Raw genomic sequence first — 55314 nt, 5'->3', positions numbered from 1 at the left:
GTATATAAATATATCAACATGTCAATAATTATGTTGATATATTTATTAAAAAAAAATAATAAGAATTATATTTCGAAAGTTATAAACAACAGTAAAGTCAAGTAAAATCATTTAAGTAGCGTATAATAATAAAAAAAGATAAACAAGTTATACACAATTTTATCCACAGTTGTGGATAAAATTTAATATTAATAAGTTATTCACAATATATTACTTATGATAACACAAGTAAACACTTATATTCAATAAGTTATCCACAAAAAAATATATATAAATATAATTATCAACAATATATTACCAACTTGACAGGTAATTAGTATCTATATATAATAGTAAAGTAAAATTTAAAATCACAAAGTATAGTTTTTGCTATAAATAATAATTTTAAGGGGGTGCATGTATAATGTTCATGACTTATCAACCTAAAAAGAGACAAAGAAAAAAGGAACATGGCTTCAGAAAAAGAATGAGCACTCAATCAGGAAGAAACATTCTTAAGAGCAGAAGACAAAAAGGAAGAAAAAAATTAACAGCTTAAGGGCCGCACTAAGTGGCCTTTTTTCTGCAAATGCAGGAAAAAAGGAGTTTAGAAATCTATGATTTATAGATTAAAGAAAAATTTTGAATTTACAACTGTATATAGACGAGGAAAGTCATCTGCTAATGATATTCTAGTTATGTACATATTAAAAAATAAAAAAAATAAAGACGAAAATTTAAATTTTTATAATAAATTAGGTGTTTCTGTAAGCAAAAAAGTAGGAAATAGCGTTGTTAGAAGCAGATGCAAAAGATTAATAAGTGAAAGCTTTAGATTAAATTATGATAATATGGTAAAAGGATATGATTTTGTTTTTATAGCAAGAAATCCAATTAAAAGTAAAAACTACTTTGAAGTAGAAAGAGCAATGAATAATTTAATAAAAAAGGCAGGCTTATATAATAATGAAGAAACTTCTAATAAATCTAATTAATTTTTATAGAAAATACATTTCACCAAGAAGACCTTCATGCTGTAGATTTATACCAACTTGTTCACAATATGCTTTAGATGCGATTAATAAATATGGAGTGTTTAAGGGTAGTATGATGGCAATCTACAGGATATTAAGATGTAATCCTTTTTGCAAGGGTGGTTATGATCCAGTAAAGTAATGTATAGGAGGTAAAACATTAATGTTTCAATCGATAGTTGACTTTATGCGAAACATATTTGATTCCCTACATAATTTAATAGTTAATATAGGGGTATCTGATACTGGAGTATCTTATGTTTTGGCAATATTTTTATTTACATTAATTATAAGAATATTAATATTACCATTTAACATTAAAGCTGCAAAATCAACACGAGGAATGCAGAAGATTCAACCGGAATTAAAGAAAATTCAAGAAAAGTACAAAAATGAACCAGAAAAGTTAAATGCAGAAACAATGAAACTATATAAGGATAATAATGTTAATATAGCAGGAGGATGTATTCCTTCAATATTGCCATTACCTATATTAATGGCTCTTTATTGGGTATTTATGGGGATACATGGGGTGAGTGGAGCTTCATTCTTATGGATTAAAGATTTATTTTCACCAGATCCATATTACATATTAGCAATAATTGCTGCATTATCAACTTACGTACCATCATATTTAATGACTAAAGCTGCACCAAGTCAACCTAATGGAATGAATATGGGAACTATGAATATAGCGATGGCAGGAATGATGGGAGTTATGTCATTAAGATTTAGTGCAATATTAGTTTTATATTGGATTATTGGAAACATAATTCAAACTATACAAACTTATTTCTTAAATTATAGACCTGCAATTCAAGAAATTAAAGAAAAAGAAAATAAAGCAGATTCAGAAAAGTTTGTTATAACAACCAATGAATCTAAAAATTCAGCTAATAAAAAGAAGAAAAAGAAAAAATAATTTAAATTTGCTTTGATATTAGAGGTGGTGAATTAACAGATGAAATCAATAGAAGTAGAAGGAAAAACTGTTGAAGAAGCCTTAAGTAATGCTTTAACCCAGTTAGGTTTAGAAAGAAGCATGGTAAATGTTGAAGTTTTAGATCATGGTTCAAAGGGATTATTTAAAGTTATAGGAGTTAAGCCAGCTAAAATAAGAGTTTCTAAGAAATATGATTATATTGAAGAGGCTAGAAGATTTATAGCAAATATACTTAGTTGCATGGAAATAGATGCTGATATAGATATCACTGAAGAAGATGATATTGTTGAAATAAATTTATCAGGAAAAAAGATGGGGCTAATTATTGGCTACAGAGGAGAAACTCTAGATTCCATACAATATTTAGTTTCATTAATAGTTAATAAGGTACACGAACTTCCTCATAAAAAAGTTATATTAGATACTGAAAATTATAGAAGCAAAAGAGAGGAAACTCTTAAGAGTGTTGCTATAAAAACAGCTAACAAGGTTAGGAAAACTGGAAAAGTGTTTAAGTTGGAACCAATGAATCCTTATGAGAGAAGGATTATTCATTCTTCACTTCAGGGAAATGCTTTTATTAATACATATAGTGAAGGCGAAGAACCTTTTAGAAGAGTGGTTGTTGAATTAAAGAAAGATTTGTAGAAGAAAGCCTTAATGGCTTTCTTTTTAAGTTTAAAGATAAAAGTTTGTACTTTTTATGAAAATTTAAATAAAGATAACTTTGACTAATTAAATTTTCTTATGTAAAATTGATATTAGTTTAAATTGGATATACTAATAATAGGAATGCTTCTTTGTAGAGGAGGATAATTAATGAAGGAATTTGATACGATTTGTGCAATAGCGACACCAATTGGAGAAGGTGGTGTTGCTATTGTTAGAATTTCAGGAGAAAAAGCTTTAGATATTGCTGCTAAGATATTTTTAGCTAAGAATAAACAAGATATTAAGCAAATGCAAACATATACTATGAGATACGGAAACGTTATAGATTTAGATAATAATGAAATAGTTGATGATGTTATTTTAAGTTATATGAAGGGACCGCATAGTTACACTGGAGAGAATGTAGTAGAAGTTAACTGTCATGGTGGAGTTGTGGCAACTAATAGAGTTTTAAATCAAATAGTTAAAGCTGGAGCAAGACTTGCAGAACCAGGTGAATTTACAAAACGAGCCTTTTTAAATGGAAGAATAGATTTAAGTCAAGCAGAAGCTATAATGGATATAATTAAAGCAAAAACAGATTTGTCGATGAAATCTGCTATGATGCAAAGTAACGGATCACTTTCTAAGGAGATAGCTGAACTTAGAAAATATTTATTAAACGTATTAGCTTTAATTGAATATGCTGTAGATTTTACTGAAGATGATGAAGATGTTGTTGATGATAATTTAATAATTCAAATTAAAGATGGAATTAATAAGACTCTTTTACGAGTGAAAAATTTATTGAAGAATGCAGATGAAGGAAAGATTATAAGAGATGGACTTAATGTAGTTATTGTTGGTAAACCTAATGTTGGTAAGTCTTCACTTCTGAATGCATTACTAAAGGAAAAAAGAGCAATTGTAACAGATATTGCAGGTACAACTAGAGATGTAATAGAAGAATATATAAATTTAGATGGTATTCCTATTCGAATAACTGATACTGCGGGTATAAGAGATACAGAAGATGCAGTAGAAAAAATAGGAGTTCAGAAATCAAAGGAAAAGATTGAAGAAGCAGATTTGATAATATTGATGCTTGATACATCTAGGGAGATTGATAACGAAGATAAGGCAATAACAGATTTTATAAAGAATAAGAAGTATATAACATTATTAAATAAAGTAGATTTAAATGGAAAGTTACCTGAAGATTTAGCTGAAAGTTTAGATAATAAAATTGAAATATCAGCTAAAACTGGATTTGGACTTGATACATTAAAAGAAGAAATTAAGAAATTGTTCTTTGATGGAAAAATAGATTCAGAAAGCTTGATTATTTCTAATACACGACACAAGCAAGCATTGTACAGAGCTTTAGAAAATTGTGATATAGCTCTGGATAGAGTTAATGCAAATGAATATCTTGATTTAATATCAATTCATATAACAACAGCAATGAAAGCATTAGGTGAAATAACAGGTGATGAATTGGAAGAAGATCTATTAAATAAAATATTTAGTGAATTTTGCGTAGGAAAGTAGGTAATGGAAATGGCTATAAATTACGAAGCTGGGGAATTTGATGTTATTGTAGTTGGGGCAGGGCATGCAGGATGTGAAGCAGCTCTAGCTTCAGCTAGATTAGGTCTTAATACTTTAGTTTGCACTATTAATTTGGATTCAATAGCTTTAATGCCTTGTAATCCTAATATAGGAGGTACTGCAAAGGGTCATTTAGTTAGAGAAATTGATGCGCTGGGTGGAGAAATGGGAGTTAATATTGACCATACATTCATACAGTCGAGAATGCTTAATACTTCAAAGGGACCTGCTGTTCATTCATTAAGGGCACAAGCAGATAAAAAGGATTATCAATTTAGAATGAAAAGAGTCTTAGAAGAGCAGGAAAATCTTAAAATAAGACAAATTGAAGTTACCGAGTTAAAAGTTGAAGATGGAAAGATAACTGGCGTAGTTACTAAAAACGGCGCTATTTTTAAATGTAAGGCGGTAGTGCTTGCAACAGGTACATATTTAAAGGGAAAAATAATTATTGGAGAAGTATCATATAGTGGAGGCCCTAATGGATTATTTCCAGCCAATGATTTATCACAATCATTATTAGAACTAGGAATTGCATTAAGAAGATTTAAAACTGGTACACCAGCTAGAATAAATAGAAAATCTGTAGATTTTTCAAAAATGATAGAACAAAATGGAGATGATAAAATAGTTCCATTTTCGTTTATGAGTGGTGATTTGCAAAAAGAACAGGTACCATGCTATTTAACTTATACTAATGAAACTACTCATAATATAATTAGAGAGAATATAAATAGATCACCAATTTATAATGGAAGTATAAAAGGTGTAGGCCCTAGATATTGTCCATCTATAGAAGATAAGGTTATGAGATTTCCAGATAAAACTCAACATCAAATATTTATTGAACCAGAAGGAACAGACACTTTAGAAATGTATATAGGAGGTTTTTCTTCATCATTACCTGAAGAGGTTCAAGTTAAAATGCTTAAAACTTTACCTGGACTAGAAAATGTTGAAATGATGAGAACTGCTTATGCTATAGAATATGATTCAATAGATCCAACTCAATTAAAGCCTACATTAGAATTTAAAACAGTTGAAGGATTATATGGTGCAGGGCAGCTTAATGGAAGTTCGGGATATGAAGAAGCAGGAGCACAAGGATTAGTTGCAGGTATAAATGCTGCACTGAAAATTAAGAATGAAGAACCTTTAGTATTAACTCGTTCGGACGCTTATATAGGAGTTCTTATTGATGATTTAGTTACTAAAGGAACTAATGAACCATATAGAATGATGACATCGAGAGCAGAATATAGATTATTATTAAGGCAAGATAATGCTGATTTCAGATTAACTGGAATAGGCCATAGAGTTGGATTAGTAACAGAAGAAAGATATAATAAGTTTCTGACAAGAAAGAAAAATGTTGAAGACGAATTGAACAGAGTAAAAAATTTAAAGGTTACAAATAAAAAAGAAGTAAATGAATTTTTGGTTTCATTAAATTCAACTGAGTTAAGAAAGCCTATTACTTTTTATGAATTAATGCAAAGACCAGAATTAGATTACTTTGAATTGGAAGAATTAGATCCTGAAAGACCAGATTTACCATATGATGTTGGAGAACAAATTAATATTCATGCAAAGTATGAAGGATATATTCAAAGTCAACTTGAGCAAGTTGCTCAATTTAAGAAATTTGAAAAGAAGATATTACCTAAAGATATTAATTATAGTGAAGTAAGTGGATTAAGAACAGAAGCTGAACAAAAGTTAAATAATATAAGGCCAATTAGTATAGGGCAAGCATCACGTATTTCTGGAGTATCACCAGCAGATATATCAGTGTTACTTATTTACCTTGAACATCATTATAATAAGCAATCTTAATTGCCAGGGAGGAATTTATGGAATTTTATGATTTGATGCATAAATGTGCAGAAGATGTCGGTTTAGAGTTATCGAAAGATCAATATGAGAAATTTATAAAATATATGAGACTTCTTCAGGAATGGAATGAAAAAATTAATTTAACAGCTATAGTAGAAGATGAAGAAGTTATAAAAAAACATTTTATGGATTGTATAAAAGCTTTTAAAAGAGATGAATTTAAAAAGGCTAAAACATTGATAGATGTTGGAACTGGAGCTGGATTTCCAGGATTGCCAATTGCAATTATGAGAAAAGATTTAAATATAACATTATTAGATTCTTTAAATAAAAGAGTTAATTTTTTAAATACTGTTATTAGTGAATTAGAATTAACTAATGTAAATACAATTCACTCCAGAGCGGAAGATGGAGCAAGAGATGCAAAATTAAGAGAAAAATTTGATATAGCAACATCTAGAGCTGTTGCTAATATGAGCGTATTATCTGAATTTTGTCTTCCATATGTGAAAGTTGGAGGTAATTTTATTGCATTAAAAGGACCTTCAGTTGAGCAGGAAATTAATGATAGTAAGAATGCAATTAAGATTCTTGGTGGGGAATTAGTAGATATATGCGAAGTTACTATTGAGGATACTGAATTAAAGCATAATTTAGTTGTTGTAAAAAAGGTGAAAGAATGTGCTAAGACTTATCCAAGAAAAGCGGGATCTATAACTAAAAAGCCACTTAAATAATATAGTATTAAATTTTAATTGAATACTTAAAATAGAAGAAAATAAGAATAATTTAAATACAGGGTAACTATGTTACACTAATTTTAATAAAGGGATGGGTTGGAAAACATGAATAATGAAATAGTAAAGATTAGCGTAGATAAAGTTGTTCCCAATATTTATCAACCACGAAAATGCTTCAATGAAGATTCAATTGATGAATTATCAAAATCAATTAGACAATATGGAATAATTCAACCACTTACAGTAAGAAAAATGGGAGAAGTTTTTGAATTAGTAGCAGGAGAAAGAAGACTTAGAGCAGCTAAATTAGCTGATTTAGAAACAGTTCCTTGCAATGTAATTGATATAACGGATTCTGAATCAGCTGAAATAGCTTTATTAGAGAACTTGCAGAGAGAAGATTTAAACTACATTGAAGAGGCAGAAGCATATTATAATTTAATTAATGAACATAACTTTACACAAGATGAATTAGCAAAAAGGATGGGGAAGAAGCAATCTACTATTGCTAATAAATTAAGGCTGTTAAAACTTAGTTCTAAAGTTAGAGAAATATGTTTACAAAATAAATTAACTGAAAGACATTCTAGAGCATTACTTACTATTCCTAATGAAGAACTGCAATTAAAAGTCGTTCAGAAAGTAATAAAAGATGGGTTAAATGTAAAGAAGACAGAAGAACTTATTAATAAGGAATTACTTAAATTAGCAGGAAAACAATTGAAAGATAAAAGAAAAAGAAATATAAAAAGTGCGTTACCTGCAAAATTATATGTAAATACAATTAAACAAGTTTTACAAAAGTTTGATATACCAGCGGAATACGGATATAAAGATGAAGAAGATTTCATAGAAGTAACAGTAAAAATCCCTAAAGTAAAAAAATAAAAATTTAATATTATTTTGAATGAGGGCAAAATATTAATGCTCTCATTTTTTTACAATCATTTTGATACATATTTGAATACTATTTGTGTTTTTTACAACATAATTCTTTTATTATCGAATAAAAATATATATAATATTAATATGGGAAAGGGGGGACGCTCTTTTAGGGCTTATATATGAAAACAATTTGTATTTTTAATCAAAAAGGTGGAGTAGGAAAAACGACTACTAACATAAACTTATGTGCATATCTTGCGATGGAAGGTTATAAGGTTTTAACTATAGATATAGATCCTCAAGGTAATACAACAAGTGGACTAGGGTTAGATAAAAATAACTTAGATTGCTCTATTTATGATGTACTAGTTTCTGATAATACAATGAAAGAATCAATAGTTGGAAGTGATTTGGTTCAGAATCTATTTATATCACCATCTACTATGGAACTTGCAGGTGCAGAAGTAGAATTAATAAATAGAGATGACAAACAGAATATTATGAAGAATAAATTGAAGGAAGTTGAGGATGAATATGACTATGTATTTATAGATTGTCCACCATCTTTAGGTGTATTAACAATAAACGCATTGACTTGTGCAGATTCTGTTTTAATTCCAATTCAATGTGAATTTTATGCATTAGAGGGTGTAAGTCAGTTAATGAGTACTATACAGTTAGTAAAAAAGTCTCTTAATAAGAAATTGGAGATTGAAGGTGTAGTAATGACTATGTTTGATTATAGAACTAATCTTAGCAATGAAGTTTTAAAAGAAGTTCAAAAATTCTTTAAAGATAAAGTATATAAATCAACCATATCAAGAAACATAAGACTAGCAGAAGCACCAAGTTTTGGACTACCAATTATGTTATATGATGAAAAGTGTAAAGGGGCAGAAGCCTACGTTAAATTAACAAAAGAATTTTTAAAAAGGCAGTAGGTGAATGAAATGGGAAAAAAATTTGCTTTAGGAAAAGGATTAAGTGCGCTTATACCAGATGATACGCAAGAAAATATTGAGGGAAACAACAAAATGTTAATTCCAATAAACAAAATTAAAGGAGATAAAGATCAACCAAGAAAAACATTTGATTCTGAAAAGATAGCAGAGTTAACGGAATCAATAAAAGCTCATGGTATAATTCAACCTTTAATTTTAAGGAAAGAAACAGATGAACAATATATTATAGTAGCAGGTGAAAGAAGATGGAGAGCTGCTAAATTGGCTGGAGTGAAGGATGTACCTGCCATTGTTATGGAATTAAGCGGAAGAGATATTTTAGAAATTTCTCTAATTGAAAATATTCAAAGACAAGATTTAAATCCAATTGAAGAAGCTTTGGCTTATAAAAATTTAATCAATGATTTTAAAATAACTCAAGAAGAACTGAGTAAGAGAATTGGAAAATCAAGAGTTGCAATTGCTAATACAATGAGATTAATTAATTTAGATAAGAGAGTTCAACAATACATAATTGAAGGTATTATTACAGAAGGTCATGGAAGAGCTCTGCTAGCTATAAGTGATGAACAAATTCAATATGAATTGGCACAACAAATAATAGATGAAAAGTTATCAGTTCGAGATCTGGAAAGATTAATAAAAAGGATTAAGGATAAAGAGAATAATATATCTCCTGAAGAAGATAAGAATGATGAATTAAATCCATATTATAAAGATATAAAAAATCAATTACAAAACTATTTTGGTACAAAAGTAAATATATCAAATAAAAAAAATAGAGGAAAAATAGAAATAGAATATTATTCTGAAGATGATTTACAAAGAATACTAGATATTATTAATATGTAATGTTTCACGTGAAACAATTATGAAAGGAATGACAATAAATTGGAAGCATTAATTAGTTCAGTTAATGAATTTATACCATATATAATGATAGGGATGGCAGTAATAATTATATTATTATTTATTATGATAATAGTTTTATTTAAGGCTGTAGGAAGAGTTGAAAGTAGATATAGAAAGTTAATGAAAGGCACTAATAATAAGAATCTGGAAGAAATGCTATTAGAACGATTGGATAGTATCGAAGATGCGAAGGAAATATCTAAAAAAGTATTGAGTGAATGCGAAAAACTAGAAATTAAAATGAAGGAATGTATTCAAAAAGTAGCTATTATGAGATATAAGGCATTTGAAAATGTTGGTAGTGACTTGAGTTTCTCTATTGCAATGCTAGATGATAATAATGATGGAGTAATATTAACTGGTATTTATGGAAGACAAGAAAGTACTACTTACGCAAAGCCAATTGATAAGGGAATATCGAGATATGATTTATCAGAAGAAGAACTATATGTTTTAAATGAAGCATCAAATAAAAATAGTAATGTAGAAAAGTAAGTACTTAATGTACTTACTTTTCTATTTTTTTATTTAATGTTATTAAAAACAGGAGCTTTTTAATAGCTTATTTACAAAGAAATGTTTCACGTGAAACATTTTTAACCTAATTGAGATTAATATAAATTTATAAGAGTAAGTTTGCGTTTATTAAAGAAACTAAATTATATCATTAACATTGGAATTATTTCTTTTTATAGATTTTAAAGTAAAGTGATATATCCCCCTAGAAATTGTATCAGCAAGACTCATTACAGTATATAATCTAGTATTTTGCAAAACTAAAAATTCAAAGTTACCAGAAATATTAACAATACCAGTTATGCTCATTTCTCCAACAGGAGGAAGAGATTTATTGAGTGCTAATCCAGGTAAAAGAGGCTTCTTTTGTATAAATATTTTACCTATATTATTTAAACAGCCCAAGCAAGAGTCAATAGCAACTATATATGGATCATTGAAGTTAAATTTAATTTTTTCTAATATTGTAATTATGTTTTTGGCATGAATGGGATTTTCCAAAGTACCATAAATATGGATTTTATCCTTTGATATAAATTTTAGTTTATGTCCAACTAAGGGTCCCAAAGAATCACCAGTAGAACGGTCACTACCAATGCAAATAAAAATGATAGGTCTATTATTATCAAGAACAGGTTGTAATTCAGTTAATAGGTAATCTTTAATCTTAACATAGGCAAAAGGGGAAAAAGCATCTATAGAAAAATTTTCATTCATAAAAAAACCTCCTTATATTAGATTTATTTCCAATAAGGGAGGTTTTATTCATAATATATAATTATTGATATATTATACAAGTTATATAATGTAACATATAAATTAAAGTTTATATTCTATCGAGGAAATTTAAGAAGTTACATAAATGTATAATTACAGTTTGTAATTTGTTACTTATATTAAAAATCTTGATTATTACAAATTTTATTTAAAACCATAAGTGCATAGTCAATCTCTTGCTTAGTTGTAAAATAACTAATACTCAATCTTACGGTGCCATTAGGATAAGTACCTATAGACTTATGAGCTAATGGCGCACAATGTAGCCCACAACGGGTTTTTATACCGTGACATTCTAAACTATATCCAACCTCGGAAGCATCTAATGAATTTATATTTATAGATATACAGGTAGTTATATTTTTACCAGATAAATCTCCATAAACAGTCAATCCTTTTATATTTAATAATCCATTTAAAAAATAATTTATTAAATCGTGGTTATGTTGATATATTGAATTTAAACCAATAGAATTTATGTATTTAATACCTTCGGATAAACCAATTATACCAGGAAGATTATGAGTTCCGCATTCGAATTTATCAGGTAAAAAATCAGGCTGATTTAATGAGTAAGACATACTTCCTGTACCACCTTGAAATATACTACAACAAGAGTTATTTAATTCATCATCTAATATAAAGCCGCCGATACCTTGAGGTCCTAATAAACTTTTATGTCCGGTAAATGCAATAGCATTAGCTCCAATGCTTTTCATATTAATATCTAATACGCCTGCACCTTGAGAGGAATCTATAATAAAAAATATATTATTTTCTCTACATATTTTTCCTATAGATAATATATCTTGGATTGAGCCAGTAACATTAGAGGCTTGAGTTATAATAACTAATTTTGTTTTTTGATTAATTTTATTTTTTAAATCATCTATATTGATAAATCCGGATGAATCTGCTTGCACAATATCTAAATCGATATTTAATAAATTTTTGCATGAAAAAAGTGGTCTTATCACAGAATTATGTTCCATTGAAGAAGTTATAACATGATCTCCGTTTTTTAATAGTCCTTTAATCAACATATTTAAAGAAGTAGTTACGTTATTAGTGAATATTACGTTACTTGGAGAATCAAAACCAAAAAAATCACAGACAGTTTCTCTTGCTTCATATAGATACCTGTTGCTTTTGAGAGAATTACTATAATTTCCACGTCCGGCATTTCCACCTACATTAATCATATAATTATACATACCATCTATAACTTGTTTAGGTTTAGGAAAAGTTGTTGATGAATTATCTAAATAAACTTCCATGTACTCACCTCTAAAAAATAAATTTATAAATTCCAGCAATAATAAATATAGCACCTAAAATAGTAAGAAAATAATTTAACAAATTTGAAGTTTTATCTGCATAATTTGATTTTACTTTTTTAAATCCTTTACTTACTAATATATTGAGAAGACAAAACCAAGTTATACTTCCAACTATCATTGAAGAAATTGCAAAAATAAAAAATAATCGGCCATGAACTCTCCAAACACTTAGAACAGTTCCACTTAATGCAATCCACATTGATGGAGTTGTTGGATTGAGAAAAGTTATCAAAAATCCAGCTAGAAATCCATTTGAATTAGTTGAATAGTTAAGTTTTTTGGAATTAGAATCATGTGTTTTTGATTTAAGCGATATTCGGTTAAATAGAATTAAAATAATTCCTGATATAATCCAAAAGATACTTTGGAAATGGTGATGATTACTTAGTAGTGTAAATAAGCCTAAATTTATAATTATTATGTATACAATATCAGCAGATACAGCACCTACAGATACCTTAAATCCCTCCTTAAATCCTTTAGATATAGAACGACTTACAGATTCAATACCAGAAGGTCCAATTGGAATTGAGGCTACAAAGCCAGTAAAAAAACCTACTAATATAGCCTTAAATATATTGTATATTGAAAACATGATATTCTCCTTTTAATTGCATTTGTATATAATTATAAAATAAAAGAAAAGTTTTTTCATTAAATTTGCAAAGTTTTTAGACTTTATATATATTATACCTTTATAAAGTAAAAAAAATATATATAATATAAATTATAATACAAAAGGTGGTGTGAATATGACATATTATATAATAGTATTTAAAAATACATATGATGCAATGTCAGCAGAAAAAAAATTAAATGAACTTAAGTATAATTTTAAAATAATGCCTACGCCTACATCAATTACAATGAGTTGTGGTATATGTGTGAGAATTGATTCAGAAGATGAAATTAAATCAATATTAAATCAAGAAATATTAGAGTATAAAAATATATATTTAAGAGAAAACGGTGAATATATTTTAATTAACGAATAGAGGTGAGGATGTTTAGGTGTTTCATGGAGTTTTACAAGGAATATTAGAAAAAAGTGAGTTCTTACAAACGGTATTAGGCGAAGGACAAGTAAAATTCGTGGAAAATTGCATAGAAAAAACTCTAAGTATTATATTTGTTTTTATATTAATGTATTTTTCTATAAAGATGGGAGAATCTTTAATTAAAAGGTTTGTACAAAAACAAGTAGAAAGCAATGCAACGCTTTCACTAGATACTCAAAGAGCAAAAACACTAGGAGAAGTACTGAAGAGTGTTTTAAAATATTCAGTATATGTTATGGGAATAACAATTATATTATCAATTTTATTTGGTCAAATATCCTTTACTTTTGCAAGCATAGGTGGAGTTGCAGTTGGTCTTGGAGCACAAAGCCTTATAAAGGATTTAATTAATGGATTTTTTATTTTATTTGAAAATCAATTTGGAGTTGGAGATCATGTAACTATAGGTAACTTTAATGGAATTGTTAAGAGTATAGGCATTAGAACAACAGTAATTATAGATTTTAATGGAGATATACATTCAATTCCAAATGGTTCTATAATAGGAGTAACTAATCATTCAAGAAATGATATTAGATTTATAGTGGATGTAAATATTGCTTATGAAGAAGATATAGAAAAAGTAATTAATGTTATTAAGAACACTTGTGATGAGTTTAAGGCTAAAAACTCAGAGTATATAAATGAAACTATAGAAGTAAAAGGAATAATAGCACTTGGAGTTTCAAATGTTACAATAAGAATGGCTGGTAAAGCAAAGCCACTTAGTCAATGGAAAATGGAAAATGATCTTAGAAAAGCAGTAAAATTAGCATTAGATAAGAATAAAATACAAATGACTTGTCAAAACTCACAATTAGTTAATGAAAATTTAGAGAAAGGTGATAAATAGTGATAGAAAATTTTAATCTTGGAGACATAGTACAAATGAAAAAACAGCATCCTTGTGGATCAAGTGAATTTGAAATAATAAGGGTAGGCGCAGATATAAAAATAAAATGTACTGGCTGTGGAAGAATCGTGATGATTCCTAGAAGTAAGTTTCAAAAAGAAGCAAAAAAAATAATAGTTCCTGTAGAAGAAAGTTAATTAAAATACTTGAAGTTTCTTTATTTAGGTGATATAATCATAAATTGTAATCCCTGCTGTGCAAAGCACAGCCGTTAGTCCGAGGGGAGGAGGTGAAATTAATGAAAAAGTACGAAACTATATTTATATTAAACCCATCATTCGATGAAGAAACTGTTAAAGCAAACATCGAAAAGTTTAAGGGTGTTATAGAAAATGGTGGAGGAACAGTAGAAAATGTTGATTTCTGGGGTAAGAGAAAACTTGCTTATGAAATTGCAAAAGTTAGTGAAGGTTACTATACTTTAGTTAACTTTACAGCTGGCCCTGAATTACCAAGAGAGTTAGATAGAATATTCAGAATCACTGATGGTGTTATCAGACATATCATTGTTAACGAACAAGCGTAAGGTGGTGTTGTAAAATGAATAAAGTAGTTCTAATTGGAAGATTAACCAAAGATCCAGAACTAAGATTTACTCCAGGAAGTGGAGCAGCAGTAACAACCTTAACATTAGCAGTTGATAAATATAACACTAAGACTGGTCAAAGAGAAGCGGATTTTGTACCTGTAGTTGTATGGGGCAAACAAGCTGAAAGTACTGCTAATTACATGAGTAAAGGTAGCCAAATGGCTATTAGTGGTAGAATTCAAACCAGGAATTATGAAGCAAAAGATGGTACTAGAAGATATGTTACTGAAGTAGTTGCTACAGAAGTACAATTCTTAAGTAAAGGAAATGCTTCAGGTAATGCTGGGTCAAGTTTTGGCAACAGCAATGAATATTCAGCACCAGCCAATGATGTATTTGGTGGTGGAAACTTTGAGGAAGATATAACTCCAGTAGATGATGGAGATATGCCTTTCTAATAATTTAGGTAAGGAGGGAAAATGATGAGCAGAGAAGAAAACAACAACAGAAGACCAGGCGGTAGAATGAGAAGATCTAGAAAAAAAGTTTGTGCTTTTTGTGTAGATAAAGCTGAATTCATCGACTACAAAGACATAAATAAGCTTAGAAAATATGTTACAGAAAGAGGAAAGATACTTCCAAGAAGAATTTCTGGAACTTGTGCTAAGCATCAAAGAGAATTAACTTCTGCTATTAAGAGAGCAAGAAATATAGCATTATTACCTTTCACAACTGAGTAAAAGAAATAATGTTTAACTCCTGAGAAATCAGGGGTTTTTTTTTATAAAAATTAATTTGTAAAAAAATAGAAAATAATTATAAATTCTTGCAATACGTATAAAAAAAATTTAAAATAAGAATACAAGGGTTAAAGTTGAATGAGAGGTGGTATTGCTATGAAAAAGGATAATTTTAATATAATGACCAATATTAAAATTATAGAAGACTTGAAAGCACAACTTCTTTGTATAATAGGAGAGTTTTTTAGGCTTTTAACAAAAGGAAATAATGTAGCACGAGACGCCATATTAGATTGTATTTCAGGTGCTATAATCATATTATATGTTTTAGGTGAAAAGTTAGGATATGAGTTTAGTGATATTGACCATGTAGCAAAATCAAAATTAGATTTAGGAATAAGAGCTGAAGATTGTGTTGAAAAGGAAGGAAGAAGCTTAAGTAAGCTAAAGCGTTACATTGATACAAGAAGAGATTAGATGTATACCTTAGGAGGCTTTTTATGAATGAGATTACTGCGATTAAACGTTTGCTTAAGCCTGGATTATTAATTATAACTTCAATAATATTATTTTTATTTAATTATAAATGGATAAGTATATTTATTCTTATAGTTTATTTTTTAGTAGATAATTTTTATCAGTTAATATCATATTTAAAAAAGCAAAATGAGGACAAAGAATTTATAAAAGCTATTAACAATGGAATTTCAGATAATTTATTGCGGTTTGTATATCCATTAGCTTTAATAAATGAAAATGGAGATTTAGTATGGTATAATAAGTTATTTAATTCTTTAAAGTCTGAGCAAGAAATTTCAGAAACAAATATTTTAAACATTGCTAAAGGATTAAATTTAGAAAATGTTTTAAAATATGAAGATAAACTACATCAAAGACTAAACATTAATAGTAGATTATATGATGTTTACGCTACACCAATTGAAAAGACAGATAAAGGTTCCACATATTTATTATCTTTTAATGATATAACAAAGTTTGTAGATTATGAAACAACTCAAGAAGGTATCATGCTAATGGAGGTAGACAACTTCACTGAAGCTTTGGATAAAACTGATGAAAATAACAGACCTCTTTTAGTTGCTGAAATCGAAAGGACAATAAATTCGTATGCTAATAATTTAAAAGCAATGATTAAAAAATATGATACCAATAAATATGTATTATCTGTTCAAAATAAATATATAGATGATCAGATAAAGCAAAAATTCAATATAATAGAAGATATATCTAAGATTAATAAAGGAAATGCATTAGAAGTCACATTAAGCATAGGAGTAGGAATAGGTGGAATGTCACCACTTGATAACTATAATAATGCCAATATAGCAAAGGAATTAGCATTAGGTAGAGGTGGAGATCAAGTTGCTGTAAAGCATAATAATGATATAAAGTTTTTTGGTGGAAATACAAAAGAAATAGAAAAAAGAACTAAAGTAAAGGCTAGAGTTATTGCTAGGGCTTTAGCGGAACTAATTTATGAAAGTAGTAATGTATATATTATAGGTCATAAGAATCCGGATATGGATTGTTTTGGGTCGGCAGTAGGATTAGCGAGTGCTGTTAAACAGTTGGGAAGCAAATGTAATATAGTATTAAACAAAGATATAAATGCAATTGATTATTATTTTAACAAATTGAGTAAAGAACCTAAATATGATGGATTATTTATATCAACTGAAGATGCAAAGAATGCTATTGATGATCAAACATTAATTATTATAGTAGATGTTCATAATAAAAGTTATATTGAAGATCTTTCTTTAGTGGAAAAGGCAAAAAGAAAAGTCATAATAGATCATCATAGAAGAAGTCCAGATATGATAGAAAATGATATGTTAAATTACATAGAAGTATATGCTTCTTCAACATCCGAAATGGTAACTGAAATTATTCAATATATGGTTGAAAAACCTAACTTAACAAGAACAGAGGCTGAAGGATTACTGGCAGGCATATTTATGGATACTAAAGGTTTTTCCTTCAAAACTGGAGTTAGAACATTTGAAGCAGCATCATTTTTAAAATCTTTAGGAGCCGATACAATTGAGATTAAAAAGATGTTTACTGATGATTTAGATGATTACTTACTTATTGCTGAAACAATAAAGTCTTCAGAAGTAAATGATAATATAGCTATTGCAATAACACCTAAAAACGTAGATACTGTAATTATAGCAAAAGCTGCAGATGAGTTACTAAATATTTCGGGAATATCTGTGAGCTTTGTATTAGGTGAAGTAAATAATGATATATACATTAGTGGAAGATCTATTGGAGATATAAACATTCAAATTGTGCTAGAAGCATTAGGTGGTGGCGGACATATGAATATTGCTGGAACTAAAATGTCCAACATTACAATGGAAGAAGTAATTAATAAATTAAGAGAAGCAATTAAAAAATACTTAAGGATAGGTGAATAGAAATGAAAGTTATTTTATTACAAGATGTAAAAAAGATAGGTAAAAAGGGTGATGTTATTGAAGCATCAGATGGATATGCAAGAAACTTTTTATTTCCTAGGAAATTAGCTCAAGAAGCTAGTGAAGCTAATATGCATATATTAAATAATAAAAAGGAAAATGAAAGAAAACAAAAGCTAGCGGAACTTGAAGCAGCACAAAAATTAGCTGGAGAGTTAAAGGGCAAGGAAGTAACAATAAAAGCTAAGACAGGAGAAAATGGAAAGTTATTTGGAGCTATAACTAGTAAAGATGTTGCAGAATTAATTAATCAACAATACAAAATTGAAATAGATAAAAAGAAAATTGTTATGGATACAATAAAATTAGCCGGAGGATATGAAATAGAAGTTAAATTATATCCAGAAGTCAGCACTAAAATGAAGGTGATTATTGTTCCACAATAATAAGGAGGACTAATTTTGAATTCACATGATGACCAAAATTTATTGCAAGATGTTATTTCAGGAAATTTATCAGAAGAATCACAAATTGATGCATTATTTGAAATGACAAAAAATGTTCTTGATAAAGGTGCATTTAAATCTAGAAGTATTAGATTTAAATTGAATAAATTTATACAATCATTAAATCTTTGTGAAAGAATTTTTGCATTGAACACCATTTTAGCAGAAGGTAAGGATTTGAATAGTGTACCTAAACAAGAGGAATTAAAATCAGCTATAGATAGAACTGTAAAATTACTTTCAAATGAGATAGCTAAAAGATATGTTCAAAGCAAGATAGAATCTCAAGTTGAACAATCTATTATGGAGAAGCAGGAAAAATATATAGATGAAGTAAGACTTTCTGTTATAAATAAGCAAAAAGGTGTTGAAAATAAAAAAACACTTAGTAAATTAAATAATTTAATTGAATTGGATAGCAAAGTTACAAGCAAGAATATAATGAGTTTTTTAAGACCTAAGGATTTTAGTCAAGTAGTAGGTCAAGAAAGAGCTATTAAATCATTAATATCAAAACTTTCATCTCCATATCCACAACACATAATATTATATGGACCTCCTGGGGTTGGAAAAACTACAGCTGCAAGACTTGCACTTGATGAAGTTAGAAAACTTTCGTTTACTCCTTTTGATGAAAAATCAAAATTTGTTGAAGTAGATGGAACTACATTAAGATGGGATCCAAGAGAAATAACTAATCCACTACTTGGTTCAGTTCATGATCCAATATATCAAGGAAGTAAGAGGGATTTAGCTGAAGTTGGTATACCAGAACCAAAACCAGGTTTGGTTACAGAAGCGCATGGAGGAGTTTTATTTATCGATGAAATAGGTGAGTTAGATTCTATGCTTCAAAATAAATTATTAAAGGTATTAGAAGATAAGAGAGTTGAATTTTCATCATCATATTATGATCCAGATGACGAAATGATTCCTAAATATATTAAATATCTTTTTGATAATGGAGCACCAGCAGATTTTGTTTTAATTGGGGCTACAACTAAGAGTCCTAGTGAGATTAACCCAGCGTTAAGATCAAGATGTACAGAAGTTTATTTTGAACCACTTTCTTCAGAGGACATAGTGCTTATCGTAGAAGTTGCAGCAAGAAAGTTAAATGTAAGACTAGAAGAAGGGGTAGCACAAAAGATTAGCAATTATACGTTTGAAGGAAGAAAAGCTGTAAATATATTAACGGATGCATATGGATATGCGTTACACTGTAATAATAAATTAATAGATAATTTAGAAATAAACATGTCACATCTAGATGAAATAATATCAATTGGAAGATATACACCTTTTGAAAGATTGACAGATACTAATAAAAGTCAAATAGGGCATGTTTATGGATTAGGCGTAAGTGGATTCTTAGGTTCTACAATAGAAATTGAAGCTGCAGCATTTCCAGCAAAGAAAAAAGGGGCTGGAATAGTTAGATTTAATGATACTGCTGGATCTATGGCCAAAGATTCTGTATTTAATGCTGCATCAGTTATAAGAAATATAACTGATAAAGACATTAAAGATTATGATATTCATGTTAATGTTATTGGTGGAGGAAAAATAGATGGACCTTCAGCAGGAGCTGCTATTACAATATGTATAATGAGTGCACTGTTAAATAAGCCAATAAGACAAGATATAGCAATTACAGGAGAAATATCTCTTCAAGGTAAGGTTAAACCAGTAGGAGGAATATTCGAAAAAATATATGGAGCTGGAAGAATGGGAATAAAGCTTGTTTTAGTTCCAAAGGATAATGAAAAAGAAATTCCTTTAAATATTAAAAATATAGATGTAAAAACTATAGATTCAATAGAAAAACTTATGGATATCGCATTTAATTAATTAAATAAGTCTCCTTAATAATAGGAGACTTTTTTACTTGCAAATGATGAATTTTATAATATAATTTTTATTATTATAAAAATATACAGAAAGGAGAAATAAGATTTGGATGCACCGGTTATGAGAAGTTTACCTCAAAGTATAGAAGCGGAACAATCAGTAATTGGTTCTATGATTATTGATAAAAATGCTATTGCTAAAGTATTGGAATCTTTACAGGAAGAGGATTTTTATAGAGATGGTCATAAGGCGATATATAAAGCTATATTAGAAATGTTTAGAAATGATATAGCCGTTGATTTGGTTACTCTTTTAGAATATTTAAAGAGTACTGATATGCTTGAAAGAGCTGGCGGAGTTACATATATAACAGAAGTTAGTTCTTCTGTACCAACTACTGCAAATTTAAGTGCATACATAAAAATAGTATCTGATAAGTCTACTTTAAGAAAGCTTATCAAAGCATCAACAACTATAATTGAAGAAAGCTATAATAATCAAAGTCAAGTTGAGAATGTTGTTGATCTAGCAGAAAAAAAGATATTTAATATTGCAGAAAATAGAACTTCAAAAGACTTTGAAGTTTTAAGCGATGTATTAGAAAGAGGATTTGTACAAATCGAAAAACTTTTTAATAATAAAGGTGAAGTTACAGGAGTTCCATCTGGGTTTACAGATTTAGATGCTAAAACATCAGGATTTCAAAGTGGGGATATGATACTAATAGCAGCTAGACCATCAATGGGAAAAACAACATTTGCACTTAACATTGCAGAGAATGCAGCACTTCGTGAACATAAAAGTGTTGTAATATTTTCTCTTGAAATGTCTAAAGAACAATTAGCATATAAATTGCTATGTTCTGAAGCAAATGTTGATATGTTAAAACTTAGAACAGGAGCGCTGGAGGATAAGGACTGGGAAAACATTGCAAGAGCAACAGGACCGCTCTCTAAAGCAAAAATTTATATAGATGACACTGCTGGTGTTACTGTAATGGAAATGAGATCAAAATGTAGAAGATTAAAAATGGAATATGGTATAGATTTGATTGTTATAGACTATTTACAGCTTATGTCTGGAGGGGGATCTTCTGGTGATAATAGACAGCAGGAAGTATCAGAAATATCTAGATCAATTAAAGCTTTAGCAAAAGAAATGGAGTGCCCAGTAATAGCACTGTCACAATTATCGCGTGCACCTGAGCAAAGAGCAGATCATAGACCTATGTTATCTGACCTTAGAGAATCTGGATCTATAGAGCAAGATGCGGATATAGTTATGTTCCTTTATAGAGATGAGTATTATAATAAAGAAACGGAAGAGAAAAATATTGGTGAATGCATAATGGCTAAGCAAAGAAATGGTCCAGTAGGAACAGTTAAGCTTGCGTGGCTTGGACAGTACAGTAAGTTTGGTAATTTAGATGTAATTCATAAAGAATAAAAACTTAATTTATAGATAAACTAATTTAAACTTTATTTATATCAATGTAGAAGTGCGATTAACAATTAAGAATAAGATTTTTTAGAATGATAAAAATATATATTAACTAAACTATAAAATTTTATTTAGCAATTGTTAACGGAAATAAAAATGTATATATAAACTAAGATTAAATTTTGTTTATCTATAAAATTTGTTTAAAATAAAGCAGTTTTAAGATTTATTAAATCTTAGTTAACGTATATTTTTGGAATTTTTATCTTTACCTCATCTTTATAGTAAGTATGAGAGATTTTATTTAGTTTTATATTAGTTAGATAAAACATTCTAGTAAGTAAAGCTTTTTGATTACAATTTCTGAACTGTATTTGTAAAATCAAAAAGTTATTTTTATAATATACTTTAAAAGTATGTTTATTTTTATAAAAAAACTTAAAAGTAATATAATAGGAGTTTGAGGTTTCTTCAAATTTACATAAGGAAACTTGATTTTGTAACATTTTAGTATATAAAATACTGTCAATAAAATCTTCTACTGTAATTAAAGAGTTATTATAGACTAAAGAATTACAAGTCATATACATTCCTCCCTTCATATTATTTATAGTTTGTGAATTATGATACAGGCTATTCTATGAAGGTAATGGATTAAATTTAAAATCTTTATATAAAATCATAATAAATCAATTTATAACAATAAAATTTTTAAATGGGGGCTAAAGAATGAGTAAAAAAATAGGTTTTATAGGTTGTGGAAACATGGGAAGTTCAATGGTAGGAGGATTAATTAATTCTGGTTTTTTAAAGGCTGAGAATATAATCATTTCTACTAAAACTGAAGATTCTGCAAAAGAGTTAGAAAATAAATTTAAAATAGCAACAACTTTAGATAGTAAAATTGTTGCTAAGGAAGCGGATGTTTTAATTTTAGCGATTAAACCTTTTATGTATAAAAATATACTAGATGAAATCAAGCCATTATTGACTAAGGATAAACTAATTATTAGCATAGCAGCAGGAATCACTATTGGTAATATGGAAGAATGGATTGGTGCGGATGCTAAGATAATTAGAACAATGCCAAATACTCCTGCACTTGTAGGAGAAGCGATGTCAGCGGTATGTCCAAATCAAAATGTAACTCAGGAAGAACTTAATTATTGTATTAATGTTTTTGAAAGTTTTGGGGAATGTGTTCAATTAGAAGAAAAAGATTTTCATGGTTTCACAGCTTTATGTGGTTCATCACCTGCCTATGTATTTATGTTTATAGAAGCCATGGCAGATGCAGCTGTAAAATTAGGAATACCTAGAGCTAAGTCTTATAGAATGGCAGCACAAAGTGTTTTAGGTTCAGCTAAGATGGTGTTGGATACAGAAAAACATCCAGGAGAGTTAAAAGATATGGTTTGTTCACCAGCAGGAACTACAATTGATGCAGTTGTTGAATTGGAGCGTTTAGGATTTAGAAATAGTGTTATACAAGCTATTGACAAGTGTGCAGAAAAATCTAAAAATATGTAAAGTGACTAATGAAATTGTAAAGAAAATTCAAACTTACAATTAAATAAAAAAGATATATATAATTAAATTCTATATAAAATATAATTTATAGAATTTAATTTTTTTATTTTGTTTAACTGAATATAATTGCTCCATCTGTTTTTTGAGTCAAAATTCAAAAAAATATTTGTGGAATAAAATTTGGATTTAAGCTGTGTATAAATTTTGAAATTTATATTTGTGGATAATTTTTTAGATAAGCTTTGTGGATAAAATAATTTTTTTTATTTGTGGATAATTTAAAAATAAAATTATAATAATATTTTTAGTATCTATAAAATTATAAATAAAGAATTAATAAATAATAGTTTTTTAAAGTTTGGATTAATTTTATAAATATTCATAGAAAATATTCTACAATAGCTTAAATGTCATGAATTTAACTAAAATTTAATATAAAATTCATGAATATACGAATTATTTATAAAAAAATAAAAAAAATATTCGATTTTAGTTGACCGTATAAAGGTACTTTGCTACTATTTAAAAGGAGAGATTAAAATAATTTAATGAAACTCCAGATTAATAATTAAAATTAAAGCTAAATAAGCTTATGAATTTAAGGGAGGCAAGATTAAATGTCAGCATTTATTGTTTTAGGAGCTCAATGGGGCGATGAAGGAAAAGGAAAGATGACAGATTATTTAGCAGAAGAGGCTAATGTTGTTGTTAGATTCCAAGGAGGAAATAATGCTGGTCACACTGTAGTGGTTGGTGATAAAGAATATAAATTGCACTTAATACCATCAGGAATTTTATATGAAGATAAGTTAAACGTAATAGGTAATGGCGTAGTTGTGGATCCAAAAGCTCTATTTGAAGAAATAGAATATTTAGAAGGTGTTGGAGTTAAAGTTACACCTGAAAAATTAATAGTAAGTGACAGAGCTCAACTTATAATGCCATATCATAAAACATTAGATAGATTAAAAGAAAAAGCTAGAGGCAAAAATGACATAGGAACTACAGGAAAAGGAATAGGACCTTGTTATACAGATAAATTTGAAAGATGCGGAATCAGAGTATGTGATTTAATGCATGAAGATGTTTTCTCAGAGAAATTAAAGGAAAATATAGAAATGAAGAATGCCTATATAGAAAAAGTATTAGGCGGAGAAGCATTAAATTTTGATGAAATATTAAAGGAATACTTAGAATTTGGTAGAAGATTAAGACCATTTGTTCAAGATACATCAGTTAGAGTATATAATGATATTAAAGCAAATAAAACAGTTTTATTTGAAGGTGCACAAGGTATGTTATTAGATATTGATTATGGAACATATCCTTATGTAACATCATCTAATACAACAGCAGGTGGAGTTGCTAGTGGTGTTGGTATAGGACCAAACATGATTACTAATTGTGTAGGAATAACAAAAGCATACACTACAAGAGTTGGTAAAGGACCATTTCCAACTGAATTACTTGATGAAACTGGAGATTGGATTAGAGAAAAGGGACACGAATACGGTGTAACTACAGGTAGATCAAGAAGATGTGGATGGTTAGATTTAGTTATTGTTAAGACTGCTGCAAGAGTAAGTGGCTTAACATCATTATCTATTACTAAAATTGATACATTAGCAGGATTAGAAAAGATTAAAGTATGTGTTGGATATAAATTCGATGATAAAGTTATAGATTATTTCCCAGCAAGCTTAGAAGATTTAGCTAAATGTGAACCAATTTATGAAGAATTTGATGGTTGGGGTGAAGAAGTAGCGAATGCTAGAAGCTATGATGAATTACCTGAAAATGCTAAGAAGTATCTTAAGAGAATAGAAGAATTTACTGATACACCTATTTCAATAGTTTCAGTTGGTCCTAAGAGAGATCAAACTATGAGAGTAAAAGGTATTTAGTAGGTTACTTTTAGGATACTTACTAACTTATTTGTTAGTTATTGACTTTCATTTTGGGATAAAATATAATTTTTTGTAGATAATAATTTTTAGATTATATTCAAAAGAAGGTGAAGAAATGGTAACTAAGGATATGACAATTGGTGAGGTTGTTAATACAGATTCATCTAAAGCAGAAGTTTTAATGAGCTTTGGAATGGGATGTGTTGGATGCCCATCAGCTCAAGCTGAAACTATAGCAGAAGCTGCAACAGTTCACGGTATAAATTTAGACGATTTATTAGAAGCATTAAATAGATAATAGTACTTACAGAAGAGGATTTTCTTTTTTAGAAAGTCCTCTTCTTAAATATATACAAATATCAGCTTATAATTAATAACTAGTATGTATATTAAGTTGCAATTTTTAATTTTTTATCAAAATTCAATGTTATTATTATTTATTTTGGTGCAAATTATTTTTTATAACATGTAAAATAGAAATTAATTAATTTTATTATTTAAAATTGAATTAATGTATGAGGGGAGAGGTATATTGTAAATTTCTAATAATATTTTAATATTGCTTTTAGAAATTTATAGTAGGAATTTATGGTTAAAAGTTTTACTAAAAAATATGAAATACATTATTATGAAGTAGATTATAAATTAAGATGTAAACTATCATCAATAATTGATTTTATTTGTGATGTAGGTACTAGGCAGTCAGAAATAATTGGTGGTGGACTAGAATATTGTGCAAAAAATAATTGTGCATGGGTATTTTATAAATATGATATAAATATGTATAGATATCCGGTATTTGGAGAAAACATAGAAATAACTACTACCCCTGTAGGATTTAAAAAATTCTATGGATTAAGGAAATATGTAATAAGGGATGAAGAAGATAAAATAATTGGAGAAGCACGTGCATTATTTTTCTTAATTAATATTGATAAAAGAAGGCCTATGAGAATACAAAAGGAACAGTATGAATTTTATGGTGTAGATGGTGATGTCGATTATGATATAAGTATGGAAAAGCTAGAATGTGTAGACGAAGAGCAATACAATAAAGAATTTAATATAAGATATAGTGATATTGATTCAAATAAGCATGTTAACAATGTTAAATATGTTGAATGGGCAATTGAAGCTGTTCCGATTGATGTAATTAAGGATTACCAATTAAAAAGAATTAAAGTTAACTTTGAAAGAGAAACTAAATATGGAGAAAGTATATCTTCATCTGCGACAGTAAAGCAAACTGAGGATGGTAGTTTAAGATCATATCATACTATAAAGAACTCAAATGGAATTACATTAACATTATTAGAAGTAGAGTGGGAGAAATCTGAAAACTAATAATAAAAGATAATAATAAACATTAATAACTAACAAAGATATAATTAAATAAAAAGTTTAAATTATGTTATTACATTACAATAAAAACTATTCCAAATTATTTTGTATAATTTTAGAATAGTTTTTTTATTTTAGATATTTGCTTTAAGTATTATGTTAAATTAAAATTTATATTTTAATTTAAACAAATTTATTTGCTGGCAGCTGATTTTGCAGCCAAGTATCCAGAACTCCATGCCCATTGAAGATTAAAGCCACCACAATCACCATGAACATCTAGCATTTCACCACAAAAGTATAGGTTATTAACTATTTTAGATTCCAAGGTTAATTTATTGACTTCAGAGGTATTTATTCCTCCAATAGTAACTTGGGCATTAGAAAAGCCATTGGTATCAACACAATTAAAATCCCATCTTTTAAATCTGTCGATTAACTTATTTAGATATTTCCAATCAATATTATTACAAGGTAAATGAATATCTTTTATACCAACATCTTTTAATATAGTAGAAATTAATTTTTTGTTTATTACACCAATTAATGAAGAAGAAATTTCTCTATAATTAAAAATAGAAAAATGTGTAGCAAAAAAGTTTTCTATATCTTCTTTATTTTCATGTGGAAACATATCAAGTCTTATAGTTATTTTTGAGCCATTAGATAAAGCTTTTGAGGCATAAGAGGATAATTGCATTATAGGTGGTCCTGATATACCATAATCAGTGAATAGGATCTCGCCTATTTCTGTACGAACAATTTCATCATTAATTAAGATAGTGGCAGATCCATCAAATTTTATTCCAGATAAAGCTCTTAAATAAGGATAATCTAGTTTAAGTTGAACAATTCCAGGTAAAGGAGAGATGATACTATGACCTAATGATTTGCTTAACTTATATCCTGTACCATCTGATCCAGTTTTAACAGCTGATTTTCCTCCGCAACTTAAGATTAGTTTATTGCAAGTAAAATTTGGATATTCTTCATTGTTTGTACTTAAACTAAACTTTTTATTCTTATTAATGGAAGTAACTTTGCAATTTGTATATAATGGTATTTGTTTATCATCCAGTGCCATTCTAAATATATCTACAACAGAAGATGCTTGCAAAGATTTTGGATACAACTTACCATTATCTAATTCTGATATAGGCAAACCAAGTGATAAGAAGAAACTTTTAGTATCTTCTACTGTAAAACTGTTTAAAACACTTTCAAAAAAATTGTTATTTTCACTATGAAAATTAATATATGGGTAATTAATATTGTCATTCGAAATATTACATCTACCATTTCCAGTAGCAAGAATCTTTTTTCCAATTCTGTCAGTTCCTTCGATGATAGCTACATCAATTCCAAAGTCTTTAGCTACAATTGCAGCCATTAGACCAGATGCACCACCACCAATGATTAGTAAATCGTGATAAATCATGTCTGTTAATCACTCCTTATGTATGTAATAAATTATGTTCTAAAAGTAATATATCAATTTATAATCAAATAAATTTTACCACAGTAATATTCAGGTTAAAAGAAAGGAATACTAAAAACAGAAGGTGATTTATATGCTAGTTAAGATAATAAATGATAAATTAGATAATTATGGAGTTGAATTTAAAGTTAGAAGAATGAACTATAATGAGATAATAGTAAATTATCCAAATGAGTCTGGAATAAATAGTTTTTATTTTAAGGATGTAGAACTTAAGGGTGAAAATGATATGGATGATTTTTTAATTAGTAACAGGGATTTTTTGAAGATAAAGTTGAAAAAAGGAATATCAGTATTTTTTTACAGTGCATTATATGATTCATTAAAATATGAAATTAAAGAAGAGATAGAAAAATTAAATGTATTAAGAGATAAATATAGGATAAATAATAGGGGAATATGGGAGAAAGAATTGTTGTTAACTGTAAATAAAAAGTATCCGTTAGGAGTTATTGCATCAGGTCAAAACTTTAAAAGAGATGGATATAATATAATTATTAATAAAATTGAAAAAGAAAATTTTGTGAAAATATGCTATGAAGAAATGGACAATATACAAAAAGAAATAAAGCTTAAAAGTGGCGTATTATCTAGTTTTGATGAGGCTTTAGAGGACATTGAAAATCAAGGAAAAATATAATCAAATATGGCTTTAGAATTGAATTAAATAAAAAAAATTAAAAAAAATTAAAAAATGTGTTGACACATAATCGAATTTTCTGTATTATAGTCTATGTGGTCAGCGAGAAACGGTCAAAGAGCAAGACATTCAAGCGACAGACATTAAAGCATGGCTCCTTGGTCAAGCGGTTAAGACACCACCCTTTCACGGTGGTAACAGGGGTTCGATTCCCCTAGGAGTCACCATTTATCTATCTTATGGGCGCATAGCTCAGCTGGGAGAGCACCTGCCTTACAAGCAGGGGGTCACAGGTTCGAGCCCTGTTGTGCCCACCATAAGATGGCTCAGTAGCTCAGTTGGTTAGAGTGCCGGCCTGTCACGCCGGAGGTCGAGGGTTCGAGCCCCTTCTGAGTCGCCAAATAATGCAAGCTTTAGTTATACTAAAGCTTGTTTTGTTGTATAATGAGTTTTATACTCAGATTATTAGAAGATTTAATTTAAATTATTTTGATATATAAGTAAGAATATAATAAATTTAAAGCTACATAATTATTAGTCAAATGGATTAGACATAATAATATGTAGCTTTTTTTAAGTAAGAAATTATCTATTACTTTTAGCTAAATTTTTCTTAATTCTTATATCTTCTGAGTAGAATTTACAAAGCTTAAAATCACCAATTAACCTAGAAGAAATTCGTTCATTATATTGTTGTGTTATACCTGGCAATGTAAGATTGGTTGAAATAAGCATTTTTTTCTTAGTAAGAATTCTTTTATTAATTACATTAAACAATTCAGTTATAGAAAATTCATTAAGGTGCTCCGCACCCAAATCATCTATTATTAGTAGATCACAATTTAATATTATTGATTCTAAATTAGAATCATTGTTAAATCTAATATCTCTCAAGTTTTTAATTAATTCATCGGAAGTTTTATATACTACTAAATATCCTTTATCTAATATTACTTTAGAAATACAATAAGATAAGTAAGTTTTTCCGCTACCAGGATTTCCATAGAATAATAAATTAGTCGATATGTTTTTAAAGTTTGGAATATAATCCTTTAAAATATATTCTAGATTATTTTCCATGTTCTTTCTTGGAGAAAACTTTTCATCACCTAATTTATGATTAGAAAATAAACTAAGATCAAAATTATCAAAATTATTATATTTTATAGTATTTTCTAATTCAGAATTTTTATAATATAATTTAATTAACTTTTCTTTATAACAAATGCACTGAACATTTCCGATGAAACCTGTATCACTACATCTATTACAATGATAATGCATGCTGATATATTCAGGGTTATATCCCATTTCAACTAACATTTCACATTTTTTAACTCTTAGATCAGTAATGGTTTCTTTAAAATCATTTAATGTTTTTTCACTATCCTTAGATTTAAGAACTGATAATGCCATTTTTAATGAAAGCTTTTGAATTTGATTATCTAATTCTATAATTTCAGGGTATTTTTCAGCTATTTCTGCTTTTCTTTTTTTTAGTGCTCTTACTTCATTTTCTCTAAGTGTATCATACGCTTTTAAAATTTCACTTTGATAACCTTTAATCATCATTATCCCATCCTAATAATTTTTTTTCTAAAGAGTCGTAATCATATTCTCTTGGTTCAAAATTGTTAAATTTAAGAGAGTTTTTTTCGTTTGAATTATTATAAGATTTTTGATAATTAGAGTTTCGTGGACTCTTAGTAGTTTTAACATCTTTAGTAACTATATCTTCTAAAGTTCTAATATTATTTTTGTTCCAATTAGTGAGTATACCATCAATATATTTAAAGTCAGCTCTATTTAATCTTTCAAAGCATATATCACAAGCTTTGGATATGATTTCAGTTGGAAACTTATAAATTAGAAGCCATTTTTCTATTAAATCCTGCTGAGGTTTCATTATATCAGTATTGTTTATTCCTAAGTATGTTAATATTTTTCTTATATTAATCCATTTGTCCTCGGTCTTTTTTATTAAATTTTGCGCTTGTTCCACAGTAGTTATTTTTAAATCATGCCAAGATAAAGCTACCTTTTCTATATATCTAGAGTCACTTTTACCTTTTGAGATACAGTACTCTATTAATATTAAAATTAATTCTGAAGAAAATCCAAAATCTCTTTGCCAACCTAGATAAATTGACATTTCATTTGGAGATAAAGGTCTAGCTAATAGTACTTCGATATCTTTTAGCATATCCTTAGTGCTATTACTATCTAAAGCTTCTAGCAAATCAACTTGTTTAACTGGTATAGATGGTTCTTCAGATAATTCAAGGAATTCTACATTAAAATTACCCATTTTATCTATTTGAGTAAGTTTAATGACACCTTGCTCATTCCAATAATTTAATGCGTTCATAATATCTGATTCTAACAAATTAAGCGAGGAAGCTAGTATTGATGAGCTTACTCCTAATTCTCCACAAACATTATGTTTCAGCATTAATAAATAAGTCTTTATGAATTCCCCTCTTGCTTGGGGCATGTATTTTTCTATAAATACATTATTAACAGGGGTGAAGCCAACAGACTTACTTTTTAACATGAATGTGCTCATTCTATTACTACCTACCTTTCAGAGTATTTAAATGTATATTAACTAATGTTGATTTATCCATGTAAATAATTATAGCATATTATAACATTGATAAATTAGAATATTATTTAATAATCACTAATTCAAATATTAAAATACAGAATTATCTTTAAAGCTTGTGATAATTCTGTATTTTTATTCTTAAAGTGCCTAAATAAAGTACTTTATTAGGGTATAAGCTTATTTATATTTATAATACCTTCACCTTGAAGATAATCTGGTATTTCTTCAACATTATCACAGGCAACTTTTAATAATGCTTTTATATCATTAAAAGTTGCAGATGGATTTCTTTCACATAGTAGAGAGCATAATCCACAAATATATGCAGTCGAATAAGATGTTCCGGTAAAAGTTTTATATGGTACATCAAGTTTATTAGGATAAGTTTTTATGCCATTTTTTTCAGAAAGATAATTATTATCAGAATTTAAAGACATAATGTTCATGCAAGCAGCAGATAAATCAGGTTTAGATAATTTTGCATAAGGTCCACCAGATGAATAATTATATGCTTTTATTATTGGATTAGATGTATTTAATCCTCCTACAGTAATACAATTAGGAAGGGTGGCAATCCCCATAATTGAGGATTTATAGTTTAAATTACTTCCACTAGGTACTATAGGGATTAATCCGTTGGAGGTGGCATAATTAAACATTTCATCAAAACAAGAAATTATAAAGGTATTGTGAGTTAAAAGTTCGAAAGGTAAACATAATATTTTTATGTTATTTACCTTAGATATTTTAACTAAACTCTCAATGGAATATAGTATATCAGAAGCAAATCCCTTGCCTAACTTATCAAAAGCTTTGTAACAAAATAGCTTACTTTTATTACATATCCCTTTATACATGTTATTAGAAGATAATCCACTGCTACATAAAATGCCAGCCATTGATGTTCCGTGTCCATTATCATCATAAGGATAGTGTAAATTATTAATTAAATCAACAAACAGTTCTATTTTATTACTAGGATAGGTCAAATCTGGATGTGGAAAAATTCCACTATCTACAAGTCCAATTCCAATTCCAGTACCAGATAATTTAGATTTATCAGAAAAGTGAACTCTATTAGCGGCAGTAACACTCATGCCACATAAAAATAAATACTCATCTAAATAAATTTCTTCCACTTCTGGATATTCTGAAATCCTACTTATTCCTCTAGGATTAAGATCAGCACTAATGAGTTTTGCAGATTCTATAATATTATAAATGGTCCCTTTATATGAGCTAATTTTTTTTGAAATTGAAGATTGAAAATCTTTATATTTTATAAGTACTCTATAATGTTTGTAAGCATTTTTAGATATATAGTACCTTAAATTATAATCTAATTTATTTTTAGATGAAAACATATCTTTCTCCCAATATTATTACTCTAATATATTATATGACGAATAATTATATTGTTAATATGAATAATATAATTATTCGTCATATAATTAAGGGGTATAAGATTTCTACTATTATCTTATACCCTTTAATTATAGTATTTATTCGAAAAAATATATTTAATCATGAAAGATAACAAGTAAAGTATGAAGCATATTTAATATCAAATAAGGATGCATGCTATTTAGTAAGCATGTTAATGAAATAGGATATTAAATAAATAAGCATACTGACTTATTATTTTTGAAATTCATTTTAAATATAATTCAAAGTAGATTTAAATTATATTTAGAATCTATATGTTTCACCGATATCAATCATTTTTATAGAACTATCATTTAAGTTTAATAATGTGTTTTTAGTTTCCTCAAAGTTTTCTAATGAAATTTTAAATGTCTTATAATGAATTGGAATCATGATATTAGAATCCATCATTTTAAACATTTCATAACTTTGCTCTGGAGTGCAGTGCATGTAAGAGAATCTATCAGGTTTATAGCAGCCTACAGGCATTAATGCAATATCACATTTAATGTTTTCAAAATTATTTGTTAGTGCAGTATCTCCAGCAAAGAATACACTTTTACCCTCTCGTTCAATTAGATAGGAAATGCTTTCGTTATCAACACCAAAATAAAAACGTCTTCCATCATGATTAGCTTCATAAGCAGTGATTTTTATATGATCATCTCTATATACATCGCCAGGATGAAGTAAAAAGATATTTTTGAAACCCAACAGCTTAGCTATTCGTTTATAACCTTTTGGAACAATTATAATTGCATCTTTATTTAACTTAAGAAGTGATGGAAAATTCAAATGATCCATATGGCCATGGGATAAAAGTATATAATCTGTTTTTAAATCTTTTATGTAGGTTGGTTTTTTCACAATTCTTTTAAAATATCCTAATGAACTAGAAAAAACTGGATCTGTAACAATTATTTTATCACACAAATTAATTACTGTAGTTGCATGACCGAACCAGTTTACAGAGTTTTTGGTAATTTTATCAGATTTTATTGATTCACTTTTTTTAAAATATTCTTTTAAATTATCGATTGTTAAATGGAATAAAAAATTTATATTAGAAAAAAACATTTAAGTTTTATCCTTCCTTTCTTAGCGTTTCCATTTAAATATTACAATACCGGCAATCATAATGGCAATACCTAAAAAGTGATTTAATGAAAACTTAATCTTTTCACTTTCAAATAATCCGAAAGCATCAATAAGAGCAGCAGTAAACAATTGAGCTATTAGTATTATACCTATTCCTAAAGTAGGACCCATTGAACTGACACTTTTCATTACTGTAAATGTTATCACAACGCCAAGTACTCCGCCTAACAAATAAATTTTGCTAACATCTTTTAGATTACTATAACTACCATGCCCAAAAATAGCAGAGATAATTAAGCTTAATACAAGAGCAATAGCCTGAACTATTACAGTTGTTTCCCATGTACCTATTTTATCACCTAAGCGTGTATTGAATACTCCTTGAAGACTCATAGCAATTCCTGAAATTATTGCACATATTATTCCAAACATAATATCACCTCAGAAATATTATTCCCGTGACACTATTAAATATAAGAAATATTCAAAAAAACAAAAAAATCGAATAAAAAGCATATATTATGTTACAAAAAATACTTTACATCAAAATGAGTAGTAGTAACTTAATTTGATTGAAAAATTAAAATTGTAATATACATAAAACTTAAATATTCGATACTAAATATATAATAATTTTAAGATTAAAGTACTAAAGACATATCTAGACCTTTAATAAATTGATTTTGTATTAGATCTTCCGAGAAGCCTAGGGTTAGTCCTAAACTTAGCAAGTCTTCAAATAAAGTTAAATAGTGATCTAAAGATGGAGAAGCAATTAAATCATTAATATCAATATATAAATTTAAAAATTGATCGCTTAAGCAATAATCATTAGGAGCCATTGATACTGCAATTAAATCAGTATATTTATGATCAATTCCCAATGTTAAAACCTGAGAAAGACAATTAATATATTTATTAAATATTTCATTGATATTAATTTGTTTAGTGTTCTTCATCAAATAATTGAAACAAGTAGTTTCATTAGCTAAAGAGCCAAGAGTTATTTCAAACTCTAAGTGTTTACGTGCTTGCAACTTATAAGAGCTTAACTCATCATTTATTGCTAAAGTATCATTGTATTTTTTTTGTACTTCAAACATTGGTTGAACGTTCATAGTGAAACCTCCTACATTTCTAGCAATTAATATTATTTTACAAAATCTTTAAAATAAATGAAAGCAGGGTAAACGAATACAGAAAAAAATTTTTTTATATTTACATAAAATTCACAATTGACAAATAATTTTAAAAATTGATGCATATTTATGAATTTAGTTATATCATAAATAATTTAAAAAAATTTAATAAAAAATAAGCTACAGAATAATTAATAATAATTCTACAGCTTATCTTTATTTTATATCGCTAAAAACTTTTAAAAATACATGATTTTAATGGAACATTCTTTTTTATAGTAGGTAGTTTCCATATCTCAATACTTTTAATTCTTAATTTAACAAAATTTTCTTTATTATATATGTCTGGGAAATTTAATTTAACATCTTGCTTTTTATAATCTTTAGGAACATAACCTAAATTAGCAAGAGAAATAAAATTATCTCCAAAAGATTTCACATTAAAGCCATTAATAGATAATGTATCAAAGAAATTACGCGAAAGTCTCTTTATGTAACCCTTATTATCAATTTTTAGATTAATGCTCTTAGTTGGTTCAGATAGATATACTAAGTCACTAGCATCAATTCTAAAACTTTTATAAGAGGCTATAAGTTTATCTATAATAGGATAAAGTTTATCTAAATTAGGATTTTCTATACCTACGAGTGGAATAAAAGGTAAGGGTGAATTTCTATTAGCCCTAAATTTTTTAGACATATTTCTTTGGATTGGCGAAATTACTTGATAGGTTTCCTCATCAAATAATGCAACTATATAGTACTTCATGATAAACCTCACAATCTCAATATTGTATTTGAGCATAATTTAAAAAAATAATAAGTTAATTAAATTTGTGTCTATTGTGTCAGCGAAGAAAGTTAATGTCTATTTATTAAATGATTTTATTCATGATATTAAATCTTTTTCGCATGTATAACTTATTATTTTATTTCATTGATATGCTTTACTAAAAGTTTTAATAAATTATAACATAATAAATTAAATAAAAGAATAATTAAATAACAATTGTATATGATAGTTTTGTAATTATTATTAAAATTTTACAGAAATATTGTGGCTATGCAGATAATAAATGGATGAATAAATATTATTATTGCAAGTACGCAAAGAAAAATTGTGGAAATAGCATATATACTTAAAAAAGATATTTAAATAAATTTAGTTTATGATATAATAATTAAGGTAGATTTGAACACTAAAATAGGTTAATAATGTAAATGGATAAAAATTGATAATATATATTTTATGGATAGGGTGAATTCAATGGAAAGATTAGTTATAAATGGAGGAAACTTGCTTAAAGGCAGCGTTGATATCAACGGAGCTAAAAATGCAGCAGTAGCAATATTACCTGCAGCAATAATGGCAAGTGAAGGAAAATGTACAATCGATAACATACCAGATATTGAAGATGTCCACTGTTTAGAAAGAATACTTAGAGATTTAGGTTGCGATATAATTAAAATAGATAATAATACGTTGGAAATAGATAGTACGAATGTAAATAAGTTTGACGCAAATACAGACGACGTTAGACGAATGAGAGCATCATACTACTTTATTGGCGCATTATTGTCAAGATTTAAAGAAGCAAGAGTATTACTTCCAGGTGGATGTCCTATAGGGGTAAGACCTATAGACCAACATATAAAGGGATTTGAAGCGTTGGGTGCTGATGTTATCATAGAGCATGGAGCAGTTAAAGTTAAGGCAGATAAATTAGTTGGTGCAAATGTATTTTTTGATGTAGTTTCAGTTGGAGCTACAATAAATGTAATGATAGCAGCAACACTTGCAGAAGGTGTAACAGTGTTAGAAAATGTAGCTAAAGAGCCACATGTTGTTGACGTAGCAAATTTTCTAAATTCTATGGGTGCTAACATAAAAGGTGCTGGTACTGATGTAATTAGAGTAACAGGAGTAGAAAGTTTAAAGGGATGTGCTTATAGTGTAGTTCCAGACCAAATCGAGGCAGGAACATTTATGATCGCGGCAGCGGCTACAGGTGGAGACGTTTATGTAAGAAATGTTATACCAAAGCATTTAGAATCAATTTCAGCTAAGCTTATAGAAATGGGAGCTACAGTTGAAGAAGGTGATGATTGCGTTAGAGTAACTGCTGATAAACCTTTAAAAGCTGTTAATATTAAAACAACTCCATACCCAGGTTTCCCAACGGATGTTCAACAGCCAATGTCAACGCTATTAAGCATTGTTCCAGGTAGAAGTTTAATTACTGAATCCATTTGGGAAAATAGACATAAGCACATAGATGAATTGAAGAAGATGGGTGCTAATATAAAGGTTGAAGGAAGAGTTGCTATAATAGATGGAGCAGAAAAGTTAACTGGCGCTATAGTAAAAGCAACAGATTTAAGAGCAGGTGCAGCAATGGTTATTGCTGGATTAATTGCAGAAGGCACAACTGAAATAACTAGTATAGAACATATAGATAGAGGATATCCTCATATAGAAAATAAATTTAGAGCCTTAGGAGCAGATATAAAAAGAATAAAAGTTGATGAAGAGTAAAATAATGTTATGGGAGGGGTTAAAATGATATTTTGTTCTTTATATAGTGGTAGTAGTGGGAATAGCATGTTTGTTGCTACTGATAAAGTTAAGATATTAATTGATGCAGGACTCCCAGGCAAAAAAATTGATGAAGCATTAAAACAAATTAATCAAGAACCAACTAATTTAAATGGAATCTTCATAACTCATGAACATAGTGACCATGTTAAAGGTGTAGGTGTATTATCTAGAAAATATGATATTCCTATATATGCAAATGGAGATACTTGGGCTGCTATGGAAAGCTCAATAGGAAAGATAAAAGAACATAATATAAAGGTAATTGATAAAAGATCAATTACTCAAATTGAGGATATGAGTATTAAAGCTTTTAATATTCCACATGATGCCGTATCTCCAACAGGATATACAATAAGTGATAGTAAAAAGAGTATAAGTGTAGCAACAGATTTTGGTACTTTTACAAGGGAAATTTATGACAATATTAAAGATTCAGAGGTCATACTTCTTGAAAGTAACCATGATGTTAATATGCTTAAGTTTGGACCATATCCGTATACATTAAAACGAAGAATACTTAGTGAGATAGGACATCTATCTAATGATGATTGTGGAAACGCAATTGTTGAATTAGTTAAATGCGATTCAAATAAGAAAGTTATTTTAGGCCATTTGAGCAATACAAATAATCAACCTGATTTAGCTTATCAGACAGTTCTTAATGTACTAAATGAAAATGGAATTAAGCAACAAAAGGACATAATTTTAACTATGGCAAATAGGCATAATCCTAGTAGTTATATAGAAATTTAGATTATCTAAGTTTCTAATTTATTAAAATAATATATAATGAAAATTTAAGGGAGGACTTAAACTATGAGTTTATATACAAATTGGACTGACATGGTTGTTGACTATGTAAAGACTAAAGGAGAAAATGCTTTCTGGGCAGAATACAGTAAATTAGAAAAGGGAATATACAAGGATTTATTAGCTAATCATAAAGAAGCTAAGAAAACTACAATAAATGAATTATCTAAAGAATATAATTCTTCAGTAGAATTCACTATGGGATTTATAGATGGAATTAATGATAGCTTAAAGAAACCATATGATCTTGAAGCTATTGAAGCTGATACTGAATTAGTATTAGATATAAACTTAGAAACTTTATATTATAATATGCTAGATGCAAAAGCTGAATATTTATATACATTACCACAATGGGATGGAATATTCTCAGAAGAAAAGAGAAATGAAATTCAAAAACAATACAAAGAATCTAAAATTGTTAGAAACACAGAAAAAGTGGGCAGAAACGATTTATGTCCATGTGGAAGTGGCAAGAAATATAAAAAATGTTGTGGAAAAAATCAATAATATAAGCTTAAAAGTCCTATTTTAAATAGGGCTTTTTTTCATATGAAAATCAAAATGAAAAAATATTTTACAAATATAAATTAAGTTGTTATAATTGTGGTAAATAATGAAAACAAGGAAAATAATAAATTTTGCTATGGCAGCACTAATACTAGATTTTTTAATCTATTATTAGTGCTTTTATTTTAAGAAATTATCGTGCAATTACGCTATTAATGTGTATTTATAGAGATAAAACATCAAGTAAATACGATACAAGTTTATTTTTAATATAAGCAAAATTTAAATAGAAATTAAGGTGGTAAATAATATGATTTTAAAAATGAGATATTTACTTAATAAGAATTTAAGGGAACATTCAGAGAAAGTATTTGAAGGAATATCTAATGGAAGAAAAAAAGCATTAGATAATTGGTTTAAGGACCAATGGGCTCAAATAGAGAATATAAAGAGTTCACTTACAACTTTAGAAGATAATGATTTTGTAATAAATAACTATTTACTTGAACATATTAAGAAACATGAGGATTTTTGTGAGATATTTATTTTAGACAATGAAGGAATTGTATCAGTTTCTTCATGTAAACAGCATATAGGATTAAACATGAGTGATTTACCTAATTTGAAAACAGGGCTTGAAGGTAAACCATTAATGTATGGTCCGTATATTGATAAGAGAACACTTGATACGGATATAAGTAATAAGAAATTTGTGGATGATGTTACACTTATGTTTTCCTGTCCGTGTAGAAATCATAATGGTGAGATACGAGTATTATGCTGTAGAGTTTTAAATGATGATATGAGTAATGTTATTCAAGATGAAGATACTCATATATACAAGGATTCTGGAGATAATTACTTATTTATGGTTAAATCAAATAGAGGAATAAAGCCAGGAACTGCAATCTCAAGAAGTAGATTTGAAGATAATACATTTACTCTAGGTGAAAATCTTAAAGATGGGATAAGAACTAAGAGTTGGGGCAATGTAAGAATTAAAGAACATACTGAATTTGAAATCTTATTCAATGATCCAGCAACTAATACTTTACATAAAGGTGTAGATAACACAATTAAAAATGGACAAAATCTAGATTGTTGGCCAGGATATTCAGATTATAGGCACATAATGGTTGGTGGGAAAGGAACATTGATTAAGCCGCCTAATTGTGAAGAAGTTTGGGGGATGATGTGTGAGGGGGATATAGATGAAATATATAACTTTCAAAGCATTAATTTTAAAATACCATTAGCAGTATCAATTATGTCTGCAGCACTACTAATAATAAATGCTATATCAATGAAGTTTGTGCCAAGCATGAGTATATATATATCTTTAGTAATATGGATTATATTATCTACATTTACTTTAACAATTTGTAGGAAGATGGTTGTATCTCCCTTAAGTAAGACAATAGATATATTACAAGATATTGCAGAAGGTGAAGGAAATTTAACAAAGAGAGTTAAGAAGATGTCATCTGATGAAATTGGAGAATTATCAAGATGGTTTAATAAATTTATAAACAATCAAATGAGTATGTTAGATAGAGTTAAGAAATCAGCAAAAACAACTAAAAAATCAGTTAACATAGTTTCAGAAATAACTAATGATGTTAAAAACGGCATGGGGTTAATTGAGAATACGGTTGTAAGTTTATTAGAAAATTCTCAAGAACAAAATGTAGTATTCCAAGATACAAAGAACAAGTTTTCTGAAATATCAGCCTCAATTCAAGAAATGGACAGCCTTGTATTAGAAGTTTCCGGAATAGTTGAAGAAACAAATGACAATGCATCTGTAGCTCAAAATGCTTCAAAAGAGGTTATAGGAAATATGAAAGATTTAGAGATTACTATTGGTGAAACTGTAAACTCAATTAACACGTTGCAAGGATATTCTAAAAAGATAAGTGAAGTTGTTAATGTAATAAGTAATATCAGCAAACAAACTCAGCTGCTAGCTCTTAATGCATCAATTGAGGCAGCTAGAGCAGGGGAAAGTGGAAAGGGATTTTCAGTTGTAGCGGGAGAAATATCTAAACTAGCATCTGAGACAGAAGAGGCAACTAAGTCAATAAGCAATTTCATTAATCAAGTTCAGGGGCAAACTCAATCTACTTTTGAATATGCAGGAGAGATAAATAGCAAAATAATTAAGTCTACAACAAGCGTAAAAGATTCAATGAAATCTTTTAACAAAATTAATAAAGATATAAATATAATATCTGATGCTATGAAGTCTATCACACAAATAACATCAACTCAAAGTGAAAGTGTAGGTGATGTTATGAATAATGTTAGTACTATGGCAGACAGAATAGAGCAATCTACTGAAAGCAGTTCAAATAAGAGTGAAAAATCATTAGTAGTTGTTGAGAAGATTTTAGATGGAATAAAACAATTAAAACAAGCTACTGAGGTGTTAGAATATTCATCAGATAATTTAAATGAAATGGTAGGATCATTTAAATTGAAATAATAAATAAAAATATAATTAGCTTTGTTAAAAAACAAATATTAAGTTGTCAGAGTTGCAATACTTATTAAAGCTTAGTTAGAATAATTCACAGAAATATAAAGGAAGTAGAGAGGATTTTATTAAATCTCTCTACTTTTTCACATAATAATAATAAATTTGTGGATAATTTTTTTTAAAAGTAAAAAACTGTGGATTATATTTATTATGTTTTAAGAATTATCATCTCATTTGTGCAAATAATAAAAGTATATTATAATTTAGATTTAAACGCAGTTAAGGCGTATTTAAATAAATAAAAAGTCTCTTTGCCAATCTATTTTTCATCATGCTGAGCCTACAAATTGACTTAATAGACACACTATAAGGGCAATTTACTTCCTTGTCTGATGAAAAATATCCATGACAAATTGGAATTGTTATTTATTTTCACGTGAGTAACATGCATTGTACAAAAGATATATACAGAAAGGACAAAAAAATATGCAAAATGTAGAGAATGATGATAGAGCACATAAGAAAAGATGGATAATATTACTCACGATAGTGTTATTAACATTTATGGCTACTCTTGATAGTAGTATAGTAAATGTTGCGCTACCTGTCATGGCTGAAAAACTTTCAGTAAGTATGGCATCTATAGAGTGGGCAGTCACAAGTTATTTAATAGTTATAGTAGGAACAATTCTTATATTTGGAAGATTAGCTGATATTAAAGGAAAAACTACAATTTTTAAAACAGGGATTGTGATTTTTACAATTGGATCTTTAACCTGCGGAATATCTAATTCATTAGTAATGTTGGTAATTTCGAGAGGTCTTCAAGCTATAGGTGCTGCAGGAACTATGTCAACAAGTCATGGAATTATAACACATACATTCCCTAGTAATGAAAGAGGAAGAGCACTAGGAGTAAACGGGACATTTGTAGCATTAGGTTCAATGGTAGGTCCACCAATAGGAGGGATAATAGTATCAGCTTTAAGCTGGCAATATATTTTCTTAATAAATGTACCAATAGGTGTATTGGCATTTGTTCTTGCAATGAAGACACTACCAAAAAGTGATAGTAATGTAAATGAAAAATTAGATGCAAAAGGTGCAGTGTTGTTTGGTTTAGCTATGATATTATTATTTGGAGCATTAACGTTTGGTAAAGAAATTGGTTTTAACAATAATGCTATTATTATGAGCTTTATAATTGCATTTGTATTATTTATTTTATTTATAATAGTTGAAAAGAAAATAGATCAACCATTAATAAAACTCGAAATATTTAATAATTCCTTGTTTTCACTAAGTGTATTTTGTGCATTTATTTCTTTTGTAGCAATAAGCTGCTCAAATATAATTCTTCCATTTTATTTGCAATATGTTATGAAGTTAACACCATCACTTACAGGTATTTTAATGATGGTTTCACCAATAATATTATCAGTTGTTGCACCTATGAGTGGATATGTATCAGATAGATTAGGTTCAGAAGTTTTAACATTCTTAGGTCTTGTAGGAACTAGTTTGGGATTATTTTTAATGTCAATATTAAATCAATATTCTCATTTGGGTTTACTAATTGTATTTATAACAGTTATAAGCGTAGGTAATGGAATGTTCCAATCTCCTAATAATTCGTTAGTTATGTCTACTGTGGATAAGAATAAGCTTGGAATTGCAGGAAGCATAAATGCATTAGTAAGAAATTTAGGAATGGTTTTTGGTGTATCATTATCCACTACATTTTTATATAATCGAATGAGTAGTAAGATAGGATATCATGTTACAGGATATATAGAAGGAAGAGATGATATTTTTGTATATGGAATGCAGTATGTTTATGTGGCAGCAGGTATAATATGTGGTATTGGAGCAGTTCTTACTGCATATAGACTATATAAAATAAGAGCAAAGAGAAAAATAAAAGAAGCTTAAGGCACAATCAAATAAATAACAAGTTTATTTGATTGTGCCTAAAGATAAAATTAATTCAAAGTACTGAAGGGAGAATTATTCAATGAATTTGTTAAAAATTCATTGAATAACGTAAGAAAGATGAATATTACTATAATTACTGTTGGAAAACTAAAAGAAAAATATTTAAAAGATGCTATAGAAGAGTATTCTAAGAGACTAAATAGGTATTGTAAACTAGATATAATAGAAATTGCAGATGAAAAAACACCAGATAATGCTTCTGAAAAAGAAGAGGAAGCAATTAAGGAAAAAGAAGGGCAAGCAATATTAAATAAAATTAAAGATAATATGTTTGTAGTAGCAATGGATTTATGTGGGAAGCAACTAACTTCACAAGAGTTTTCAGATTATATACATAACTTAGGTGTAATTGGAAATTCTAATGTTGCTTTTATAATAGGAGGAAGTCTTGGAATTTCAAAAAGTGTTTTAGTTAGAGCTAATTATAAATTATGTTTCTCAAAGATGACATTTCCACACCAACTTTTCAGAGTTATGCTTTTGGAACAAATTTATAGGGGATTTAGGATAATGAAGGGTGAACCATATCATAAGTAAATGCCAAATTTACTAAAATTGGATAAAAAATTCATATAACTAAAAAGCAGTTATATGAATTTTTTATTATTTATTAAACATTATCATTTAAGAAAGGATAACCCTAGAAAATCTTTTTTTTCACTCTTTTTTGAAGAGCCAATTTTAATATTCCATCTAGTTATAAGAAAATTCACTAACTTAATTCCTCTGCTTAAGATTTCATTGGCACTCCAATCTTCGTAGTTAGTTAATTCTATTTCTGCATAGCTTCCATATTTATATCCTAATGAATTTTCTAAATTATATTTTTTATCAGGAAAAGATTTGTTACCTAATTTACCATTTTTGGGTTTTGATATACCGACAAAGTTACCTAATGAGCATTTTAGACTACTTCGTTCTTTGGTCGAAAAATTCTTAAACATTCTTAACCAATATTGATTATGTGAGTTTTGAGGATATATATGTTCTATAGAGTCATATGGTTGAATGAAATACAAATCTCTATCTAATTTTGAGACTTTGTTTTTACTTTGTTTCATTAAACTTGTTTCGTATTCACATAAAAAATATCGTAACCAATTAGTATGATAGAAACCGCATCTAGAATAATACATGATTAATTTTTTATTATCAGTTGCTGTAATAATTTGATTAGAAGTCTTTTCAATTCTATCTATTATTTTAGTAAGATTAGTTTCAGATTTATTTAATTTTAATACAATCTGTTCAAAATCAATTTCAAAAGTATGATTACCTTCTAACACTTCGCTAGGATAGAATAGCATTAAAAATAAGTATCGCTCTAATAATTTTAATAAATTGAGTATATCCTTATCACTTTCGTTCATATCCAAACATGCTAATAAAAATACTGTCACACCTGACCGATAGTATCTGCTACAATATGTTATTATATAATTTATTTTATTAATATATTCTTTTACATCATCACTAAAGTTTGATGATAGTGGATTATTTATGTATTCCCATATTGTAATACTACTTTTCATACTTTCTATATAATTAAAAATTTCCTCTATTTTTAGTTTATCGTTGATTACATTTAGAGGAATAAAATATTCTTCAAGTAAATAATTTTGTTGTATTTCATTAGCACTACGTAAATATCGGTAGTTACTATGCTTGTCCATAATTTTTTTAAGTTCATTACAAAAATAAAATTTAAAATGAGCATTTAAAAAGTCATCATCTAATAATTTGTTATCTTTATTTTTGCCAAGTAAATGATAAATATCCTTCCAACATTCATTTATATTTCTTCTTAATCGCTTTTTATCATTATCATTGGTTTTAAATAAAGTTGATAAATAAATTAGTCTATTTTTTAGTAATTCTAAGTGAGATAAAGGTTTTCCTCTGTTATTCATAGTTTCAAAGGTTACAAATACATCTATATCAGAAGAAATAACATATAAATTAAATAAGAAGTGCTGTGTAATTTTAGTATAAATACTTTCTAAATCTTTAGTATTAGATATTAAATTAAGTTTATTCATAAAAAAATCTTTTGCATCTCTTAAATTTGATGTGTAAATTGTTTCTTCAATATGTGAACTAGTCTGAGTTTTTTGTTTGAAAATTTTATTAATGAGATATTCATAACTAGGATTCTCATTTTCATAGCCAAATATGTATGTTCTAGACTTGTTTTCATCTTTTGAGTCAAAGATAAAACGTCTGCTTATTTCCTCTTGAGATGTATAATTAAGTTTATTTATATTACGCTGTTCCATAATTTCTATAATAGAATGAATAAGCAGAATAGATGTGGTTAATCGTTGTTGTCCATCTACAACAAAATAGGGAACAAATCGTTTTGAATCTATTAGCCAAGTATCATCAATCCATGTTTTGTATTTGGCTGAGTCTACTGGTTCTAGAGTTAATACTCCAACATAGTGATTCTTATTTTCTTGTAATCTTAATAAGTCATTCCAAAAATCTTGAACTTCTTTTATAGTCCAAGAGTAACCTCTTTGATAATCAGGAATTCTGAATATTTGTTCAGTAAAAATTTTAGATAATGACATCAATTGCTCTGTCATGATATTCCTCCATTTACATATGCTAATATATTATGATTATATATTACAGCATATGGATTTAAATGTATATGATATTAAAGTAATAACAATAAAAATATATTATAGTAATGGAATAATAAGTAGAGGAGTCTTGAAACAATAAGGATTTGAGGTTTCTTTTATATATTTTAAGGAGGAATAAAGATGATAAAACTGTACAAAAAAGGACAACTAGAAGAACTAAAAGAAAAATACTCAAATGAAATACTAAAAGAAGCAGAAGAAATAATAACATTACTAGACGATAACTATGGTGTTACTAGAGATGTAGACAAAGACTTAGGAGGATATATAGCACTATTGGAATCAAAAGAAGATGTTGCAGAAATAAAAGCTAATAATATAAGAGGACTACTTCCAGAATATACAGATATTATAAAGAGTGATGATGGTATTGATTACCATTCGTCACTTTTTCTATTATCCGATGATTATTCCATTGTAGTGTTTTCAACTAAGGAGCTTCATGAAATTCTAATAGAAAAGGAGATGTAATTGAAATGGCAAAGCAGACTGAAACCAAAATAATAAAAGAGATGAGCTATTGCAAAATATATAATAAAGTAAGCATAGAAGATGATGATTACTTTATTACAGACAGGAATAAATATAATGTAAAAGTAATATCAATGTATGACAAAGATGGAGATATTGTAATTAAAGAAAATGCTATATGCATTTGCAGATAAATTTTTAGACGAAAAGGATTTGGAAAAAGTAAAGGAGGAGATAAGTATGACAAAATTAGGAGAAATGCTGGTTCAAGATGGAATCGAAAAAGGTAAGATAGAAGGAAAAGAAGAACAAGCAATAGAAACAGCTAAAATTGCAATAAAAGAGGGAATGTCAGACGAACTAATAGCGAAATTAACAGGTCTTACTGAATTTCAAGTTAATATTATCAGAAAATCAATAACTAACTAAGTAAGAGTTAAGGGATATCGTAATAGGTATCCATTTTGGATAAAAAAGGGTTATAATTTGCCATTGATACGGAGAACCGTATCATAAATAAAGGATAACAAGTAAATAAAATGAATTCGGTTATAACTATAAATTTATTACTTATTTCTTATGTCTCCATTTTTGTTAGACTTAGTAACGAGTGGATTGATAACAAATGTGTTATCAAAATATTTATTAAGATAGTGGAAAAGAGAGAAGTGGTACACACCAGTGGACTCCATGAAAATTGCAGTTTTCATGTTAAACTCTTCTTCCACTTTTTTTATTTCATTAACTAAGTGGTTGAAACCATTGACATCATGCTTTACCTTAAAGAGTTTCTTATAGATATCACCATTCGGTGCGAGTATTGCAGCATATGAAAAATCAGCTGAAACATCAATTCCTACTACAGGACTATAAAAAAATTTAGATATTGTATATATATATCCTTTAAATTAAATTTTAGAGATAGAATAGAACTTCCACTCTATCAGATAGTTTATAACCTTGTTTGTGACATGGGTAATTCCCCAAGGGAAACCCAACCAGCTAAACATAGAATTCTACCTGATGGAATGATACGCTATTTTACGGGTATAAGTCTTTAAGACTTCCCAGGGTTCTAACATCTATCTTCTATTCAAGAGTATTATACTAAACTAAATTAAATTTGGTTAGATTCCTTTAAGGAATTCAAATAAAAAACTATTTAAGATATGAAATGCATATTCCTTACCGTGGCGTAGGCAAAGTAATAGATGAGAATATTAAAAGTAATAAGGAGTGTAATGTTCGTTAGAAAGATAAATAGTTTTCTATAAAATGTTACAACTAGATTATATAAGGGTTTCTCATTGAGAATTTAATATATCACAAACAGAGAAATTAGATATATGTTTGTGATATAGTCCTATCGAACAAATATATATCTAATTTAGGGGGGGATCCACATAATCTCTATTCTCATTGCAGAACCCTATATGAGAAAATTATGATAAATTGAAAGCTGTGGATAATTTTTAAATGTGGATAAATCCACAAACTGCAAAGTAGATTTTTTTGTATAATCAGCGTGCAGTTTTAAAATAATATATGTTATCCACAGTCTTTAAATATATATGTTGAAAATTAAGAGCTACATTAAAATTAGTTATTTTATAACTAAACTAGTGAATAAATTATATTGTAATATATATTATGAATTTTTATTGTTAATTGCATTTACTATTCCAGCATCAATGGCATTAACAAATTTATTTTGATATACAGTATTATTTAAAATATTTTCTTCTGTAGGATTACTTATAAATGCAAGTTCAGTTAAAATAGACACTGCAGACGTATGACCAAGAACATAATAATTAGCTGGAGCTATACCTCTATTTTGTAAACCTACAGATTTTATTAACTCGTTTTGAACAGAGTTTGCTAAATATTTACCTTTGACACTATTATAAGAAAAGAATGTCTGTGTTCCATTTGAAGATGCAAGCTTACTATCATTGTTATGAATGCTAATAAAATAATCGGCATTAGAGTCAGTAGCCATTTTTGTACGAGTTCTTAAATCTAATTTTACATTAGATGGCCATGGTACATTATCGCTTGTCCTAGTATAGATAACTTTATAACCTTGACTTTGCAATAGATTTCCTAATTTCAAAGCTATTTGTAATGTTATATTCTTTTCCTGTATTCCTGATGGACCAATAGCACCACTGTCATATCCACCATGTCCAGCATCAATTACAATGGTAGGTGCTGATGAATTAGTTACATCGCTTGTACCACTTTTATCGTTTATAGTATTGTTGCTGCTTGTACTATTTGTTGCCTTTGAATTTAAGGTGCTATTAGCTTTATTAATATAGTTTTTATTAACATTTACAGTATTAATATTTTGAGCATTAACTCTAACTGATATAATAGTTGAAAATATTAAAGTTAATCCTAAAAAGTAAAATAAATATTTTTTCATTTGAACCACACTTCCTTTTAATAATTAATATTTTACAATCGCTTTATTGTAAATTTTAACCAAATAGGTAACTTTTATTCAAAATATTAATTATAATTTTACAGAATTATTAGTTACCAATATTACTTAAAGAAATAGTACTTTAGAAAGTAATGGAATAGTTGGTTTCGAAAGTTGGGTATCAAAAGTTTTTTATAAACTACGGTCGCGATAAAATTTAAGAAATTAATCAATGGAATGAAATGAAATCTGATGATAAAAGTCACTTTATTTTTTGTTTTAAAAAGAAAATTTGTCATAATCGATTAATAATCATCGAAAAAGTATTAATAATCGATTTTAATCATATATATTGTTGACTGATGATTAAAAAGAGCATATAATGTGATTATTGATGATTATTTGTTGATTAATATATGATTGCTGATTGATTATTAGCTGATTGTTTATTGATTGTTGATTAAGAAGGTGATTATAGATGGAACAAGAGAGTTTTTTTACAATACAACAAGCCGCTGCAGAAATTTTAAAGCAACGTAATTATCCTATTAAAGCTAAGGAAATAGCTGAAATTGCTTTAAAAGAAAATTTAATAGCTCCTAGTAAAGCTAAGAATCCAGTTATTAGTTTATCTCAGGTTCTTGAAAGAAATATTAGAATGAATATGGGAAATAATCCTAGATTAGTATTCATTAATACTGATAAAGGAAGAATGATAGGACTTCCAGAAATGGATGTTATAAAAAAGAACGAAACTTGCAACGATGTACATGTTAAGAATGATACATTTATAAAAAATGATGTACTTATTAAAAGTGATGCAGTTATAAAAAGCGAAGCACATATTAGAAATGAAGAAAATAGCTTAATATCATTACTAAAAAAACATTTACCATATGCAACTATTGAAAAAATAGAACTGTTTATGAGAATAAAAAAATATTCTGAAATAGATTATGCTATTATTGAATTAATAAAAAGAGGATTAGTTGCAAGCACTAATGATATTTTACAAACATTAAAGAGCGAGTTTGAAGATTCTGATAATGCTTAAGTCTATTAAATAAAGTTTTATATAATAAATATTTTTATATGTAGGATAAGTAAAATAAAATTAATAAATATTAAAAAGTAATAATATTTACATATTACAAGTATAAGTAATGGGTTATTAATAAGCAAATTTAATTAAAAATAAGTAGTTTCTCAATTAAGTGGAGGCTGCTTATTTTTAATTTTAAACAATACAATAGTACACCTTTAAATTAATTTTATCTTTTTTGAATTTAGAAAAGCCTAAAGGCTCTTCTAAATCTACTATAATTATTTATTCTTTATATTCAAACACATTGTTATTATTATTCATAGCTATAGAGCCAGTTACTGTTTTTGGTTTAGAACTATTTAAGTCATTTCCTTCACCATCCATTATATGAGTCTTATGAGAATAAACTTTTGAATGTGATTCATGTTCATGATTTAGGTTTTCAGTATCAGGATCTTCTGGTCTTGTACCAGATAATATTTGAGTATTATAATCTCCAGGAGTTGGGTTGTAGGGTGTCTTTTCTTTGGCCATAGTTATCACTCCTAACATAATAATTTTAAAATTTTCTAAATATATTGTTATTTTTGTTTAGAATCATTTTCTAAATCATAATTATCAGGAGAAAGCATGTCTTGTGTATAATCAAATTCTTGGTTAGAAATATTATTTACAACAATGGGATCAACAGCTGGATTAGGCATATTGATTGGAAAATCCACGCCAGTTCCGCTTTCTACAGCATCATCACTTGGATGATAATTAGTCCTCATTTTTGGTAAATATGGGTTAGAAAAAGCTTTTTTGCTATCATCTCTTACATGTGAATTGTTATTTGATTTTTCTTTACTCATTGAAAACACTCCTAACTTAAAATTAATATTTTTTATTTTGGTTTAAGGCTATATATTGCCTTTGTACTCAAATTCATCATCAGTGTTATTCATGTCAGAATATTTTGCTAATGTAGGTATTCTTTCAGTATTTTCACCTTTAATACTTTTATGATGTGAAGTTGAGTTATCTTTAGACTTTAATACATTGTTAGCATGGTATGTTTTATCATCATGTAAACAAAAATTTGGCTGCGATGAATGTTGAGAATTATTTACTCTTTCCATGATATAGTCGCTTGGAATTGGATTTTTAGGTATTTTTTCTTTAGCCATACTAATCACTTCCTAACACAATAGTTTTAAAATTTAATTATGAAATATAGTATGATATAGATAGTAATATAACAAGTTTATATTTAATTAAAGTAGCAAATTTAATAGTGTAATTCCATAATCAACTATCTATCTATAAGCTGAAATACAAACTAAATTAAATTTAGCTATATAAGTATTATTTGAAGAAAAAGATTTATTAATGCGTGAAATACTTGGAATGGATATGAATTAGTTTCAATGGTTGACAATAAAAATCATTATAGTAACTTATTTAATGATTATGTTAAAGTATGTTTAAGTATATATAGCAACATTTATAAAGTAGTGACAATAGTTGATATAATTTTATTATGTTTAAACAATTTTTTGGGGATAGTGTGAGATGATTTTAGGATTGTTGGATGAATGGATAAGAAAATTAGTAAAAATAACTTTTAAGAAAGATAAAATAAAAATAAAAACTAAGATTTGCTTAAAAAATACTTTGATTTTTTAAGCAATAATAAGTATAAATTTAGATATATAAAAAACCATGCATATAGAGAAGTCTATTTTCTTATTTATGCATGGTTATTAATTTTATAGAGATTTATATGCATTTTACAATAGCATGTTTATTGTTTAGATATTAATTTTTTATCCCAAATAAAAAGCTGATCAGAATTGTTTAAGCAGCCAAATAGATTTTCTTTAAATCCTGGCATTCTATTATTGAGTTCAACTATTAATTCTTTAATATCCTGTCTTGTAGTTTTTCCATCAGCAGGACAAGGATTTTTTATTATTGGAAAATTGTATTTCTTTGCAATATTTCTAATAGAATTTTCTGCAATATAAACCATCGGACGAATTAATGTTATAGCATCCTTATCCATAAATGTTTTTGGAGAGAAACAATTAACACGACCTTCGTATGATATAGACATAAGAAGGGTTTCTATAGCATCATCCTTATGATGACCTAATGCTACTTTATTACATCCAAGTTCCTTAGCTGTATTATTTAAAATTCCACGTCTAAGCTTAGCGCATAATGAACATGGATTTTTTTCTTTTTTTATTTCAAATACAATTTCACCTATATCAGTTTGTATTTCATGAAAAGGAACATTTAAATTTTTACAAAGTTCATGAAGAGGTGCATTATTGACTCCACCTGGATTTAAAGTAATTGCTATTAAATCGAAAGATTGTGGTGAAAACTTTTTATATGAATTTAATAAATGAAGTAATGTTAAACTATCCTTGCCACCAGAAAGTCCAACAGCTATTTTATCTCCATCCTTAATTAAGCTGAAATCATTTATGGCTTGACGCAATTTACTAAGAAGCTTTTGCATTTTTAGTATCCTCCTAAATATAAAATATTTATTTAAATTAAAAATATTCAATTAACAGTTAGTAATTAAAAATTGAATCATTTTAAGAGTTAATGATTCAATTTTAATTAAGGTTTATATGTGATTTTAATGAACAAGAATTTAAACTTTATAAACCTGTATAAATCAAAATTTTTAGTGATTATTTACGCACATAAAATAGATTTTATCACATCATCATATAGATAAACAAACTCTGAATTAAATTTTAAAATATATTCTATAGAAAGAAGCGGGCATGTTTTACATAATGTTGCATTGGAAATTTGGGATGTGGATTTCTAGCAAAAAATTAAATCAGATCTATTCATTTCAAATATGAATTCTATTTTTTATTATTGATGCCACAGGCATTATTAACGTCTTTTTCTAATAATTCAACTCCTTCTTTTACAGATGTACCCTAAGCAGAGGTTGAACCAGATAAAGGTCTCATAGCTCCAATTTTAAGTACATCTCTTGAATAGCTTGTACTTTAACTAGCATTTCCACCACAATTGGCAGTAGTATCATATGGAGTTATTTAGTTATATAGTTCTTAGTGATATTTTTCATATTTGTTCAAAGGATGTATAATTTATGTTAGAAGTAAAAAAGAGAAATTTATTATTTTTTGCTTTTAAAATAAATTTATTAATTTCATAAATTTTAGAAAATGTTAGTATCTATAATATATGAAATGATAATTTTGTTAAGAAAATTTAAAGAATTAAAGAGGTTAAATATAATTGAATAAAAATATATTAAATTTTAAAGGTGAAAAATATTTATACGTTATTAATTATCCAAAGTCTGAAGAAAGCTTATGCAACATGGAAATGAAATGTTTATTTAAAAAAACTCCAGATAAGAAATACTTTTTTTCCAATTGCTATGTTAATCCATCTAGAAGTCCTTTTATAAAAGATATGGTTTCGGTAATATACGAGGAAAATTCATTGGAGAATATAGTGAATAAAGTTATAGAAGATAATTTATCATATGATGATTTTAAAGTATGTTATATAAAACTTGAAGATGGAGACATAAGTTATGAAGAAAGGCTTAGGAGCGTAAGAGAGATAGGTCTTGTTATAAATGGTCAATCAGAAATGCATAATCCTAAAATAACATTAGGAATTACAAATATTGATGGAAAATGGGTATTTGGTGAATATAAGAGAAATAATTTTGCTTGGCATATTCATGATACTAAACCTTATTCATATTCCAATTCTCTAAGTTTAAGAGTAGCAAGAGCGTTAGTTAATATAGCAGTTGAAAATAATTTAAATTGCAAACTAATAGACCCTTGTTGTGGAGTGGGTACTGTCGTTATAGAAGCTCTTTCAATGGACATTGATGTAAAAGGATGTGAAATTAACAATAGTATTGCAGAGAATGCTAAAAGAAATTTAGAGTTTTTTGGATATGAAAATGTGATTACTAGCGGAGATATGCACAAGATAAAAGAAAAATATGATATTGCAATTATAGACTTGCCTTATGGATTATTTACGAAAACAACTCTTAATGAACAGAGAGCTCTTATAAAAGGTGCTCGTAGAATTTCGGATAAATTAGTTATAGTTACGCTTGAAGATATGAGTAAATATATTGAAGATGCTGGCTTTAATATTGTAGATACATGTTATGTTTGTAAAGGTAAGTTTAAAAGGCATATAAGTATATGTAAATAGTGTTTATGCTTAGAAGTTTTTAAAGATAACATTATTATATGCTAAATTAAAAGAAGCTCAGCTTATCCGTTGGTAATTTGATAATGTATTTACATTTAATTTTGGCATTTGAAGAGTGGATTATTGATGAATTTACTTAAATGAATATTAAAAATATAATGCAAATATTAGATAGGTTATATTAGAAATCTAGTATTTGCATTGTTTAATTTAAATTGTTTTCTAAATCTTAATTAATGTTGTTGTATATAAAATTAAGTATCTAACATATATAATGATGAATTTTAATAGTGTATATATTTTTTTGGTCTTGAAAATTGTATGCATACATTTGTATTGTACGCATACATGTTTTATCATATTAATTATTAAAACAAAGGGGGCTTTGAAATGGAAAGAGATGTAATAAATAAAAATCTTGCTCAAATGTTAAAGGGCGGAGTAATTATGGATGTAACTAATAAAGAAGAAGCTATTATTGCAGAAAAGGCAGGGGCATGTGCTGTAATGGCTCTTGAAAGAGTACCTTCTGATATAAGAAAAGAAGGTGGAGTTGCTAGAATGTCAGATCCTAAAATGATAAAAGAGATACAAGAGGCTGTATCAATTCCAGTTATGGCTAAGGTTAGAATAGGACATTTTGTAGAGGCACAAATTTTAGAAGCATTAAATATTGATTTTATTGATGAAAGTGAAGTGCTTACACCAGCTGATGATAAATATCATATAAATAAAGAGGAATTTAAGGTTCCATTTGTATGTGGTGCAACTAATATTGGAGAAGCATTAAGAAGAATTGGTGAAGGTGCATCAATGATAAGAACTAAAGGTGAAGCAGGTACAGGTGATGTAGTGAATGCTGTTACACATATGAGAACTATGAATGATCAAATTAAAGAAATACAAAAAGCAGGTAAAGAAGAGTTGATGACAATAGCTAAGAATTATGGAGCTCCATATGATTTAGTTAAATATATATGGGAAAATGGTAAGCTTCCAGTGGTTAACTTTGCAGCAGGTGGAATTGCAACTCCAGCAGATGCTGCACTTATGATGCAGTTAGGCAGTGAAGGTGTATTTGTAGGATCAGGAATATTTAAATCTGATAATCCAGAGAAGAGAGCTAGAGCAATAGTTCTTGCAACGACATATTACAATGATCCTAAAAAGTTAGCAGAGGTTTCAGAAGATTTAGGTGGAGCTATGAGTGGTATAAATGCAAATGAAGTAGCTACAAAGT

The 55314-nt window shown here is 27.8% G+C and carries 57 protein-coding genes, 3 tRNA genes and 1 pseudogene (1 of these 61 cut by a window edge); 43 read left to right on the top strand and 18 right to left on the bottom strand.

The features are described 5' to 3' along the window. Window positions 1-403: 403 nt before the first annotated feature. From rpmH to CLSA_RS21820, 12 genes are all read left to right on the top strand, one after another. Window positions 404-538 (top strand): 50S ribosomal protein L34, encoded by a 135-nt coding sequence (gene rpmH, locus CLSA_RS21875; RefSeq protein WP_008419045.1) that lies wholly within the window; start codon window positions 404-406, stop codon window positions 536-538. 58 nt (window positions 539-596) lie between these two features. Next, entirely contained in the window at window positions 597-974 is a 378-nt protein-coding gene (gene rnpA, locus CLSA_RS21870; protein WP_022750811.1) for a ribonuclease P protein component, read from the top strand. Continuing rightward, the gene (gene yidD, locus CLSA_RS21865; protein WP_022750810.1) at window positions 946-1155 is read left to right on the top strand and encodes a membrane protein insertion efficiency factor YidD; all 210 of its coding nucleotides are present in this window, start codon (window positions 946-948) and stop codon (window positions 1153-1155) included. The genes rnpA and yidD overlap by 29 nt, the downstream gene beginning before the upstream one ends. Before the next feature lie 21 nt (window positions 1156-1176). Then, window positions 1177-1935, top strand: a complete 759-nt coding sequence (locus CLSA_RS21860) for a membrane protein insertase YidC (protein ID WP_022750809.1) — start codon at window positions 1177-1179, stop codon at window positions 1933-1935. A 39-nt stretch (window positions 1936-1974) separates the two neighbouring features. Then, entirely contained in the window at window positions 1975-2604 is a 630-nt protein-coding gene (jag, locus tag CLSA_RS21855) for an RNA-binding cell elongation regulator Jag/EloR (RefSeq protein WP_022750808.1), read from the top strand. 171 nt (window positions 2605-2775) lie between these two features. Then, window positions 2776-4158 carry a tRNA uridine-5-carboxymethylaminomethyl(34) synthesis GTPase MnmE gene (gene mnmE / locus CLSA_RS21850; RefSeq protein WP_022750807.1) on the top strand — a complete coding sequence of 461 codons (1383 nt, stop codon included), beginning with the start codon at window positions 2776-2778 and terminating at the stop codon, window positions 4156-4158. A 15-nt stretch (window positions 4159-4173) separates the two neighbouring features. Beyond that, window positions 4174-6054, top strand: coding sequence for a tRNA uridine-5-carboxymethylaminomethyl(34) synthesis enzyme MnmG (gene mnmG, locus CLSA_RS21845; RefSeq protein WP_171770641.1), 1881 nt, complete (start codon window positions 4174-4176; stop codon window positions 6052-6054). 17 nt (window positions 6055-6071) lie between these two features. Then, complete coding sequence (gene rsmG, locus CLSA_RS21840) at window positions 6072-6791, top strand: 16S rRNA (guanine(527)-N(7))-methyltransferase RsmG (protein ID WP_022750805.1); 720 nt, start codon at window positions 6072-6074, stop codon at window positions 6789-6791. 108 nt (window positions 6792-6899) lie between these two features. Then, window positions 6900-7682 (top strand): nucleoid occlusion protein, encoded by a 783-nt coding sequence (gene noc, locus CLSA_RS21835; protein WP_022750804.1) that lies wholly within the window; start codon window positions 6900-6902, stop codon window positions 7680-7682. Between the two features lie 176 nt (window positions 7683-7858). Next, entirely contained in the window at window positions 7859-8620 is a 762-nt protein-coding gene (locus tag CLSA_RS21830; protein ID WP_022750803.1) for a ParA family protein, read from the top strand. Window positions 8621-8629: 9 nt separating this feature from the next. Next, on the top strand, window positions 8630-9493 hold the full coding sequence (locus tag CLSA_RS21825) for a ParB/RepB/Spo0J family partition protein (RefSeq protein WP_022750802.1): 864 nt from the start codon (window positions 8630-8632) through the stop codon (window positions 9491-9493). A 39-nt stretch (window positions 9494-9532) separates the two neighbouring features. Further along, window positions 9533-10048 carry a DUF4446 family protein gene (locus CLSA_RS21820; RefSeq protein WP_022750801.1) on the top strand — a complete coding sequence of 172 codons (516 nt, stop codon included), beginning with the start codon at window positions 9533-9535 and terminating at the stop codon, window positions 10046-10048. A gap of 159 nt (window positions 10049-10207) precedes the next feature. Here the strand turns inward: CLSA_RS21820 and yyaC are convergent, their stop codons facing one another. The 3 genes from yyaC to CLSA_RS21805 all read right to left on the bottom strand — a co-directional run bounded on the left by yyaC (window position 10208) and on the right by CLSA_RS21805 (window position 12781). Then, the gene (yyaC, locus tag CLSA_RS21815; RefSeq protein ID WP_022750800.1) at window positions 10208-10786 is read right to left on the bottom strand and encodes a spore protease YyaC; all 579 of its coding nucleotides are present in this window, start codon (window positions 10784-10786) and stop codon (window positions 10208-10210) included. Between the two features lie 179 nt (window positions 10787-10965). Next, window positions 10966-12123: an aminotransferase class V-fold PLP-dependent enzyme gene (locus CLSA_RS21810; RefSeq protein ID WP_022750799.1), complete on the bottom strand. Its 1158-nt coding sequence runs from the start codon at window positions 12121-12123 to the stop codon at window positions 10966-10968. Between the two features lie 10 nt (window positions 12124-12133). Next, complete coding sequence (locus tag CLSA_RS21805) at window positions 12134-12781, bottom strand: LysE family translocator (RefSeq protein ID WP_022750798.1); 648 nt, start codon at window positions 12779-12781, stop codon at window positions 12134-12136. A 157-nt stretch (window positions 12782-12938) separates the two neighbouring features. On the opposite strand from CLSA_RS21805, the gene CLSA_RS21800 reads away from it, so the two are divergent. The 15 genes from CLSA_RS21800 (at window position 12939) to CLSA_RS21725 (ending at window position 26448) form a co-directional block, all read left to right on the top strand. Then, window positions 12939-13181, top strand: coding sequence for a putative Se/S carrier protein (locus CLSA_RS21800; RefSeq protein ID WP_022750797.1), 243 nt, complete (start codon window positions 12939-12941; stop codon window positions 13179-13181). A gap of 97 nt (window positions 13182-13278) precedes the next feature. Beyond that, complete coding sequence (locus CLSA_RS21795; RefSeq protein WP_418235967.1) at window positions 13279-14097, top strand: mechanosensitive ion channel family protein; 819 nt, start codon at window positions 13279-13281, stop codon at window positions 14095-14097. Then, a complete protein-coding gene (locus CLSA_RS21790) occupies window positions 14097-14294 on the top strand; it encodes a DUF951 domain-containing protein (RefSeq protein WP_022750795.1) in 198 nt (65 codons plus the stop codon). Before CLSA_RS21795 ends, CLSA_RS21790 begins: the two co-directional genes overlap by 1 nt. Before the next feature lie 101 nt (window positions 14295-14395). Beyond that, window positions 14396-14683, top strand: coding sequence for a 30S ribosomal protein S6 (gene rpsF / locus CLSA_RS21785; protein WP_022750794.1), 288 nt, complete (start codon window positions 14396-14398; stop codon window positions 14681-14683). A gap of 14 nt (window positions 14684-14697) precedes the next feature. Further along, the gene (locus CLSA_RS21780) at window positions 14698-15144 is read left to right on the top strand and encodes a single-stranded DNA-binding protein (protein WP_022750793.1); all 447 of its coding nucleotides are present in this window, start codon (window positions 14698-14700) and stop codon (window positions 15142-15144) included. Window positions 15145-15168: 24 nt separating this feature from the next. Beyond that, the gene (gene rpsR / locus CLSA_RS21775) at window positions 15169-15426 is read left to right on the top strand and encodes a 30S ribosomal protein S18 (RefSeq protein ID WP_041716415.1); all 258 of its coding nucleotides are present in this window, start codon (window positions 15169-15171) and stop codon (window positions 15424-15426) included. A gap of 156 nt (window positions 15427-15582) precedes the next feature. Continuing rightward, a complete protein-coding gene (locus CLSA_RS21770; protein ID WP_041716414.1) occupies window positions 15583-15903 on the top strand; it encodes a MazG-like family protein in 321 nt (106 codons plus the stop codon). 23 nt (window positions 15904-15926) lie between these two features. Further along, complete coding sequence (locus tag CLSA_RS21765; protein WP_022750790.1) at window positions 15927-17870, top strand: DHH family phosphoesterase; 1944 nt, start codon at window positions 15927-15929, stop codon at window positions 17868-17870. 2 nt (window positions 17871-17872) lie between these two features. After that, complete coding sequence (gene rplI, locus CLSA_RS21760; RefSeq protein WP_022750789.1) at window positions 17873-18316, top strand: 50S ribosomal protein L9; 444 nt, start codon at window positions 17873-17875, stop codon at window positions 18314-18316. A 15-nt stretch (window positions 18317-18331) separates the two neighbouring features. Next, on the top strand, window positions 18332-20227 hold the full coding sequence (gene lonC, locus CLSA_RS21755) for a Lon family ATP-dependent protease (protein WP_022750788.1): 1896 nt from the start codon (window positions 18332-18334) through the stop codon (window positions 20225-20227). 105 nt (window positions 20228-20332) lie between these two features. Continuing rightward, on the top strand, window positions 20333-21673 hold the full coding sequence (locus CLSA_RS21750; RefSeq protein WP_022750787.1) for a replicative DNA helicase: 1341 nt from the start codon (window positions 20333-20335) through the stop codon (window positions 21671-21673). Between the two features lie 723 nt (window positions 21674-22396). Further along, window positions 22397-23197 (top strand): pyrroline-5-carboxylate reductase, encoded by an 801-nt coding sequence (gene proC, locus CLSA_RS21740; RefSeq protein ID WP_022750786.1) that lies wholly within the window; start codon window positions 22397-22399, stop codon window positions 23195-23197. A gap of 617 nt (window positions 23198-23814) precedes the next feature. Beyond that, complete coding sequence (locus CLSA_RS21735) at window positions 23815-25101, top strand: adenylosuccinate synthase (protein WP_022750785.1); 1287 nt, start codon at window positions 23815-23817, stop codon at window positions 25099-25101. Window positions 25102-25219: 118 nt separating this feature from the next. Next, entirely contained in the window at window positions 25220-25402 is a 183-nt protein-coding gene (locus CLSA_RS21730; protein WP_022750784.1) for a DUF1858 domain-containing protein, read from the top strand. A gap of 290 nt (window positions 25403-25692) precedes the next feature. Then, window positions 25693-26448, top strand: a complete 756-nt coding sequence (locus CLSA_RS21725) for an acyl-[acyl-carrier-protein] thioesterase (RefSeq protein ID WP_022750783.1) — start codon at window positions 25693-25695, stop codon at window positions 26446-26448. 190 nt (window positions 26449-26638) lie between these two features. Here the strand turns inward: CLSA_RS21725 and CLSA_RS21720 are convergent, their stop codons facing one another. Beyond that, complete coding sequence (locus CLSA_RS21720) at window positions 26639-27883, bottom strand: BaiN/RdsA family NAD(P)/FAD-dependent oxidoreductase (protein WP_022750782.1); 1245 nt, start codon at window positions 27881-27883, stop codon at window positions 26639-26641. Between the two features lie 133 nt (window positions 27884-28016). Between CLSA_RS21720 and CLSA_RS21715 the strand changes: the two genes are divergently transcribed. The 4 genes from CLSA_RS21715 (at window position 28017) to CLSA_RS21700 (ending at window position 28983) form a co-directional block, all read left to right on the top strand. Next, on the top strand, window positions 28017-28583 hold the full coding sequence (locus tag CLSA_RS21715; protein ID WP_022750781.1) for a hypothetical protein: 567 nt from the start codon (window positions 28017-28019) through the stop codon (window positions 28581-28583). A 152-nt stretch (window positions 28584-28735) separates the two neighbouring features. Further along, a tRNA-Glu gene (locus CLSA_RS21710) sits at window positions 28736-28810 on the top strand. A gap of 14 nt (window positions 28811-28824) precedes the next feature. Further along, window positions 28825-28900: transfer RNA gene (locus CLSA_RS21705), tRNA-Val, on the top strand. A gap of 6 nt (window positions 28901-28906) precedes the next feature. Then, a tRNA-Asp gene (locus CLSA_RS21700) sits at window positions 28907-28983 on the top strand. Window positions 28984-29168: 185 nt separating this feature from the next. On the opposite strand, the gene CLSA_RS21695 is transcribed toward CLSA_RS21700, so the two are convergent. The 7 genes from CLSA_RS21695 to CLSA_RS21665 all read right to left on the bottom strand — a co-directional run bounded on the left by CLSA_RS21695 (window position 29169) and on the right by CLSA_RS21665 (window position 35622). Further along, window positions 29169-30152 carry an ATP-binding protein gene (locus CLSA_RS21695; RefSeq protein WP_022750780.1) on the bottom strand — a complete coding sequence of 328 codons (984 nt, stop codon included), beginning with the start codon at window positions 30150-30152 and terminating at the stop codon, window positions 29169-29171. Beyond that, window positions 30145-31149: a DnaD domain protein gene (locus CLSA_RS21690; RefSeq protein WP_022750779.1), complete on the bottom strand. Its 1005-nt coding sequence runs from the start codon at window positions 31147-31149 to the stop codon at window positions 30145-30147. The genes CLSA_RS21695 and CLSA_RS21690 overlap by 8 nt, the downstream gene beginning before the upstream one ends. Before the next feature lie 206 nt (window positions 31150-31355). Then, on the bottom strand, window positions 31356-32555 hold the full coding sequence (locus CLSA_RS21685; RefSeq protein ID WP_022750778.1) for a S8 family serine peptidase: 1200 nt from the start codon (window positions 32553-32555) through the stop codon (window positions 31356-31358). Between the two features lie 325 nt (window positions 32556-32880). Beyond that, the gene (locus tag CLSA_RS21680; RefSeq protein WP_022750777.1) at window positions 32881-33693 is read right to left on the bottom strand and encodes an MBL fold metallo-hydrolase; all 813 of its coding nucleotides are present in this window, start codon (window positions 33691-33693) and stop codon (window positions 32881-32883) included. 21 nt (window positions 33694-33714) lie between these two features. Next, window positions 33715-34146 carry a DMT family transporter gene (locus CLSA_RS21675; RefSeq protein ID WP_022750776.1) on the bottom strand — a complete coding sequence of 144 codons (432 nt, stop codon included), beginning with the start codon at window positions 34144-34146 and terminating at the stop codon, window positions 33715-33717. A 209-nt stretch (window positions 34147-34355) separates the two neighbouring features. Next, window positions 34356-34832, bottom strand: a complete 477-nt coding sequence (locus tag CLSA_RS21670) for a dUTP diphosphatase (protein ID WP_022750775.1) — start codon at window positions 34830-34832, stop codon at window positions 34356-34358. A gap of 250 nt (window positions 34833-35082) precedes the next feature. Beyond that, entirely contained in the window at window positions 35083-35622 is a 540-nt protein-coding gene (locus tag CLSA_RS21665; protein ID WP_022750774.1) for a hypothetical protein, read from the bottom strand. A 498-nt stretch (window positions 35623-36120) separates the two neighbouring features. On the opposite strand from CLSA_RS21665, the gene CLSA_RS21660 reads away from it, so the two are divergent. From CLSA_RS21660 to rlmH, 6 genes are all read left to right on the top strand, one after another. After that, entirely contained in the window at window positions 36121-37389 is a 1269-nt protein-coding gene (locus CLSA_RS21660) for a UDP-N-acetylglucosamine 1-carboxyvinyltransferase (RefSeq protein ID WP_022750773.1), read from the top strand. Between the two features lie 24 nt (window positions 37390-37413). Continuing rightward, window positions 37414-38205, top strand: a complete 792-nt coding sequence (locus CLSA_RS21655) for an MBL fold metallo-hydrolase (protein WP_022750772.1) — start codon at window positions 37414-37416, stop codon at window positions 38203-38205. A 63-nt stretch (window positions 38206-38268) separates the two neighbouring features. Further along, entirely contained in the window at window positions 38269-38772 is a 504-nt protein-coding gene (locus CLSA_RS21650) for an SEC-C metal-binding domain-containing protein (protein WP_022750771.1), read from the top strand. 310 nt (window positions 38773-39082) lie between these two features. Continuing rightward, window positions 39083-41257: a methyl-accepting chemotaxis protein gene (locus CLSA_RS21645; RefSeq protein WP_022750770.1), complete on the top strand. Its 2175-nt coding sequence runs from the start codon at window positions 39083-39085 to the stop codon at window positions 41255-41257. Between the two features lie 480 nt (window positions 41258-41737). Next, window positions 41738-43183: an MFS transporter gene (locus CLSA_RS21640; RefSeq protein WP_022750769.1), complete on the top strand. Its 1446-nt coding sequence runs from the start codon at window positions 41738-41740 to the stop codon at window positions 43181-43183. 120 nt (window positions 43184-43303) lie between these two features. Then, a complete protein-coding gene (rlmH, locus tag CLSA_RS21635) occupies window positions 43304-43783 on the top strand; it encodes a 23S rRNA (pseudouridine(1915)-N(3))-methyltransferase RlmH (protein WP_022750768.1) in 480 nt (159 codons plus the stop codon). Between the two features lie 83 nt (window positions 43784-43866). On the opposite strand, the gene CLSA_RS21630 is transcribed toward rlmH, so the two are convergent. Beyond that, window positions 43867-45834 (bottom strand): DUF262 domain-containing protein, encoded by a 1968-nt coding sequence (locus tag CLSA_RS21630; RefSeq protein ID WP_022750767.1) that lies wholly within the window; start codon window positions 45832-45834, stop codon window positions 43867-43869. Between the two features lie 183 nt (window positions 45835-46017). Here CLSA_RS21630 and CLSA_RS21625 point away from each other — a divergent pair, with 183 nt between their 5' ends. From CLSA_RS21625 to CLSA_RS21615, 3 genes are read left to right on the top strand one after another with little or no spacing between them, the layout of a single operon-like run. After that, complete coding sequence (locus CLSA_RS21625) at window positions 46018-46368, top strand: hypothetical protein (RefSeq protein WP_022750765.1); 351 nt, start codon at window positions 46018-46020, stop codon at window positions 46366-46368. A gap of 5 nt (window positions 46369-46373) precedes the next feature. Next, on the top strand, window positions 46374-46562 hold the full coding sequence (locus CLSA_RS21620) for a hypothetical protein (protein WP_022750764.1): 189 nt from the start codon (window positions 46374-46376) through the stop codon (window positions 46560-46562). 46 nt (window positions 46563-46608) lie between these two features. Then, window positions 46609-46797, top strand: a complete 189-nt coding sequence (locus tag CLSA_RS21615; RefSeq protein WP_140395228.1) for a hypothetical protein — start codon at window positions 46609-46611, stop codon at window positions 46795-46797. Between the two features lie 146 nt (window positions 46798-46943). Here the strand turns inward: CLSA_RS21615 and CLSA_RS22735 are convergent. After that, window positions 46944-47255, bottom strand: a pseudogene (locus tag CLSA_RS22735) (IS110 family transposase); the annotation flags it as partial. Window positions 47256-48016: 761 nt separating this feature from the next. After that, window positions 48017-48799 carry an N-acetylmuramoyl-L-alanine amidase family protein gene (locus CLSA_RS21610; protein ID WP_022750762.1) on the bottom strand — a complete coding sequence of 261 codons (783 nt, stop codon included), beginning with the start codon at window positions 48797-48799 and terminating at the stop codon, window positions 48017-48019. A 478-nt stretch (window positions 48800-49277) separates the two neighbouring features. Between CLSA_RS21610 and CLSA_RS21605 the strand changes: the two genes are divergently transcribed. After that, complete coding sequence (locus CLSA_RS21605; RefSeq protein ID WP_022750761.1) at window positions 49278-49853, top strand: HTH domain-containing protein; 576 nt, start codon at window positions 49278-49280, stop codon at window positions 49851-49853. A 273-nt stretch (window positions 49854-50126) separates the two neighbouring features. On the opposite strand, the gene CLSA_RS21600 is transcribed toward CLSA_RS21605, so the two are convergent. The 4 genes from CLSA_RS21600 to CLSA_RS21585 form a co-directional block, all read right to left on the bottom strand. Then, window positions 50127-50378, bottom strand: coding sequence for a hypothetical protein (locus CLSA_RS21600; RefSeq protein ID WP_022750760.1), 252 nt, complete (start codon window positions 50376-50378; stop codon window positions 50127-50129). Between the two features lie 47 nt (window positions 50379-50425). Further along, window positions 50426-50698 carry a hypothetical protein gene (locus CLSA_RS21595; protein WP_022750759.1) on the bottom strand — a complete coding sequence of 91 codons (273 nt, stop codon included), beginning with the start codon at window positions 50696-50698 and terminating at the stop codon, window positions 50426-50428. 48 nt (window positions 50699-50746) lie between these two features. Beyond that, on the bottom strand, window positions 50747-51013 hold the full coding sequence (locus CLSA_RS21590) for a hypothetical protein (RefSeq protein ID WP_022750758.1): 267 nt from the start codon (window positions 51011-51013) through the stop codon (window positions 50747-50749). Window positions 51014-51630: 617 nt separating this feature from the next. After that, window positions 51631-52356, bottom strand: coding sequence for a tRNA 2-thiocytidine biosynthesis TtcA family protein (locus CLSA_RS21585; RefSeq protein ID WP_022750756.1), 726 nt, complete (start codon window positions 52354-52356; stop codon window positions 51631-51633). A 767-nt stretch (window positions 52357-53123) separates the two neighbouring features. Between CLSA_RS21585 and CLSA_RS21580 the strand changes: the two genes are divergently transcribed. Together CLSA_RS21580 and pdxS are read left to right on the top strand one after the other, a co-directional pair. Then, window positions 53124-54074, top strand: a complete 951-nt coding sequence (locus CLSA_RS21580) for a TRM11 family SAM-dependent methyltransferase (RefSeq protein ID WP_022750755.1) — start codon at window positions 53124-53126, stop codon at window positions 54072-54074. Between the two features lie 390 nt (window positions 54075-54464). Beyond that, on the top strand, window positions 54465-55314 hold the 5' portion of the coding sequence (gene pdxS, locus CLSA_RS21575) for a pyridoxal 5'-phosphate synthase lyase subunit PdxS (RefSeq protein WP_022750754.1). 20 nt of this gene lie beyond the right edge of the window; the window shows 850 of its 870 coding nt (coding positions 1-850); its start codon is at window positions 54465-54467; its stop codon lies off the right edge, out of view.

This window comes from Clostridium saccharobutylicum DSM 13864 (assembly GCF_000473995.1).
Taxonomy (GTDB): domain Bacteria; phylum Bacillota; class Clostridia; order Clostridiales; family Clostridiaceae; genus Clostridium; species Clostridium saccharobutylicum.
The sequence above is the reverse complement of the archived record's forward strand: the minus strand, read 5'-3'. Positions and strand labels throughout refer to the sequence as shown.

Bases quoted from the DNA above. Each gene is read 5' to 3' on its own strand.
- CLSA_RS21715 (WP_022750781.1), top strand. From the start codon at position 28,017: ATGCTAGTTAAGATAATAAATGATAAATTAGATAATTATGGAGTTGAA.
- CLSA_RS21810 (WP_022750799.1), bottom strand. From the start codon at position 12,123: ATGGAAGTTTATTTAGATAATTCATCAACAACTTTTCCTAAACCTAAA.
- CLSA_RS21690 (WP_022750779.1), bottom strand. From the start codon at position 31,149: ATGAGCACATTCATGTTAAAAAGTAAGTCTGTTGGCTTCACCCCTGTT.
- CLSA_RS21685 (WP_022750778.1), bottom strand. From the start codon at position 32,555: ATGTTTTCATCTAAAAATAAATTAGATTATAATTTAAGGTACTATATA.
- CLSA_RS21805 (WP_022750798.1), bottom strand. From the start codon at position 12,781: ATGTTTTCAATATACAATATATTTAAGGCTATATTAGTAGGTTTTTTT.
- CLSA_RS21770 (WP_041716414.1), top strand. From the start codon at position 15,583: ATGAAAAAGGATAATTTTAATATAATGACCAATATTAAAATTATAGAA.
- rsmG (WP_022750805.1), top strand. From the start codon at position 6,072: ATGGAATTTTATGATTTGATGCATAAATGTGCAGAAGATGTCGGTTTA.
- CLSA_RS21660 (WP_022750773.1), top strand. From the start codon at position 36,121: ATGGAAAGATTAGTTATAAATGGAGGAAACTTGCTTAAAGGCAGCGTT.
- CLSA_RS21630 (WP_022750767.1), bottom strand. From the start codon at position 45,834: ATGACAGAGCAATTGATGTCATTATCTAAAATTTTTACTGAACAAATA.
- CLSA_RS21620 (WP_022750764.1), top strand. From the start codon at position 46,374: ATGGCAAAGCAGACTGAAACCAAAATAATAAAAGAGATGAGCTATTGC.
- CLSA_RS21640 (WP_022750769.1), top strand. From the start codon at position 41,738: ATGCAAAATGTAGAGAATGATGATAGAGCACATAAGAAAAGATGGATA.
- CLSA_RS21675 (WP_022750776.1), bottom strand. From the start codon at position 34,146: ATGTTTGGAATAATATGTGCAATAATTTCAGGAATTGCTATGAGTCTT.
- rpsF (WP_022750794.1), top strand. From the start codon at position 14,396: ATGAAAAAGTACGAAACTATATTTATATTAAACCCATCATTCGATGAA.
- CLSA_RS21830 (WP_022750803.1), top strand. From the start codon at position 7,859: ATGAAAACAATTTGTATTTTTAATCAAAAAGGTGGAGTAGGAAAAACG.
- CLSA_RS21765 (WP_022750790.1), top strand. From the start codon at position 15,927: ATGAATGAGATTACTGCGATTAAACGTTTGCTTAAGCCTGGATTATTA.
- CLSA_RS21645 (WP_022750770.1), top strand. From the start codon at position 39,083: ATGATTTTAAAAATGAGATATTTACTTAATAAGAATTTAAGGGAACAT.
- CLSA_RS21695 (WP_022750780.1), bottom strand. From the start codon at position 30,152: ATGATTAAAGGTTATCAAAGTGAAATTTTAAAAGCGTATGATACACTT.
- CLSA_RS21655 (WP_022750772.1), top strand. From the start codon at position 37,414: ATGATATTTTGTTCTTTATATAGTGGTAGTAGTGGGAATAGCATGTTT.
- CLSA_RS21665 (WP_022750774.1), bottom strand. From the start codon at position 35,622: ATGAAGTACTATATAGTTGCATTATTTGATGAGGAAACCTATCAAGTA.
- CLSA_RS21680 (WP_022750777.1), bottom strand. From the start codon at position 33,693: ATGTTTTTTTCTAATATAAATTTTTTATTCCATTTAACAATCGATAAT.
- CLSA_RS21725 (WP_022750783.1), top strand. From the start codon at position 25,693: ATGGTTAAAAGTTTTACTAAAAAATATGAAATACATTATTATGAAGTA.
- CLSA_RS21585 (WP_022750756.1), bottom strand. From the start codon at position 52,356: ATGCAAAAGCTTCTTAGTAAATTGCGTCAAGCCATAAATGATTTCAGC.
- rnpA (WP_022750811.1), top strand. From the start codon at position 597: ATGATTTATAGATTAAAGAAAAATTTTGAATTTACAACTGTATATAGA.
- CLSA_RS21600 (WP_022750760.1), bottom strand. From the start codon at position 50,378: ATGGCCAAAGAAAAGACACCCTACAACCCAACTCCTGGAGATTATAAT.
- CLSA_RS21800 (WP_022750797.1), top strand. From the start codon at position 12,939: ATGACATATTATATAATAGTATTTAAAAATACATATGATGCAATGTCA.
- CLSA_RS21720 (WP_022750782.1), bottom strand. From the start codon at position 27,883: ATGATTTATCACGATTTACTAATCATTGGTGGTGGTGCATCTGGTCTA.
- CLSA_RS21610 (WP_022750762.1), bottom strand. From the start codon at position 48,799: ATGAAAAAATATTTATTTTACTTTTTAGGATTAACTTTAATATTTTCA.
- yidD (WP_022750810.1), top strand. From the start codon at position 946: ATGAAGAAACTTCTAATAAATCTAATTAATTTTTATAGAAAATACATT.
- rlmH (WP_022750768.1), top strand. From the start codon at position 43,304: ATGAATATTACTATAATTACTGTTGGAAAACTAAAAGAAAAATATTTA.
- CLSA_RS21595 (WP_022750759.1), bottom strand. From the start codon at position 50,698: ATGAGTAAAGAAAAATCAAATAACAATTCACATGTAAGAGATGATAGC.
- mnmE (WP_022750807.1), top strand. From the start codon at position 2,776: ATGAAGGAATTTGATACGATTTGTGCAATAGCGACACCAATTGGAGAA.
- rpmH (WP_008419045.1), top strand. From the start codon at position 404: ATGTTCATGACTTATCAACCTAAAAAGAGACAAAGAAAAAAGGAACAT.
- CLSA_RS21825 (WP_022750802.1), top strand. From the start codon at position 8,630: ATGGGAAAAAAATTTGCTTTAGGAAAAGGATTAAGTGCGCTTATACCA.
- jag (WP_022750808.1), top strand. From the start codon at position 1,975: ATGAAATCAATAGAAGTAGAAGGAAAAACTGTTGAAGAAGCCTTAAGT.
- CLSA_RS21735 (WP_022750785.1), top strand. From the start codon at position 23,815: ATGTCAGCATTTATTGTTTTAGGAGCTCAATGGGGCGATGAAGGAAAA.
- rpsR (WP_041716415.1), top strand. From the start codon at position 15,169: ATGAGCAGAGAAGAAAACAACAACAGAAGACCAGGCGGTAGAATGAGA.
- CLSA_RS21590 (WP_022750758.1), bottom strand. From the start codon at position 51,013: ATGGCTAAAGAAAAAATACCTAAAAATCCAATTCCAAGCGACTATATC.
- CLSA_RS21625 (WP_022750765.1), top strand. From the start codon at position 46,018: ATGATAAAACTGTACAAAAAAGGACAACTAGAAGAACTAAAAGAAAAA.
- CLSA_RS21670 (WP_022750775.1), bottom strand. From the start codon at position 34,832: ATGAACGTTCAACCAATGTTTGAAGTACAAAAAAAATACAATGATACT.
- CLSA_RS21730 (WP_022750784.1), top strand. From the start codon at position 25,220: ATGGTAACTAAGGATATGACAATTGGTGAGGTTGTTAATACAGATTCA.
- CLSA_RS21860 (WP_022750809.1), top strand. From the start codon at position 1,177: ATGTTTCAATCGATAGTTGACTTTATGCGAAACATATTTGATTCCCTA.
- CLSA_RS21605 (WP_022750761.1), top strand. From the start codon at position 49,278: ATGGAACAAGAGAGTTTTTTTACAATACAACAAGCCGCTGCAGAAATT.
- CLSA_RS21780 (WP_022750793.1), top strand. From the start codon at position 14,698: ATGAATAAAGTAGTTCTAATTGGAAGATTAACCAAAGATCCAGAACTA.
- CLSA_RS21650 (WP_022750771.1), top strand. From the start codon at position 38,269: ATGAGTTTATATACAAATTGGACTGACATGGTTGTTGACTATGTAAAG.
- CLSA_RS21615 (WP_140395228.1), top strand. From the start codon at position 46,609: ATGACAAAATTAGGAGAAATGCTGGTTCAAGATGGAATCGAAAAAGGT.
- yyaC (WP_022750800.1), bottom strand. From the start codon at position 10,786: ATGAATGAAAATTTTTCTATAGATGCTTTTTCCCCTTTTGCCTATGTT.
- rplI (WP_022750789.1), top strand. From the start codon at position 17,873: ATGAAAGTTATTTTATTACAAGATGTAAAAAAGATAGGTAAAAAGGGT.
- proC (WP_022750786.1), top strand. From the start codon at position 22,397: ATGAGTAAAAAAATAGGTTTTATAGGTTGTGGAAACATGGGAAGTTCA.
- noc (WP_022750804.1), top strand. From the start codon at position 6,900: ATGAATAATGAAATAGTAAAGATTAGCGTAGATAAAGTTGTTCCCAAT.